At 72.6% G+C, this 53,236-nt stretch carries 43 protein-coding genes and 2 rRNA genes (2 of these 45 only partly in view); 35 read left to right on the top strand and 10 right to left on the bottom strand.

The features are described from left to right. From F7Q99_RS08470 to F7Q99_RS08425, 10 genes are all read left to right on the top strand, one after another. Window positions 1-2,664: ribosomal RNA gene (locus F7Q99_RS08470) — 23S ribosomal RNA — on the top strand; it begins 456 nt to the left of the window's first position. Between the two features lie 72 nt (window positions 2,665-2,736). Further along, a 5S ribosomal RNA gene (rrf, locus tag F7Q99_RS08465) occupies window positions 2,737-2,852 on the top strand. Between the two features lie 199 nt (window positions 2,853-3,051). Then, entirely contained in the window at window positions 3,052-4,461 is a 1,410-nt protein-coding gene (locus F7Q99_RS08460; RefSeq protein WP_326846434.1) for a sensor histidine kinase, read from the top strand. Then, window positions 4,413-5,078 carry a response regulator transcription factor gene (locus tag F7Q99_RS08455; RefSeq protein WP_326846433.1) on the top strand — a complete coding sequence of 222 codons (666 nt, stop codon included), beginning with the start codon at window positions 4,413-4,415 and terminating at the stop codon, window positions 5,076-5,078. The genes F7Q99_RS08460 and F7Q99_RS08455 overlap by 49 nt, the downstream gene beginning before the upstream one ends. A gap of 202 nt (window positions 5,079-5,280) precedes the next feature. Further along, a complete protein-coding gene (locus F7Q99_RS08450) occupies window positions 5,281-6,738 on the top strand; it encodes a DUF2637 domain-containing protein (RefSeq protein WP_153460728.1) in 1,458 nt (485 codons plus the stop codon). Window positions 6,739-6,883: 145 nt separating this feature from the next. After that, on the top strand, window positions 6,884-8,173 hold the full coding sequence (locus F7Q99_RS08445) for a DUF6986 family protein (RefSeq protein ID WP_153460727.1): 1,290 nt from the start codon (window positions 6,884-6,886) through the stop codon (window positions 8,171-8,173). 110 nt (window positions 8,174-8,283) lie between these two features. Next, on the top strand, window positions 8,284-8,940 hold the full coding sequence (locus F7Q99_RS08440; protein ID WP_153460726.1) for a YigZ family protein: 657 nt from the start codon (window positions 8,284-8,286) through the stop codon (window positions 8,938-8,940). 226 nt (window positions 8,941-9,166) lie between these two features. After that, window positions 9,167-10,888, top strand: coding sequence for a hypothetical protein (locus F7Q99_RS08435; protein ID WP_153460725.1), 1,722 nt, complete (start codon window positions 9,167-9,169; stop codon window positions 10,886-10,888). 115 nt (window positions 10,889-11,003) lie between these two features. Further along, on the top strand, window positions 11,004-12,734 hold the full coding sequence (locus F7Q99_RS08430) for a restriction endonuclease (RefSeq protein ID WP_153460724.1): 1,731 nt from the start codon (window positions 11,004-11,006) through the stop codon (window positions 12,732-12,734). 307 nt (window positions 12,735-13,041) lie between these two features. Further along, window positions 13,042-13,767 carry a ZIP family metal transporter gene (locus tag F7Q99_RS08425; protein WP_153465954.1) on the top strand — a complete coding sequence of 242 codons (726 nt, stop codon included), beginning with the start codon at window positions 13,042-13,044 and terminating at the stop codon, window positions 13,765-13,767. Window positions 13,768-13,925: 158 nt separating this feature from the next. On the opposite strand, the gene F7Q99_RS08420 is transcribed toward F7Q99_RS08425, so the two are convergent. Continuing rightward, window positions 13,926-14,471 (bottom strand): MarR family winged helix-turn-helix transcriptional regulator, encoded by a 546-nt coding sequence (locus F7Q99_RS08420; protein ID WP_195911017.1) that lies wholly within the window; start codon window positions 14,469-14,471, stop codon window positions 13,926-13,928. A 167-nt stretch (window positions 14,472-14,638) separates the two neighbouring features. Here F7Q99_RS08420 and F7Q99_RS08415 point away from each other — a divergent pair, with 167 nt between their 5' ends. After that, on the top strand, window positions 14,639-14,986 hold the full coding sequence (locus tag F7Q99_RS08415; protein WP_326846432.1) for a DUF2218 domain-containing protein: 348 nt from the start codon (window positions 14,639-14,641) through the stop codon (window positions 14,984-14,986). On the opposite strand, the gene F7Q99_RS08410 is transcribed toward F7Q99_RS08415, so the two are convergent. Beyond that, window positions 14,944-15,591 carry a phosphatase PAP2 family protein gene (locus F7Q99_RS08410; protein ID WP_195911016.1) on the bottom strand — a complete coding sequence of 216 codons (648 nt, stop codon included), beginning with the start codon at window positions 15,589-15,591 and terminating at the stop codon, window positions 14,944-14,946. The two genes, F7Q99_RS08415 and F7Q99_RS08410, sit on opposite strands and share 43 nt — an antisense overlap. Before the next feature lie 506 nt (window positions 15,592-16,097). Then, window positions 16,098-17,438, bottom strand: coding sequence for a 4-aminobutyrate--2-oxoglutarate transaminase (gene gabT / locus F7Q99_RS08405; RefSeq protein WP_153460722.1), 1,341 nt, complete (start codon window positions 17,436-17,438; stop codon window positions 16,098-16,100). Window positions 17,439-17,678: 240 nt separating this feature from the next. On the opposite strand from gabT, the gene F7Q99_RS08400 reads away from it, so the two are divergent. From F7Q99_RS08400 to F7Q99_RS08390, 3 genes are all read left to right on the top strand, one after another. Next, the gene (locus F7Q99_RS08400; RefSeq protein WP_153460721.1) at window positions 17,679-19,772 is read left to right on the top strand and encodes an ATP-binding protein; all 2,094 of its coding nucleotides are present in this window, start codon (window positions 17,679-17,681) and stop codon (window positions 19,770-19,772) included. A gap of 154 nt (window positions 19,773-19,926) precedes the next feature. Beyond that, window positions 19,927-21,492: a PucR family transcriptional regulator gene (locus F7Q99_RS08395; RefSeq protein ID WP_153460720.1), complete on the top strand. Its 1,566-nt coding sequence runs from the start codon at window positions 19,927-19,929 to the stop codon at window positions 21,490-21,492. Window positions 21,493-21,635: 143 nt separating this feature from the next. Next, window positions 21,636-23,078, top strand: a complete 1,443-nt coding sequence (locus F7Q99_RS08390; RefSeq protein ID WP_326846431.1) for an aldehyde dehydrogenase family protein — start codon at window positions 21,636-21,638, stop codon at window positions 23,076-23,078. Window positions 23,079-23,141: 63 nt separating this feature from the next. On the opposite strand, the gene F7Q99_RS08385 is transcribed toward F7Q99_RS08390, so the two are convergent. After that, window positions 23,142-23,810, bottom strand: coding sequence for an NAD(P)-binding oxidoreductase (locus F7Q99_RS08385; protein ID WP_153460718.1), 669 nt, complete (start codon window positions 23,808-23,810; stop codon window positions 23,142-23,144). 126 nt (window positions 23,811-23,936) lie between these two features. Here F7Q99_RS08385 and dxr point away from each other — a divergent pair, with 126 nt between their 5' ends. The 5 genes from dxr (at window position 23,937) to F7Q99_RS08360 (ending at window position 29,593) form a co-directional block, all read left to right on the top strand. Then, a complete protein-coding gene (gene dxr / locus F7Q99_RS08380) occupies window positions 23,937-25,172 on the top strand; it encodes a 1-deoxy-D-xylulose-5-phosphate reductoisomerase (RefSeq protein ID WP_153460717.1) in 1,236 nt (411 codons plus the stop codon). 58 nt (window positions 25,173-25,230) lie between these two features. Beyond that, window positions 25,231-26,535: a M50 family metallopeptidase gene (locus F7Q99_RS08375; RefSeq protein ID WP_326846430.1), complete on the top strand. Its 1,305-nt coding sequence runs from the start codon at window positions 25,231-25,233 to the stop codon at window positions 26,533-26,535. Window positions 26,536-26,701: 166 nt separating this feature from the next. Beyond that, window positions 26,702-27,862 carry a flavodoxin-dependent (E)-4-hydroxy-3-methylbut-2-enyl-diphosphate synthase gene (gene ispG / locus F7Q99_RS08370; RefSeq protein WP_153460716.1) on the top strand — a complete coding sequence of 387 codons (1,161 nt, stop codon included), beginning with the start codon at window positions 26,702-26,704 and terminating at the stop codon, window positions 27,860-27,862. Between the two features lie 158 nt (window positions 27,863-28,020). Beyond that, entirely contained in the window at window positions 28,021-28,896 is an 876-nt protein-coding gene (locus F7Q99_RS08365; protein ID WP_153465951.1) for a GNAT family N-acetyltransferase, read from the top strand. A 121-nt stretch (window positions 28,897-29,017) separates the two neighbouring features. Then, the gene (locus F7Q99_RS08360; RefSeq protein ID WP_153460715.1) at window positions 29,018-29,593 is read left to right on the top strand and encodes a GNAT family N-acetyltransferase; all 576 of its coding nucleotides are present in this window, start codon (window positions 29,018-29,020) and stop codon (window positions 29,591-29,593) included. Here F7Q99_RS08360 and F7Q99_RS08355 read toward each other — a convergent pair. After that, complete coding sequence (locus F7Q99_RS08355; RefSeq protein ID WP_153460714.1) at window positions 29,566-30,495, bottom strand: aminoglycoside phosphotransferase family protein; 930 nt, start codon at window positions 30,493-30,495, stop codon at window positions 29,566-29,568. The two genes, F7Q99_RS08360 and F7Q99_RS08355, sit on opposite strands and share 28 nt — an antisense overlap. A 119-nt stretch (window positions 30,496-30,614) precedes the next feature. Then, window positions 30,615-31,166, bottom strand: coding sequence for a ferritin-like domain-containing protein (locus F7Q99_RS43600; RefSeq protein ID WP_153465950.1), 552 nt, complete (start codon window positions 31,164-31,166; stop codon window positions 30,615-30,617). A gap of 792 nt (window positions 31,167-31,958) precedes the next feature. Between F7Q99_RS43600 and rimP the strand changes: the two genes are divergently transcribed. The 10 genes from rimP (at window position 31,959) to F7Q99_RS08300 (ending at window position 42,346) form a co-directional block, all read left to right on the top strand. After that, window positions 31,959-32,507: a ribosome maturation factor RimP gene (gene rimP, locus F7Q99_RS08345; RefSeq protein WP_153460713.1), complete on the top strand. Its 549-nt coding sequence runs from the start codon at window positions 31,959-31,961 to the stop codon at window positions 32,505-32,507. Window positions 32,508-32,561: 54 nt separating this feature from the next. Next, entirely contained in the window at window positions 32,562-33,563 is a 1,002-nt protein-coding gene (gene nusA / locus F7Q99_RS08340; protein WP_326846429.1) for a transcription termination factor NusA, read from the top strand. A gap of 139 nt (window positions 33,564-33,702) precedes the next feature. Next, window positions 33,703-33,951, top strand: coding sequence for a YlxR family protein (locus F7Q99_RS08335; protein ID WP_326846428.1), 249 nt, complete (start codon window positions 33,703-33,705; stop codon window positions 33,949-33,951). Window positions 33,952-34,198: 247 nt separating this feature from the next. After that, window positions 34,199-37,339: a translation initiation factor IF-2 gene (infB, locus tag F7Q99_RS08330; RefSeq protein WP_326846427.1), complete on the top strand. Its 3,141-nt coding sequence runs from the start codon at window positions 34,199-34,201 to the stop codon at window positions 37,337-37,339. Window positions 37,340-37,489: 150 nt separating this feature from the next. Continuing rightward, window positions 37,490-37,786, top strand: a complete 297-nt coding sequence (locus tag F7Q99_RS08325) for a DUF503 domain-containing protein (protein WP_153460710.1) — start codon at window positions 37,490-37,492, stop codon at window positions 37,784-37,786. A 153-nt stretch (window positions 37,787-37,939) separates the two neighbouring features. Continuing rightward, entirely contained in the window at window positions 37,940-38,383 is a 444-nt protein-coding gene (gene rbfA / locus F7Q99_RS08320) for a 30S ribosome-binding factor RbfA (protein ID WP_326846426.1), read from the top strand. A gap of 2 nt (window positions 38,384-38,385) precedes the next feature. Next, window positions 38,386-39,504 (top strand): DHH family phosphoesterase, encoded by a 1,119-nt coding sequence (locus F7Q99_RS08315; RefSeq protein ID WP_153460709.1) that lies wholly within the window; start codon window positions 38,386-38,388, stop codon window positions 39,502-39,504. Between the two features lie 53 nt (window positions 39,505-39,557). After that, on the top strand, window positions 39,558-40,487 hold the full coding sequence (gene truB, locus F7Q99_RS08310) for a tRNA pseudouridine(55) synthase TruB (protein ID WP_153460708.1): 930 nt from the start codon (window positions 39,558-39,560) through the stop codon (window positions 40,485-40,487). Window positions 40,488-40,971: 484 nt separating this feature from the next. Continuing rightward, the gene (locus tag F7Q99_RS08305; protein WP_153460707.1) at window positions 40,972-41,307 is read left to right on the top strand and encodes a hypothetical protein; all 336 of its coding nucleotides are present in this window, start codon (window positions 40,972-40,974) and stop codon (window positions 41,305-41,307) included. A 94-nt stretch (window positions 41,308-41,401) separates the two neighbouring features. Further along, entirely contained in the window at window positions 41,402-42,346 is a 945-nt protein-coding gene (locus tag F7Q99_RS08300; protein WP_326846425.1) for a bifunctional riboflavin kinase/FAD synthetase, read from the top strand. Window positions 42,347-42,420: 74 nt separating this feature from the next. Here the strand turns inward: F7Q99_RS08300 and F7Q99_RS08295 are convergent, their stop codons facing one another. From F7Q99_RS08295 to eccE, 4 genes are all read right to left on the bottom strand, one after another. After that, window positions 42,421-43,644, bottom strand: a complete 1,224-nt coding sequence (locus tag F7Q99_RS08295; RefSeq protein WP_153460101.1) for an IS30 family transposase — start codon at window positions 43,642-43,644, stop codon at window positions 42,421-42,423. A gap of 73 nt (window positions 43,645-43,717) precedes the next feature. Continuing rightward, window positions 43,718-46,021, bottom strand: a complete 2,304-nt coding sequence (locus F7Q99_RS08290; RefSeq protein ID WP_326846424.1) for a MinD/ParA family ATP-binding protein — start codon at window positions 46,019-46,021, stop codon at window positions 43,718-43,720. A gap of 151 nt (window positions 46,022-46,172) precedes the next feature. Further along, a complete protein-coding gene (locus tag F7Q99_RS08285) occupies window positions 46,173-46,943 on the bottom strand; it encodes a hypothetical protein (protein ID WP_153460706.1) in 771 nt (256 codons plus the stop codon). Further along, entirely contained in the window at window positions 46,943-48,283 is a 1,341-nt protein-coding gene (gene eccE / locus F7Q99_RS08280; protein ID WP_153460705.1) for a type VII secretion protein EccE, read from the bottom strand. Before eccE ends, F7Q99_RS08285 begins: the two co-directional genes overlap by 1 nt. 168 nt (window positions 48,284-48,451) lie before the next feature. On the opposite strand from eccE, the gene F7Q99_RS08275 reads away from it, so the two are divergent. From F7Q99_RS08275 to F7Q99_RS08250, 6 genes are all read left to right on the top strand, one after another. Next, window positions 48,452-50,164, top strand: coding sequence for a type VII secretion protein EccB (locus F7Q99_RS08275; RefSeq protein ID WP_153460704.1), 1,713 nt, complete (start codon window positions 48,452-48,454; stop codon window positions 50,162-50,164). A gap of 180 nt (window positions 50,165-50,344) precedes the next feature. Next, on the top strand, window positions 50,345-50,644 hold the full coding sequence (locus F7Q99_RS08270) for a WXG100 family type VII secretion target (RefSeq protein ID WP_153460703.1): 300 nt from the start codon (window positions 50,345-50,347) through the stop codon (window positions 50,642-50,644). A 61-nt stretch (window positions 50,645-50,705) separates the two neighbouring features. After that, entirely contained in the window at window positions 50,706-50,999 is a 294-nt protein-coding gene (locus F7Q99_RS08265) for a WXG100 family type VII secretion target (RefSeq protein WP_326846423.1), read from the top strand. Between the two features lie 98 nt (window positions 51,000-51,097). Beyond that, the gene (gene mycP / locus F7Q99_RS08260) at window positions 51,098-52,327 is read left to right on the top strand and encodes a type VII secretion-associated serine protease mycosin (protein ID WP_326846422.1); all 1,230 of its coding nucleotides are present in this window, start codon (window positions 51,098-51,100) and stop codon (window positions 52,325-52,327) included. Window positions 52,328-52,433: 106 nt separating this feature from the next. Further along, entirely contained in the window at window positions 52,434-52,976 is a 543-nt protein-coding gene (locus F7Q99_RS08255; RefSeq protein ID WP_153460701.1) for a SigE family RNA polymerase sigma factor, read from the top strand. A gap of 42 nt (window positions 52,977-53,018) precedes the next feature. Next, window positions 53,019-53,236, top strand: partial view of a hypothetical protein gene (locus F7Q99_RS08250; protein WP_153460700.1) — the 5' portion only. The gene runs 1,033 nt beyond the window's last position; the window shows 218 of its 1,251 coding nt (coding positions 1-218); the start codon lies at window positions 53,019-53,021; its stop codon lies off the right edge, out of view.

Raw genomic sequence — 53,236 nt, 5'->3', positions numbered from 1 at the left:
CAAGTAGCACGGGGCCCGAGAAATCCCGTGTGAATCTGGCGGGACCACCCGCTAAGCCTAAATATTCCCTAGTGACCGATAGCGGATAGTACCGTGAGGGAATGGTGAAAAGTACCGCGGGAGCGGAGTGAAATAGTACCTGAAACCGTGTGCCTACAAGCCGTGGGAGCGTCGTTCGCCAGCTTGCTGGTGGGCCGTGACTGCGTGCCTTTTGAAGAATGAGCCTGCGAGTTTGCGGTGTGTAGCGAGGTTAACCCGTGTGGGGTAGCCGTAGCGAAAGCGAGTCCGAATAGGGCGTTTGAGTTGCATGCCCAAGACCCGAAGCGGAGTGATCTAGCCATGGGCAGGTTGAAGCGCGGGTAAGACCGTGTGGAGGACCGAACCCACCAGGGTTGAAAACCTGGGGGATGACCTGTGGTTAGGGGTGAAAGGCCAATCAAACTCCGTGATAGCTGGTTCTCCCCGAAATGCATTTAGGTGCAGCGTCACGTGTTTCTTGCCGGAGGTAGAGCACTGGATAGGCGATGGGCCTTACCGGGTTACTGACCTTAGCCAAACTCCGAATGCCGGTAAGTGAGAGCGTGGCAGTGAGACTGTGGGGGATAAGCTCCATGGTCGAGAGGGAAACAGCCCAGAACACCGACTAAGGTCCCTAAGCGTGTGCTAAGTGGGAAAGGATGTGGAGTCGCAGAGACAACCAGGAGGTTGGCTTAGAAGCAGCCACCCTTGAAAGAGTGCGTAATAGCTCACTGGTCAAGTGATTCCGCGCCGACAATGTAGCGGGGCTCAAGCACATCACCGAAGTCGTGTCATTGCAGCAATACTCCTAACGGGGGCTGTGATGGGTAGGGGAGCGTCGTGTGCCGGGTGAAGCGGCGGTGGAAACCAGTCGTGGACGGTATACGAGTGAGAATGCAGGCATGAGTAGCGATACAAGAGTGGGAAACTCTTGCGCCGATTGACCAAGGGTTCCTGGGTCAAGCTGATCTGCCCAGGGTAAGTCGGGACCTAAGGCGAGGCCGACAGGCGTAGTCGATGGACAACGGGTTGATATTCCCGTACCCGCTTTGAAGCGCCAACGCTGAACCAGGTGATGCTAAGGCCGTGAAGCCGTCCTGGATCCTTCGGGTGAAGGGGAGTGGTGGAGCCGCTGATCCAAGTCTGTAGTAGGTGAGCGATGGGGTGACGCAGGAAGGTAGTCCAGCCCGGGCGGTGGTTGTCCCGGGGTAAGGGTGTAGGGCGTTGCGTAGGCAAATCCGCGCAACACGTAGCCTGAGACCTGATGCCGAGCCGATTGTGGTGAAGTGGATGATCCTATGCTGTCGAGAAAAGCCTCTAGCGAGTTTCATGGCGGCCCGTACCCCAAACCGACTCAGGTGGTCAGGTAGAGAATACCGAGGCGTTCGGGTGAACTATGGTTAAGGAACTCGGCAAAATGCCCCCGTAACTTCGGGAGAAGGGGGGCCATTCCTGGTGATAGCACTTGCTGCTTGAGCTGGGGGTGGCCGCAGAGACCAGCGAGAAGCGACTGTTTACTAAAAACACAGGTCCGTGCGAAGCCGTAAGGCGATGTATACGGACTGACGCCTGCCCGGTGCTGGAACGTTAAGGGGACCGGTTAGCTCCATTTCGGTGGGGCGAAGCTGAGAACTTAAGCGCCAGTAAACGGCGGTGGTAACTATAACCATCCTAAGGTAGCGAAATTCCTTGTCGGGTAAGTTCCGACCTGCACGAATGGCGTAACGACTTCTCGACTGTCTCAACCATAGGCCCGGTGAAATTGCATTACGAGTAAAGATGCTCGTTTCGCGCAGCAGGACGGAAAGACCCCGGGACCTTTACTATAGCTTGATATTGGTGTTCGGTTCGGCTTGTGTAGGATAGGTGGGAGACTGTGAAGCGGCAACGCCAGTTGTTGTGGAGTCGTCGTTGAAATACCACTCTGGTCGTGCTGGATGTCTAACCTGGGTCCGTGATCCGGATCAGGGACAGTGTCTGGTGGGTAGTTTAACTGGGGCGGTTGCCTCCTAAAGGGTAACGGAGGCGCCCAAAGGTTCCCTCAGCCTGGTTGGCAATCAGGTGTTGAGTGTAAGTGCACAAGGGAGCTTGACTGTGAGACTGACGGGTCGAGCAGGTACGAAAGTAGGGACTAGTGATCCGGCGGTGGCTTGTGGAAGCGCCGTCGCTCAACGGATAAAAGGTACCCCGGGGATAACAGGCTGATCTTCCCCAAGAGTCCATATCGACGGGATGGTTTGGCACCTCGATGTCGGCTCGTCGCATCCTGGGGCTGGAGTAGGTCCCAAGGGTTGGGCTGTTCGCCCATTAAAGCGGTACGCGAGCTGGGTTTAGAACGTCGTGAGACAGTTCGGTCCCTATCCGCTGTGCGCGTAGGAGTGTTGAGAAGGGCTGTCCCTAGTACGAGAGGACCGGGACGGACGAACCTCTGGTGTGCCAGTTGTTCTGCCAAGGGCATGGCTGGTTGGCTACGTTCGGGAGGGATAACCGCTGAAAGCATCTAAGCGGGAAGCCTGCTTCGAGATGAGCACTCCCACCTCCTTGAGAGGGTAAGGCTCCCAGTAGACGACTGGGTTGATAGGCCGGATATGGAAGCCCTGTGAGGGGTGGAGTTGACCGGTACTAATAGGCCGAGGGCTTGTCCTCAGTTGCTCGCGTCCACTGTGTTGTTCTGAAACAACGACTGCCCTGTCGGCGGGTCGGACAGTTTCATAGTGTTTCGGTGGTCATAGCGTGAGGGAAACGCCCGGTTACATTCCGAACCCGGAAGCTAAGCCTTACAGCGCCGATGGTACTGCAGGGGGACCCTGTGGGAGAGTAGGACGCCGCCGAACAATTATTCCGAAGAACCCCCATCCGATTCCGGATGGGGGTTCTTCGCATTTTCGGACAGTCTCATCAAGCCCCTCGTGCTATGCCCACCAGCAGGTGGTGCTAGGTCCACCCTGGAATTGGGGTGGCACGGCTACTGCCCTCTGCAGGCGGCTCGTGAACACTGGTGGAGGACGATCGGTACCGACATCAGGAGCTTTCGTGACTACAGAGAGTCGAGCGAGCGGCGCGTCGGTGCGCGCGCAGAGCCGGGAGGCTCTTGCGTCGGGAGGTCAGGGGCTCGCTCGGCTGGCACTGATGGTGCTGGGCGCGGTGCCGGGGTCCGTCCTGCCGGTGGGGGCGGCGTTCGTCGTCGGTGCGGTGACTGCCGCGATCATGCAGCCCTACTACCTGGAGGGTCCCTTCGCCCTCGCGGCGGCGGTCACCGCCGGCTCCCTGATGGCCGGCGTCCTCGTCCGCCGTACCGCGAACCGTACGCGCGGGCAGCTGGAGCGTTGGTTCGGCATCCGTCTCCCGGTCGTGTACCAGCCGATGCCGGCGCTGGAGCTGGACCAACGCGGGCACTGGTGGACGGGGTACTCGTACCACCGCTCCCGGACGGTGGCGAAGTATGTCCGGCTGCTGCACTGGGCGTTCCGGGACCGCACCACCCGCGCCGAGATGCTCTGGCTGATCGTCAACCCGCTGATGGCCGTGGCTTTGGCCGGGCCGGTGGCCTTCCTGCTGCTGATGGGCACGGCGTACGCCGCGACGGGACCGACGGTCTCCGACGGCGTCGGGCCGTTCAGCGGTCAGATGGTGTCGATTCTGGCGGAGATCGTGCTGGGGCTCGGCATAGCCGGTGCCGGCGTGCTGGTGGCGCCGTACGCGGTGCGCGGGTACGTCGAGGTGGCCCGCCGGGTGCTGGACCAGGACGGCCGGGCGACGCACGCCCAGCTGACCAGGCGGGTGGCCCAGTTGACCGAGACCCGAGCGGACGCGGTCGGCAGCCAGGCGGCCGAGCTGCGGCGGATCGAGCGGGACCTGCACGACGGAGCGCAGGCGCGGCTGGTCGCGATCGGGATGACGCTGGGCACCATCGAGCACCTGATGGACACCGATCCGGCGGCCGCGCGCGATCTGTTGTCGGAAGCACGGCAGTCGTCGGCCCGAGCATTGCAGGAGCTGCGGGATCTCGTCCGTGGGATTCACCCGCCGGTGCTCGCCGAGCGCGGACTGGGCGATGCCGTTCGGGCGTTGGCGTTGGACAGCGCGCTGCCGACGGAGGTGTGCGTGAGCCTGCCGGACCGTCCGCCGGCCCCGGTGGAGGCGGCGGCGTACTTCAGCATCTGTGAGCTCCTGGCCAACGCGGCCAAGCACTCGGGGGCGGATCAGGTGTGGGTGGACATCCTGTACCGGGCCGGCCTCCTGCGGATCACGGTGACGGACGACGGCGTCGGTGTGGCCGATCCGTCGCGGGGGACCGGCCTGCGCGGAATCGAACGCCGATTGGGTACCTTCGACGGTGTTCTCACCATCGACAGTACGTCGGGCGGTCCGACCACCATCACCTTGGAGCTGCCGTGCGAGTTGTCCTCGCCGAGGACCTCTACCTCCTTCGCGAAGGCCTGATCCGGCTGTTGGAAGCGCACGGCTTCACCATCGCCGCGGCCGTCGAGACCGGGCCCGAGCTCCTGGAGGCGCTGCTGACCCACCGCCCGGACGTGGCCGTGGTGGATGTCCGGTTGCCGCCGACGCTGACCGACGAGGGACTTCAGGCAGCGCTGAAGGCTCGCCGGGAGATCCGGGGCCTGCCGGTGCTGGTGCTGTCGCAGCACGTCCAGCAACTGTACGCACGGGAGCTTTTGGCCGACGGCACGGGCGGCATCGGCTACCTGCTGAAGGACCGGGTGTTCAACGCCGAGCAGTTCATCGACGCGGTCCGCCGGGTGGCGGCCGGCGGTACGGCGATGGACCCGGACGTGATCGCGAAGCTGATGCAGACCACCTCGCGCCGCCCCGGTCCGCTGCTGGGGCTGTCGCCGCGCGAGCGCGAGGTGCTGGAGCTGATGGCGGAGGGTTGCTCGAACTCGGCGATCGCCGCCCGGCTGACGGTGAGCGACGGGGCGGTGGCCAAGCACATCGCCAACATCTTCACTAAGCTCGAACTCGCCCCCGATGAAGACGCCAACCGGCGTGTCCTCGCGGTGCTCGCGTACCTCAACGGCACGGCGGGGCGCGCAGCCTGACGCTCCGACCGATGCCGTGAACCGGTGCGGGCATGCTCCCCGCTGTGACACTCCAGCCTGCGAGAACGCTGAAACAGGTGTACGAGTAAACTCCGGTGGGCCGAGCCCGGAGGTCGTTCAGCCGTCCGGCGCCCCGACCAGCGGGAACCGGCAGCGAGGCAGCGTACGGCAGCAGCCGACATCCCAGGGGTTGATAGACGTAATGGCACGCCCAACGCTCACCAAGGCCCACCGCGGCCTGCTCGGCATCGTCGCGGCCGGGGCCTGCATCATCTCGGGCATCGGCTTCGCGGGCTCGTACAACGCGGTCCGGGAGCTGGCCTCGGAGAAAGGTTTCGGCGCCTTCTCCTACGCCTTCCCGATCGGCGTCGACGCCGGCATCGTCGTCCTGCTCGCGCTCGACCTGGTCCTGACCTGGCTGCGGATCCCCTTCCCGCTGCTGCGTCAGACCGCCTGGGTGCTGACGGTCGCCACCATCGCCTTCAACGCCGCCGCTTCCTGGGGCGACCCGCTCGGGATGGGCATGCACGCCGTCATCCCGGTGCTTTTCGTGGTCGTCGTCGAGGCCTCCCGGCACGCGGTCGGGCGGATCGCGGCGATCACCGCGGACCGGCACATGGAGTCGGTCCGGATGATGCGCTGGCTGCTGTCCCCGGTGCCGACCTTCCGGCTCTGGCGGCGGATGAAGCTCTGGGAGCTGCGCTCGTACGACGAGGTCGTCCGGCTGGAGCAGAACCGGCTGGTATACCGGGCGCAGCTGCGCTTCCGGTACGGCCGCGGCTGGCGCCGGACGGCGCCGTTCCAGGCGCTGTTGCCGCTCAAGCTCGCCAAGTACGGTGTGCCGCTGGACCCGGCGCTGCTCGATCGGCTGGACGAGGAGGCGCGTGAGCGCGACGCGAAGGAGGCTCAGGAGCTCCAGCTCCAGGAGAACCGCGCCGCCGCGGCCATCGCGCCCGCAGGGCCCGCCGTTCCGGTGCAATCGCAGCAGGTCCGGCAGTCGCAGCAGCTCCAGCCGCAGACCCAGGTCCAATCTCAGCCCCAGCCGCAGCAAGTCCAGCCCGAGCCGGCGCCGGCCCCAGCCCAGCCGATGTCCGCCGAGGTGGCCGCGCCGATGCTGGCCAAGCTCGCCGCCGTTCGACTGCGTGCCGCCCAGGAGCCGGGCGTGGTGGAGGAGTCCCCGCATCCGCCCCGCGAGGAGCTGAACGTCTGGACCGCGCGCCCGGTCCGCACCACCGGTGGCCAGGCCGACACCACCCCGGGCGGACAGGTTCCCGGCCAGGCCTCCCCGTGGTTCAAGCCTCCGCGCACGGCGGCCGAGGACCAGCCGACCGCCCAGCCCGCGCTGCAGCACCCGGCCCCGCAGGATGAGGAGCGCCCCGCCGAGCCGGCCGGGCCGCAGCCGCAACCGCCAGCCCACGTCGAGGAGCTCGCACCCCGCCCGACGCCGTCCAGGCTCGACCCTGACCTGGCCTACGAGGCGCTGGTCTCGTACCTGGACCACAACGACGGCCTTCAGCCCGATCCCCAGCGCCTTGCCGAGTGGCTGACCACGGAGTACGGCGTCACCGGCAACCGTCCGGACGGCTCGGTGCACCCGAAGGACGTCGCCGAGCTGTACCCGCAGCTGCGCGACCGCTACGCCGCCGCCGGGAGGGAGTGACCCGCCCGCCGGAGACCGTGAGACCGGGAGACGCGTCGACCGGAGACACGTCCATCGCTCGGTCGGCCATTGACGCCCGATCCCCCCGGAGCTACCTTCGCCTCAACAAATTGTTGAATCGCTGGTTCGGTGCGGAGGAGTTCGGATGTCGCAGGTCGAGGTCGACGGTAACGGGCCGACGGGCGAGGCCTCCTTCTCCGCCGCCGCCCGTGCCGCCGTCGAGGCGCTGCTAGCCCCGGTCGACGCCGACCTGGCGCGCCGCTATCCGGGCGACTCCGGGACCAGGCAGCCGGTGCACACCGTCTACGTCCCCGCCGACGCCTTCGCCGCCGACACCGTCCGCGCGTGGGGCCGCCAGGCCCTGGAGGCCTTCGACGCGCACGCCGGCACCCCGGCCGAACTCGCCCGCGCCCTCGGCGTGGCCGACGACGCCCTGCTCGCCGACGTGCACGCCCGGGTTCGCGCCAAGCTGGAGCGCGAGCCGATCGAGGACCTGCGCATCGACTTCGAGGACGGCTACGGCCCCCGCCCCGACGCCGAGGAGGACGCCGCCGCGGTCCGCGCCGCCGAACTCGTCGCCGCCGCTGTGGCGGACGGCAGCGCGCCGCCGTACATCGGCATCCGGATCAAGTGCATGGAGGCGCCCGTCCGCGCCCGCGGCATCCGCACCCTGGAACTGTTCCTCGCCACCCTGCTCGCGAACGGCGGACTGCCGGAAGGCCTGGTCCTCACCCTCCCCAAGGTGACGTACGCCGAGCAGGTCACCGCGCTGGTCCGGCTCCTGGAGGACTTCGAGCGGCGCGCGGGGCTGCCGGCAGGCCGGATCGGCTTCGAGATCCAGATCGAGACCACCCAGGCGATCCTCGGTCCGGACGGCCGGGCCACCGTCGCCCGGATGATCGAGGCCGCCGAGGGCCGCGCCACCGGCCTGCACTACGGCACCTTCGACTACAGCGCCTCCTGCGGCGTCAGCGCGGCCTACCAGAGCATGGACCACCCCGTCGCCGACCACGCGAAGGCGGTGATGCAGGTGGCCGCGGCCGGCACCGGGGTCCGGCTCTCCGACGGCTCGACCAACGTCGTCCCGACCGGCTCCACCGAACAGGTGCACGCGGCCTGGAAGCTTCACCACGACCTGGTCCGCCGCTCCCTGGCCCGCGCGTACTACCAGGGCTGGGACATGCACCCGGCGCACCTGCCGACCCGGTACGTCGCGGTGTACTCGTTCTACCGCGAGGGCCTGGAGGCCGCCGCAGCCCGGCTGGCCGCGTACGTCACCAAGGCCGGCGGCGACGTGATGGACGAGCCGGCCACCGCCCGGGCGCTCAGCGGCTACGTGCTGCGCGGCCTGGACTGCGGCGCCGTCGACCCGGCCGAGGTCACCGCACTGACCGGTCTGGACCGCGGGCAGCTGGACGCACTGGCCGGCCGCTGACCGTCGCGGGCCGTCCGGCCCCGGGCGGCCAACTAGGCTGGCGGTGCCGCCCCGCGCGCTCGGGGCGTGCGCAGCCAGCCTTCGCCGTCTCCAGGGAGAAACACCGCGCCATGTCCGCCACGCCGGAGCCGACCCCCAGGCCGTACCTCACCATCCGGCAGGCAGGCAGCCACGAGATCGAGATCAAGAAGTCCCGGTTCATCTGCCACCTCGCCCGGGTAGCCGACGAGGCGGAGGCGCAGGCCTTCATCGCGGGCATCCGCAAGCAGTACTGGGACGCGCGGCACAACTGCACCGCCTTCGTGGTCGGCGACGAGCAGCGCCGCGAGCGCTCCAACGACGACGGCGAGCCGGGCGGCACGGCCGGGGTGCCGATGCTGGAGGTGCTGCGGCGGCGCGGGCTGACCGACACGGTGGCCGTGGTGACCAGGTACTTCGGCGGCATCAAGCTCGGCGCGGGCGGCTTGGTCCGGGCGTACGGGAACGCGGTATCGGAGGCGGTCGACGAGGTGGGGCTGCTGGAGCGGCGGCCGGTGGCGCTGCTGGCGGTCACGGCGGACCACGTGCGGGCCGGACGGGTGGAGAACGACCTGCGGGCGGCCGGGTTCACGGTGAGTGACCTCGCGTACGAGGCGACCGGGGTGCGGATCGAGGTCGGCGTGCCGGAGCCGGAGGTGTCCGCCTTCCACACCTGGCTGGCCGAGGCGACCGGGGGGACCGCGGTGGCGGTCGCGGCAGGCCGGACGTATGTCGAGGTGCCGGTGTAGCGACCGGCCGAGCGCACCTCGGCCGAGTCGGCCAACGTAGCCCAGACGCTGCGCCACGCCGCGCATGCCTTGAACAGATTCACTCGAACGTATTCACGTGGCTCGGAGTTGGAACTTCCGCTCCGAGCCGTGGCGTTTCCTGGGCAAGGATCCGGCCGAACCGGACGAATAACCCATCGATGGAGGACACCAGACCCCACCACCGCACCACCACGGAGGTATGCGCATGACCTCGGACCGCTCCCCGGCGTCCGCCCGTGCCGAACTACCCGGCCCGCGGGGCCCCGCGACGCCCTACCGGATGACCGTCACCACGACCCTCCCGCACGCCGACGCCGTCTCCCTGGCCGACGAGCAACTCGCCGGCTGGCTGAAGCACGAAGGCTGCGAGGAGCCGCCGCCCCTCCCGGACACCGTCGACCCCTGCATCCTCGCCGAAAGCCCGACAGCTGAAAGCCCGACCGTCGAGCGTCTCCGGCTGGGCGACCGCGTCCTGCTCGACCGCGACCACGGCCCGCTCCGCGGTGGCGCGGGTTCCGGCCACTACGACCGCCGCCGGCTGCGCGCCCCGGCCCCGCACGGCACACAGCAGCTCACCCTGACCGTGGCGACCGCCGCCGCCGGCCCGACCTGGGTACGGCTGGAGGCCGAGACGCACAGCACCGGCAACGGCCTGCGCACGCCGTGCCGGGTGCCGGTGCCCGAGCTCGCCCGCGCCCTGCTGCCGCTGCTCGACGCCACCGACGGCCCCGCCGCCGTCCAGCTCGCACCGCGGGTGATCACCGCGGCCGAGGTCGACGGGCTGATCGACGAGCTGTGCGACCCGGAGCGCCGGCTGCCCACCGTGGTCGCCAGCGTCCCGGTCAACCTCCTGGTCGACCGGTGGGTCGACGCCGTTGTCCGCCCGCTCTGCCGGCAACTGCCCGGCCTCGCCACCGCGTACGTCCTGGATCCGGCCGCCCGCACCGGGTTCAACGTCGCGCTGGAGTACCACACCGTCTACGGCGGGGCGGTACGCACCTATCTGCCCGACGTCGACCCGGCCTCCCGGCAGGACGGCGCCCGGCACCCGGTGCTCGCCCGCGGCCGAATAGAGCAGGACCTCCGCCGCGCCGCCGGGCTGCTCGCCCGCGAGCCGCGCCGGCTCGCCGCCGAACTGCCGCTGCCGCCCGCACTCGCGGCCGTCCCGGTGCTGCGGATCCCCCCGCCGCAGCCCCGCCCGGACGCCGCCTCGCCCGCCGACCCGGCCGACGCCGGCGCCGAACTGGCCGCGCTCGCCCGGGAGGAGCAGCAGGACCGCGCCGAGCAGCAGGCCCGGGCCGACGAACTGGAGCGGGTCCGGCGCACCCTCAGCCGGGAGCGCCGCGTCCGGGCCCGGAGCCGCGTCCGGCCCAGTCGGATCTGCGCCGGCCCGGCCGCCGCCCCGCGCACCCCCGGCGGGCCGCCCAGGCGAGCCGGCTGCCCGGACACCTTCACCGAACTCATCGCCAGGCTGGGCGAGTTCCCGCTGCTCACCTTCACCGGCGACCAGAAGATCGCGCTCGCCCTGGACGACGTCCAACGCGCGGGGTCCGGCTGGGCCAGGCTCGCCTGGGACGGCCTGACCGCCCTTCAGGAGTACGCCGAGGCGGCCGTTCGCGGCGAGGCCGGCGGTGACTTCAAGCAGTGGTGCGAACACACTCCGGACGGCTGTCACCGCTTCCCGCCCCGCAAGGCGGTCCGCGGGGAGTCCCGGACGGTGTTCAGCCACACCAAGTGGAAGCGCGAGCGGATGCTGCCGGTGCCGGAGTGCGTGGACGCCTCCCGGCGCGCCTTCATGGGCGCGCACCTGCGGATCGGCGGTGGGCGCACCGCGCCGCGGCTGCACTATCTCGACGACTGCTCGGGCAGTGGCCGGATCTATGTCGGCTATATCGGCCTGCACCTGACCAACACCCGGACCAACTGAGAGGCTTGGCTGACCACTGCGCCCGTTCGGTGGACAATGTCCGGCAGGGGCGGGGCGCAGGGTCGCCGGCCGCCCCGGGCAGGCGCGCCGGACCAGCATGGGGGAACGAGGACCGATGCAGTACTCAGCAGACGGCCAGCCCGACGGCACCACCACGGCCCAGTTCCCCCAACCGGGCTTCCTCGCCTCGGTCTTCCGCGACCTCGGCGCCGACCCGGACCCCGACACCGCTCCTGGTCCCGACACCGCTCCTGGTCCCGACTCCGCTCCTGGTCCCGACTCCGCTTCTGGTCCCGACTGCGCTCCCGGTCCCGACTCCGCCTCCGACCCGGACGCCGCTTCCGACCGCGAGACCGGTGACGGCCCGTCCGGGGCGGAGGAGCCCGTCGCGGCTCACGCCCGGGCCGCCGCTCTGACCCACCATCGCACGCTCACCGTCCAGGCCGAGCACGACCGGCTCGCCGACCTGCTGCGGCGGGCCGCGTTGCCCGTCTCGGCCATGGACTTCGAGAGCCAGCTGCGCCGCTACGAGCCCCGCCCCTACCCGGCCGACGGCTCCAACGCGGTCGCCGAGGCCGAGCCCCGCTGGGAGGACTTCGCCCCGGCCGAGCCGCCCGCCGCCGACCCCGACGCCGCCCCGACCCGCCGCCTGCTCGACTCCGGATACCAGCGCGAACTGGCCCAGGCCCGGCTGGCCCACCAGCGCGCCCTGCGCGAGTGGCGCACTCGCCGGGCCGAGGCCGGCAGCCCGGCCGCCGACGAATCCCGCCGGGCCCACGAGGAGGCCGAGGCGGCCCGGGCCCGCGCGGTGCGCGAGTACAACGAGAGCCTGGAGGAGTGCCGCCGGGCCTACCGGCTGGCCGAGCCGGCCGCGGTGGAGTCGCTGCTGGAGCGGGCCCTCGCCGCCGCCGAGACGGCCACCCAGGACCTGCCCGCCCCCTGCCGGGCGATCTTCCGCCCGCTCACCCGCACCGCGGTGCTGGACCTGGACCTGCCGCCCCTCGACCTGGTGCCCTCGCTCACCGGCTACCGGCTCGCCCCCGGCGGCGACATCGTCCCGGTGCCGCGCCCGCCGGCCGACCGGGCCATCGACTACCTGCGCCTGGTCGCCCGGCTCGCCCTGCGCGCTCTGCAGGCCGTCGACGCCGTCGAAACCGACGAGATACTCGCGGGCGTCGTCCTCAACGGCTGGCTGCGCGAGCCCGGCGCGGCCGAGCCGCTCTGCCTGGTCAGCGTCGACGCCGACCGCGACGCACTGGCCCGCACCCGGCTGCTGCCGCCCGCCGGCCCGTACGAGGAGCACGACGCCGAGGCGTATGACGCGGAGGAGCGCGACGCCGAGCAGGACGAGGCGCTGGTGCGGCTGCGCCAGCTCGGCGCCGCCGTCACCCCGGACCCGTACGCCCGGGCGGGCGTCGAACCCGCCGCGCGGGCCGGGGCCGCCGTGCCGGCCGCGCCCGACCTGTCCGCCAACGAGTTCGCCCAGCTGGTGTGCGACCTGCTCACCCGGGGCGGTCTGGCCGACTGGAGCGTCCGGCTGCGAGGCCCGGCCGGACTGGTCGCCACCGGCGAGGGAGCACCCGGCAGTGCACTGCCCGGCCGCTGGGTGGTCTGGGCCTCCCGGGGCGCTGCGGAGGTCGCCGCCGAGGAGATCCGGACGCTGGCCGAGGCCGTTCGGGAGGAGTCCGCCGAGCGCGGCCTGCGACTGACCACCGGCCGCTTCGCCGACGAGGCCCTTGACCTGGCCGCAGGGGAGGGCCACCGTCACATCCACCTCGTCGACGGCGACGGTGTTCGCGAACTCGCCATGACCCACCTCGGCCTGCCCCTCGTCGCAGGTCGCTGACCGGCCGGTTCTCCGCCGACGGCCTCACTCCGACGGCCCCTCCGGCGGGCGCGTCGCTGCCCCCGGCCCGAGGCTGGGGAGTGGGCCCCAAGGACTGTCCTCACTCCCGTTGTCCCCCCGGAGGCCGGCCGAGCACCCCGGGCGAAAGCCGCTGACCGTCCGTCCGGTACGGTCGGCGGTCGGCCCGGCGTCGGGCGCAATCCTGGGGGAGACGGATGGGCAGAACGGCCCGCAGACCACACGACCGACCGACCCGAGCGGGGTCGGCCCGGTGACGGCCGTCCTGGTCGCCGCCGGCGCGTTCCTGATGACCCTGGTCGGCGGGTTCGTCGCCCAGCGCACCGGCGACCGGCGCCACCTGGTGCTCGGCTTCGCCGCCGGACTCATGCTCGGCGTCGTCGCCTTCGACCTCCTGCCCGAGGCCCTGCGCCAGGCGCCCGGAGAGGTGCACGGTGTGCCGCAGGCGCTGCTGATGTTCGCGGCCGGCTTCCTCACCATCCACGTGGTGGAGCGCGCGGTCGCCATCCACCGCGGCCACGAGGGCGAGTACGCCGAGCACACCCACGGCCACCACGGGCACAGCCACCGCGTCGGGCACGAGGGTGTCGGTCTGACCGCAGCTTTGGCCCTGGTCGGGCACAGCGTGATGGACGGCTTCGCGATCGGTGCCGCCTTCCAGGCGGGCACCACGGTCGGTACGGTCGTCGCCATCGCCGTCGTCGCCCACGACTTCGCCGACGGCTTCAACACCTACACGATCACCCGGCTCTACGGGAACAACCGGCGGCGCGCGGTCACCCTGCTGGCCGCGGACGCGCTCGCCCCGGTGTCCGGCGCGGCGATCACCCTGGCGTTCACCATCTCCGAGCACCTGCTCGGCCTCTACCTCGGCTTCTTCTCCGGCTTCCTGCTCTACCTGGCGACCTCCGACATCCTCCCCGAGGCCCACAGCCCGCACCCCTCGCGCAGCACCCTGCTCTGCACCCTCGCCGGGGTCGGCTTCATGTGGCTCGTGATCGGCTTCGCCACCTGATCCTCGCCACCGAACCTGCCGGGCGGCCCGGCACCGCCGACAACGCTCGCGCAGATCGGCCAGCATCGAGGCATCAGCCTCGCGGCCCGGTCGCGAACGCGGTGACCAGCAGTCGCCCTACCGCTGGCCCGCGCTGCTGGTGATCGCCGGGATCGGGATCACCGCGCTGCGCCCGGAGGCCCTGGCCGCCGCGGCGGCGTGGCGGCTGCGTACCGGGTCTCGGCGGCGCGCAGCACTCGCAGCAGCACGTCCTGGTCGGCCGGACTGACCTCGCCGAAGTACTCCTGCGCCACCTCGTGCCGCACCTGCCCGATCCGCTCCACCGCCGCGCGGCCCGCCTCGGTCAGCAGGATCCGGACGGCGCGCCGGTCGGCCGGGTCGGGGCTGCGCTCGACCAGGCCAGCCTCCTCCAGCGCGTCGACCACCGTGGTGGCCGAGCGGGGGGCGATGTGCAGCCGGTCCGCGAGATCGCTCAGTCGCATCGCGCGGTCCGGCAGCTCGCACCCGGGCGCGTGGGCGAGCGCACGCAGCGCCCGGCCCTGGCCGGGGGTGATGCCGTACGGCTCCAGCCGCTCGCTGGTGCGGCGGCGGATCCGCTTGATCGCCCGGGTCATCGCGTCCGCCAGCTCGGCGGCGGTGTCCGCAGGGCCCGCCGCGGGGGTGGAGGAGGAGCTCGCCGGGTCGTCGGTCGGCGTGGTGGTCATGGGCGGTCTCCTCGGCAGGCGTCCGCCCAAGCGTATCGGCAGGTCCGTGGCCCGCGGCCGGTGCCGGACGGGTGCTCCGAAAAGATGTTGAGCCAGGCTCAGTATCCGGGTTAGCGTAGTCGCAAGTGAGGGGACCCTAAGTTCCCTCCCCGGAACCTGGAGGGCCCGTGCCCCGCTCCGAAGCCCGTGTCGCCACCGACCGCCCCGCCCGCTACGCCAAGCAGCTCGCCGCCCACATGGGCCGCAGGATCGAGGCCGCCTTCTCCGAGGAGACCGGCCGCGGCACCCTGACCTTCGGCGCCGGCACCGCCACCCTGGAGGCCCAGGCCGGCGCGCTGCTGCTCACCGTCGAAGGCGAGCGCGAGAACCTGCCAGGCCTCGAAGACGTCGTCGGCCGCCACCTCGTCCGCTTCGGCGCCCGCGACGAACTCGTCGTCGAATGGCACCGCGACAACGGCGAGCCCGGCCTGGTTCACCGCAACGACGAGCCCGAGGCCGACGAGCCCGAGGCCTGAGTCCGTCCCCCGCCGCCCGGCCGCGGCAGCCACCTCGCGAGCGACCACAGCACTAGGGCGGCCAGGCACCAACTGGCCACCACGTCCAGCAGCCAGTGGAAGTCGCTCCACACCAGCCCGGCGCCGACCCCGACGGCCAGCAGCACCGCCACCGCCCTCAACACGCGAGCCACGTGCACCCCGGCCGTCCGGGCCAACAGCAGCACCGCCACCCCGTACGACAGCGTCGCGGTGGCGGTGTGCCCGGACGGGTACCAGCCCCACTGCCCCGGCAGCAGCGGATCTCCCAGCGGGCCCGGCCGGGCGAACGCCGCCTTCGCGGGCACCACCAGCAGCGGGATCAGCCCCGACGTCAGCGCCGCCACCGGCATCGGAAGCCACCAGCGGGCCGCCCCCGCCCGGCGCGACCGCCACGCGGCCAGCCCGCCCGCGACCAACAGCACCGGGATCGCCGGGACGGAACTGCCCAGATCCGCCAGGGCATGGCCGAGGCGATCGAGAAGCGCACTGTGCAGATCGTGCCGGGCCGACCCGACATCGTGCCGGACCAGGCGGTCCAGCCCGAGCAGCGGCCCGTCCACCGCCACCTGCCACGACACCAGCACCAGCAGCCCCGCCGCGACTGCCGGCCCCGCCGCCGAACCCCTCGCCCGGCCCGGGACGCGGAAACGCCGCCCCGGAGCAGGGGGGAGAGCTCCGGGGCGGCTCGGATGATCGCCGCTCCGTGCGCCCCGGGGGGTGTGGGTCGGACGGTCGGTCGATCGGCCTTCGGTATGTGCCGTCCCGTACGGGACGGCCTGGTTGTCCTCGCGGCCCATACGCGGACCCGCGCCGAACGGCGGCCCCGCGGACGGCTCCGCCAATGGCTGAGGCTCGCTGTCCATCTGTGATGACACTACGTCAACAGCCCTTCTACGCCGAGCGCCTTCAGCGATTCCGCACATCATCTTCACTGCCCGTCGGGCATCCCCCGGCTCCGTGAACGATCACCAGGCCCCGGTGGTGCGAAAACCGAACGGCCCGTGGGACCTGTTCAGGTCCCACGGGCCGTTCAGCGCTGTCCGGACAACCCTCCGGCGGGGTTCGCCACCCGGCGGGGGCGCTCATCGCGTCAGACCGCGGCGAACGCGCCCTCCAGGATGTCCAGGCCCTCGTTCAGGAGGTGCTCCGGCATGACCAGCGGCGGCAGGAAGCGCAGCACGTTGCCGTACGTGCCGGCGGTCAGCACCACCAGGCCCTCGGCGTGGCAGGCCTTCGCGATCGCCGCCGTGGCCTCCGCGTTCGGCTCCTTGCCGCCCGCCTTCACCAGCTCGATCGCGATCATCGCACCGCGGCCGCGGACCTCGCCGATGATGTCGAACTTCTCCTGCATCGCCCGCAGGCGGCCCAGCATGATCTCGCCGATCCGCTGCGCCTTGCCGTTGAGGTCCTGCTCCTTCATCGTCTCGATGGCACCCAGCGCGGCGGCACACGCCACGGGGTTGCCGCCGTAGGTGCCGCCCAGACCGCCCGCGTGCGCGGCGTCCATGATCTCGGCGCGACCGGTCACCGCGGCCAGCGGCAGACCGCCGGCGATGCCCTTCGCGGTGGTGATCAGGTCCGGGACGATGTCCTCGTCCTCGCACGCGAACCACTGGCCGGTGCGGCAGAAACCGGTCTGGATCTCGTCCGCGACGAACACGATGCCGTTCGCCTTCGCGAACTCCGCGATCGCCGGCAGGAAGCCCTTGGCCGGCTCGATGAAGCCGCCCTCGCCCTGCAGCGGCTCGATGATGATCGCGGCGACGTTATCCGCGCCGATCTGCTTGTTGATGATGTCGATCGCCTGCGCGGCGGCCTCGGCGGCGCAGTTCTCCGCACCCGTCAGCCAGCGGTACGGGTAGGCCACCGGCACCCGGTAGATCTCCGGGGCGAACGGGCCGAAGCCCTGCTTGTACGGCATGTTCTTCGCCGTCAGGCCCATGGTCAGGTTCGTGCGGCCGTGGTAGCCGTGGTCGAACACCACGACGGCAGTGCGCTTGGTGTAGGCGCGGGCGATCTTCACCGCGTTCTCGACCGCCTCGGCGCCCGAGTTGAACAGCGCGGTGCGCTTCTCGTGGTTACCCGGGGTCAGCTCGTTCAGCTGCTCGGCGACGGCCACGTAACCCTCGTACGGGGTCACCATGAAGCAGGTGTGGGTGAACGCGGCCAGCTGCTCGCTCGCCTTCGCCACCACGGCCTCGGCGCTGTTGCCGACGTTGGTCACGGCGATACCGGAACCGAAGTCGATCAGCGAGTTGCCGTCCACGTCCTCCAGCACGCCGCCGTTGGCGCGGGACACGTACACCGGCAGGGTGGTGCCGACACCGGCCGCCACCGCACCCAGCTTGCGGGCCTGCAGCTCCTGCGACTTCGGACCGGGGATCGCGGTGACCAGGCGGCGCTCCTGCGGGAGCGGCGTTGCGGCGCTCATGGGTTTCTCCAGACTTCTCGGCTCGATGCTTCGCAGGCTACGGCCGCCCTCCCCGGACGGGCATGCGCCACTCGGTAGCACTGCGCCGTCCGACTTGTCCGGCACGGCCAGCGCAGGTGGCGCGACTACCCGCAGGCCCCGCTCCACTACATTGAGCCCGGGCGTGTCGCCGATACGGCGGCATGGGTATGGCGGCACCGACGGCGGTCGGGCCGGGCGGGCGAGGGAGCGGGGCCGTACATGGCACAGGACGGGGCACACCACCACGGCGACCGGACCACCACACCCCCGCCCCCGCTGCCACACCAGCGGCCCCCCGGCCGGACCTCCGGCGTTCCCGTATTCGACCTCCCTGCCTGGGCCTCCGCTCCGCGCCCGGAGGCCGAACCGGGCATCTACCGGCTGGGCTACCGCCAGGTGGACCCGGAACGGGCGGAGGCGGCTCAGGTCGCAGCCTGGCCACTGCTGCTGCGGGCGGCGATCAACGCGCTGGTGGGGTGGTTCGCCTATCTCTATGGCACACAGCTGCTGACGTATGTCCTCGTCTGGTTTGGGGGGCAGATGGGCATTGGCCCGCTTGCTTCGCCGTCCGAGTCAGAGGCGATGTTCACGCTCCTGGTGGCCAACGCGTTCGTGATCGGCGTGGCTATCAAGCTCTTCGGCCGCATGGGCCGGTGGCCCGAGGTGTGGCGTCGGTACGTGGCCCCGCTGCTGTCGCGGACGGTGACGCAGGAGGAGCGCGCCGAGGAGGGCGCTGCGGCGGTGGAGGCGGTGCGGCAGCTGGACCCCTGGGCCGGGCTGCGGCAGGGCGGGGCGGCTGCGGCGGCGGGGCGGCTGGACGGGGAGGCGGTCGGCGACGTCGACTACGTGCGGATCCAGCGAGCGTGGGAGTCGGCGCAGGCGGATCCGGTGTTCGTTCCGGCGTTCGTCGAGCAGGTGGCGGCGCGCGGTGCGGCGGCGTTCGCGCATCCGTCCGAGGCGCGCGAGCTGCCGGGCCGGGCCGAGCGGCACGATCTGCTGCTCCGTCAGGTCTGTCTCGGTACCAGCCAGGACGTGCCGAAGAACCCGCTGCCGCACCGGGCGGCCGGGTTTGCGCTGGATCCGGCGGTGCTCGGCACCTCGCTGTTGGCGGTGGGTCCGGCCGGGACCGGGAAGACGGCGCGCCTTGCCCGGCCGGTGGCGGAGGCGCTCTGTCTGCAGGCGTTGGCCGGTACCGCGTGCGCGGTGGTGATCGGGGCTGGGGACGCGGATCTCGGGCCGGACGGCTGGTACGACGTGGTGATCGCGCCCGGCGACCCGGCGTCGGTGTACGGGCTGGATCTGTACGGGGCGGCGCGGGATCCGGACGAGGCGGCGGCCCGGCTGGCCGAGGCGCTGCTGCCGGACGAGCTGACCGCCCGGGCGGAGAGTGCCCGGACGGCGTTGCAGCAGGTGGTGGGCCCGTTCCACGCCGCGCACCGCCGCTACCCGGGGGTCCGCGAGCTGCGGGCGCTGCTGGGCGGCGAGCCGGACGCGCTGGCGGCGTTGGTGAAGGCGCTCGGGGCGGCCGGCCGGCTGGGCGCGTACGAGCGGGACCTGGAGCACCGGGAGCGTCAGCGCGGCCGGGCGGACGATCCCGGGGCGCTGCTGGCGGACCGGTTGGCGCTGCTGGACCGACCGGCATTCGAGGGGGCGTTCGCGACGGACGGCACCGGCCGGCCCCCGTTCGCGATGCGGGTGCTGGACCATCCGCTGCGGGTGCGGGTGAAGCTGCCGGAGCGGAGCCACCCGGAGGCGGCGCGGATGCTGTCGCGGCTGGTGGTGGGCCAGTTCGTGCAGGCGGCCGGGGCCCGTGAGGACCATTCGCTGTTCGCCGGCCTCGTGGTGGACGACGCCTCGGCGGCGCTGGACGCGGCGACCGTGCGCGGGGTGCAGCGGATGCGGGGCGCGAACGCGGGCGCGGTGCTGTTGTTGCGGACGCTGGTGGATCTGCCGGAGGCGCTGCGGGCGCCGTTGTTCGGCGCGGTCGGTTGCCGGATGGCGTTTCCGGGGATCGCGCCGTGGGACGGCCGGCTGTTCTCGGAGGCCTGGGGGACGCATCTGGTGCAGGAGACGGCGGTGACGCACACCCCGGACACCTCGGGCGGGGTGATAAGGCGGGCCGGGCGGTTGGGGCGGAAGGCGTTGTCGGGGACGACGGCGCAGACGGAGTCGGTGACGACGCGGGATGTGGAGCGGTTGCGGTGGTCGCCGTCGGATCTGGCGCACGCGTTGCCGGCGGGGCATGCGGTGGTGTCGTTGACGGCGGTGTCGGGGGAGCAGGTGCCGCCGTTGCTGGTGGATCTCCGGGGGTGAGGAGCGCGACGGGCTGAAGCTCGCCTTCGAGGTGGATTCGCCAGTACGGGTTGTCCGGGGCGTCCATAATGAAGGGGAGAGACCCTCACCGGATCCACTGTCCTCTCCTCGCCCGGCCGCAATGGCGCGGTCGGGTCGTTCCCCCGAAGGTGCCATGCCTCCCACACTCGCCTCCGTCGTCCGCAACAGTTCGCTCCATCTGACGGTTCTCGCCGGCGCGGACCATCTGGAGCGGCCGGTCCGCTGGGTGCACACCAGTGAGCTGGACGACCCGACGCCGTTCCTCGAGGGTGGTGAGCTGCTGCTCACCACCGGTATCAAGCTGGGCCGTACCGCCGCGCAGTTGCAGGCGTACGTGCACCGGCTGGCCGATGCCGGGGTGGTGGGCCTGGGGCTGGGGGTCGGGCTGTCGCACACGGAGGTGCCGCAGCCGCTGGTGGATGCGGCGGCGCAGCGGGGGCTGCCGTTGCTGCGGGTGCCGGAGCCGACGCCGTTCATCGCGATCAGCAAGGTGGTGTCGGCGGCGCTGGCTGCGGAGCAGTACGAGGCGGTGACGACGAGTTTCGAGGCGCAGGAGGAGCTGACCCGGGCTGCCCTGGGCAAGGACGGCACGACGGCCGTGGTGCGCCGTCTGGCGGCGCGGCTGGGGGGCTGGGCGGCGCTGTACGACGGGTCGGGTGCGCTGTCGGTGGTGGCGCCGGACTGGGCGGCTCGCCGGGCGGGGCGGCTGGCGGCGGAGGTGGACCGGCTGCGGCGGCGTCCGGCGCCGTCGAGTGCCGCGTTGCAGGGGCGGTCGCCGGGGATAGACACGGCGGACGAGGACTACGTGGTGGTCCAGTCGCTGGGGGCGGACCGGCGGGCCCGGGGTTTCCTGGCGGTGGGGACCGAGGACCGGATCACGCCGACCGAGCGGTACGTGCTGAACGCGGCGGTGGCGCTGCTGACCCTCACCCTGGAGCGCTCGCGCGAGCTGCGGCAGGCGGAGGAGCGGATGGGCGCGGCGCTGCTGCGGATGGTGCTGGCGGGTGAGGTGGCGACGGCCCGGCAGGTGGCGCTGGGGCTGTTCGGCGGTCTGCCGGAGGGGACGATACGGGTCCTGGTGGCCGGGGCCGGGCCGAGTGTGGATGCCGCGGATGCCCTGACGGAGCTGGGCGACCGCGCGGAGCAGGCGGGTTCCCGGGTGGGCGAGAAGCTGCTGGTGGCGCGGGAGGACGGTGCGCACGGGCCGCGGCTGATGGTGCTGGCGCTGGACAACGGTGCCGTCCACCGGGCCTGCCTCGGCGTGGTCGAGGAGCACGAGGGCCTGTCGCTGGGTGTGTCGGCGCCGGCCGCCCTGGAGGAGGCGGGGACGGCGCACGCGCAGGCCGAGCGGGCGCTGGCGGTGGCGCTGCGTGGTGGCCGGCGGTCGGTGGACCACGAGGAGGTCGGCGCGGGTTCGCTGCTGCCGCTGCTGGGGGAGGACGCGGTGACGGCGTTCGCGGAGGGGCTGCTGCGGCCGCTGCGCGAGCACGACCGGACGGCCCGCGGTGATCTGGTGGCCTCGCTGCGGGCGTGGCTGTCCAGACATGGGCAGTGGGATGCCGCGGCGGCGGATCTGGGGGTGCACCGGCACACGCTGCGCTACCGGATGCGCCGGGTCGAGGAGTTGCTCGGGCGTTCGCTGGACGACACCGACGTGCGCATGGAGTTGTGGCTGGCGCTCCGCTCGGGTGAGGAGTAGGCCGGCGGTCTGGACGGGATGGAGTGGGCCCGGAGGGGAACGCTCCTCGGCGGCCAATCCGGTTGTTGTGCCGCCGCCCCTACCCTCGGGTTCGGGCTCATGTTCGTGGGCCTGACGATGACGAGGAGAGGGCCGGTACCACGGTGACCACCACGTACGATTTCTGGCTCGCCGGCCGCCGGGCGAGCGGCGACGCCGACTTCGAGGTGCACAACAGCTGGGACGGCCGTCTGGTCGGCAAGGTGAGCATCCCGACCGAGGCGCAGGTCGAGGAAGCGCTGGACGCCGCCGTCGCCGCGCTGCCGGTGTTCGCCGCGACCCCGGCGCACGTGCGCGCGGCCGCGCTGGACCACGTGGCCAAGCGCCTGGCCGAACGCTCCGAGGAGATCGCCCGGCTGATCACCGCCGAGAACGGCAAGCCGATCAAGTGGGCCCGCGGCGAGGTCGGCCGTGCCGTCTCCGTGTTCCGCTGGGCCGCCGAGGAGGCCCGCCGTACCAACGGCGAGACGATGCGGCTGGACACCGACCCGGGCGGCGTGGGCCGTTTCGCGGTGGTGCGCCGCTTCCCGCGCGGCGTCGTGCTGGGCATCGCCCCGTTCAACTTCCCGCTGAACCTGGTCGCCCACAAGGTCGCCCCGGCGATCGCGGTCGGCGCCCCGATCATCCTGAAGCCGGCTCCGGCCACGCCGCTGTCGGCGCTGGTGCTGGGCGAGATCCTGGCCGAGACCGAGCTGCCGGCCGGTTCGTGGAGCGTTCTGACGGTGCCGAACGACCGGATGCCGGCGCTGGTGCAGGACAAGCGCCTGCCGGTGATCTCGTTCACCGGTTCGGACAAGGTCGGCTACCAGATCATGGACTCGGTGCCGCGCAAGCACTGCACCCTGGAGCTGGGCGGCAACGCCGCGGCCGTGGTGCTCGCGGACTGGTCCTCGGACGCCGACCTGGACTGGGCGGCCACCCGGATCGCGATGTTCGCCAACTACCAGGGCGGCCAGTCCTGCATCTCGGTGCAGCGGGTGATCGCCGACGCGTCGGTGTACGACGCGCTGGTGGAGAAGGTCGTGGCCAAGGTGAAGGCCCAGGTCACGGGTGACCCGAACGACGACGCGACGGACGTCGGCCCGCTGGTGGACGAGAACGCCGCGAAGCGCGTGGAGTCCTGGGTGGACGACGCGGTCGCCAAGGGCGCCAAGGTGCTGGCCGGCGGTACCCGCGAGGGCGCGACCTACGCCCCGACCGTGCTGGCCGAGCTGCCGGCCGACGCGATCCTGGCCACGGCCGAGGCGTTCGGCCCGGTCCTGTCGCTGCACCGGGTGGACGGTACGGACGAGGCGTTCGCGGCCGTCAACGACTCGCCGTTCGGCCTGCAGGCGGGTGTGTTCACGCACGACCTGCGGACCGCCTTCCGCGCCCACCGGGAGCTGGAGGTCGGCGGTGTGATCATCGGCGACGCGCCGTCCTACCGCGCCGACCAGATGCCGTACGGCGGCGTCAAGGACTCCGGCGTGGGTCGCGAGGGCGTCAAGTACGCGATGGCCGACTACACCGTCGAGAAGGTCATGGTCCTCACCGGCCTCGACCTCTGATCCGACTCGTGCGTGGGGCCCGGTTCGAGTGAACCGGGCCCTTCGTGTTGACGGGGACGGGAGTCAGCCGTCGTGGCCGGCCGCGGCGGCGACGGACTCCTCGACCGTGGCGTTCCCGGCGACCAGCTCCAGGGTCTGCCCGGCGGTGCCGGGTTCGCGCAGCAGGGCGGCCAGGACGGCGGCGACGTCGGCCCGGTCCACCGCGCCGCGCCCGACGGCGGGGGCGAGCCGGACCAGGCCGGTGCCGGGGCCGTCGGTGAGCCGCCCGGGCCGCAGCACCGTCCAGTCGAGCGCCGTGCGGGCCCGGACGGCGTCGTCGGCGGCGCCCTTGGCCCGCAGGTAGGTCTCGAAGACCGGGTCGGCGGGGTGGTGGGCCGCGGCGTCGGCGCCCATCGAGGAGATCATCAGGTAGCGCCGGACGCCGGCGAGTTCGGCGGCGTCGGCGAGCAGGACGGCGGCGTCGCGGTCGACGGTGTTCTTGCGGGCGGCGCCGCTGCCCGGTCCGGCGCCGGCGGCGAAGACCACGGCGTCGGCGCCGGCGAGCAGCTGGGCCAGTTGCGGGGCGGTGGTGGATTCCAGGTCGAGCAGCAGCGGTTCGGCTCCGGCGTCCACCAGGTCATGGGCCTGTTCGGGGCGGCGGATGATCCCGGCCGGGCGGTCGCCGCGTTCGGCGAGCAGCCGTTCGAGCTTCAGCGCGATCTGTCCGTGGCCCCCGGCGATGACGGTACGCATGGCTCCGACGGTAGCCCGGGGCGCACGGCGGCGTCCTGCCGAGCGGCGCCCGGGGAGGGCCCGGGTCGGACGCGGGCGGCTCCGGGTCCGGCACGAGGACGGCTCCGGGCAGGACACAATGGGCGCATGACTTCGCTCGCCCATCCGCAGCTGCGTTTCACGCCCACCGTGCAGGACCCTTCCGGCCCCCGGGAGCTGGTGATCCTCGGTTCCACCGGATCGATCGGCACCCAGGCCATCGACGTGGTGCTCCGCAACCCGGACCGGTTCCGGGTGGTCGCCCTGTCGGCGGCCGGCGGCCGGGTGGAGCTGCTCGCCGAGCAGGCGGTGCGGCTGGGCGTCCACACGGTGGCGATCGCCGATCCGGCGGCCGAGCCGGCGCTGCGCGAGGCGCTGGCGGCGAAGGCGGCGGGTCGTCCGCTGCCGGCGGTGCTGGTGGGTCCGGACGCGGCGACCGAGCTGGCGGCGTCGGAGTGCCACTCGGTGCTGAACGGCATCACCGGGTCGATCGGGCTCCGGCCGACGCTGGCCGCGCTGCGGGCCGGCCGGGTGCTGGTGCTGGCCAACAAGGAGTCGCTGATCGTCGGCGGTCCGCTGGTGAAGGCGCTGGCGAAGCCGGGGCAGATCGTGCCGGTGGACTCCGAGCACACCGCGATCTTCCAGGCGCTGGCCGGCGGAACCCGGGCCGAGGTCCGCAAGCTGGTGGTGACCGCGAGCGGTGGCCCGTTCCGCGGCCGCACCCGTGAGCAGCTGGCCGGCGTGACGGCGGCCGACGCGCTGGCGCACCCGACCTGGGCCATGGGCCCGGTCATCACGATCAACTCCGCCACCCTGGTCAACAAGGGCCTGGAGGTGATCGAGGCGCACCTGCTGTACGACGTGCCGTTCGACCGGATCGAGGTCGTGGTCCATCCGCAGTCGGTGGTGCACTCGATGGTGGAGTTCACCGACGGTTCGACACTGGCGCAGGCCAGCCCGCCGGACATGCGGATGCCGATCTCGCTGGGTCTGGGCTGGCCGGACCGGGTGCCGGACGCCGCGCCCGGCTGCGACTGGACCAAGGCCGCCACCTGGGAGTTCTTCCCGCTGGACAACGACGCCTTCCCGGCGGTCGAGCTGGCCCGCGAGGTGGGCTCGCTGGGCGGGACCTTCCCGGCGGTGTTCAACGCGGCCAACGAGGAGTGCGTGGAGGCTTTCCTGAAGGGCCGCCTCGCCTTCACGGGAATCGTGGACACTGTTGCCAAGGTCGTGGCCGAGCACGGCAACGGGCCGGCGACCGCGGGAACTTCCCTGACCGTCGAGGACGTCCTGCAGGCGGAGGACTGGGCTCGCGCCCGCGCGCGCGAGCTGGCGTCGGGCTGACGGCCCCGGTCGCGACAGGACGAGACGATGAGCGGAGCGGCATGACGGAGGGCCAGCGGTGGCAACGGTTTTGACGGTGGTCGGCATCCTGGTCTTCGTGGTCGGGCTGCTCATCTCGATCGCCTGGCACGAGCTCGGCCACCTCTCCACGGCCAAGCTGTTCGGCATCCGGGTGCCGCAGTACATGGTCGGCTTCGGCCCGACCCTGTGGTCGCGCCGCAAGGGCGAGACCGAGTACGGCATCAAGGCGATCCCGTTCGGCGGGTACATCCGGATGATCGGGATGTTCCCGCCGGGCGAGGACGGCCGGATCACCAAGCGCAGCAGCTCGCCCTGGCGGACCATGATCGAGGACGCCCGGGAGGCCTCCTACGAGGAGCTCCAGGAGGGTGACGAGCACCGGCTCTTCTACACGCGCAAGCCGTGGAAGCGCGTCATCGTCATGTTCGCCGGGCCGTTCATGAACCTGATCCTGGCCTTCGGCCTGTTCCTCACGGTCATGATGGGCTTCGGCGTCTCGATGAACGTGCCGACGGTCAGCACCGTCGCCCAGTGCATCGTCAAGGCGGGCCAGCCCACCGACAACTGCCCGGCGGGCGCCCCGCAGACCCCGGCCGCCCAGGCCGGACTGAAGCCCGGCGACAAGATCCTCTCCTTCGACGGCGACCGGATCAGCACCTACGACCAGCTCCAGGCGGACATCCGCAGGTCGGCCGGCCGGACCGTGCACGTCGTGGTCGATCGGGACGGCCGGCAGCTGACCCTCGAACCGACCATCGCGGTCAACGACGTCCAGAAGTACGACGGCAACGACATCCCGATCAAGGGCCAGACCGTCCAGGCCGGTTTCCTCGGTTTCACCCCGGCGAGTGGTGTCGTCCAGCTCGGTTTCGGGCAGTCCCTCGACCGGATGTACGGCATGACCGAGAACGGGGTGAAGTCGCTGATCGCCCTGCCCGGCAAGATTCCGGGGCTGTGGAACGCCGTCGTCGGCGACGCCCCGCGCGATCCGGACTCGCCGATCGGGATGGTCGGCGCCGCCCGGGTGAGCGGCGAGGTCTTCTCGCTCGACATCCCGGGCACCCAGCGGATCGCGTTCTTCGTGAACCTGCTGGCCGGCATCAACCTGTCGCTCTTCCTGTTCAACATGCTGCCGCTGCTCCCGCTGGACGGCGGCCACGTCGCAGGAGCCGTCTGGGAGTCGATCCGACGCCGCTTCGCGCAGCTGTTCAACCGGCCCGACCCGGGCCCGTTCGACGTCGCCCGCCTCATGCCCCTGGCGTACGTCGTGGCGAGCATCTTCATCGGCTTCACCCTGCTCGTGCTGGTCGCCGACCTGGTGAACCCGGTCAAGATCAGTTAGGGGAGTCGACAACCACCCCGTAGCGCGTTCGGGTACGGCGGGTGTGCTGGGCCCGACCACCGTGCCGTACCGTGGAGGCCGGGTGCGCGATCGTTGCGCGCCCGGCCCCGGCCGTCCCAGCGGCCGGGCGGTCGACCACACCTCAACCCCGGGGAACCCTGCGCACATGACCGCGATCTCGCTCGGTATTCCGTCCCTGCCGCTCAAGCCGCTTTCCAAGCGTCGTTACTCCCGGCAGATCATGGTCGGTAACGTCCCGGTCGGCGGTGACGCCCCCGTCTCGGTGCAGTCGATGACGACCACCGTGACCTCGGACATCAACGCCACGCTCCAGCAGATCGCGCAGCTCACCGCCTCCGGCTGCCAGATCGTCCGGGTCGCCGTCCCCTCCCAGGACGACGCCGACGCGCTGCCGATCATCGCGAAGAAGTCGCAGATCCCGGTCATCGCCGACATCCACTTCCAGCCGAAGTACGTCTTCGCCGCGATCGACGCCGGCTGCGCCGCGGTCCGCGTCAACCCGGGCAATATCAAGGCGTTCGACGACAAGGTCGGCGAGATCGCCAAGGCCGCCAGGGACGCCGGCGTGCCGATCCGGATCGGCGTCAACGCCGGCTCGCTCGACAAGCGCCTGCTGGAGAAGTACGGCAAGGCCACCCCCGAGGCACTGGTCGAGTCCGCGCTCTGGGAGTGCTCGCTGTTCGAGGAGCACGACTTCCGCGACATCAAGATCTCGGTCAAGCACAACGACCCGGTCGTGATGATCCAGGCCTACCGCCAGCTCGCCGCCGCCTGCGACTACCCGCTGCACCTCGGCGTCACCGAGGCCGGCCCGGCGTTCCAGGGCACCGTCAAGTCCGCGGTCGCCTTCGGCGCGCTGCTCTCCGAGGGCATCGGCGACACCATCCGGGTCTCGCTCTCCGCCCCGCCGGCCGAGGAGATCAAGGTCGGCAACCAGATCCTGGAGTCCCTGGGCCTGCGCCAGCGCGGCCTGGAGATCGTCTCCTGCCCGTCCTGCGGCCGCGCCCAGGTCGACGTCTACAAGCTCGCCGAGGAGGTCACCGCCGGCCTGGAGGGCATGGAGGTGCCGCTGCGCGTCGCCGTCATGGGCTGCGTCGTCAACGGCCCGGGCGAGGCCCGCGAGGCCGACCTCGGCGTCGCCTCCGGCAACGGCAAGGGCCAGATCTTCGTCAAGGGCGAGGTCATCAAGACCGTCCCCGAGTCGAAGATCGTCGAGACCCTGATCGAGGAGGCCCTCAAGCTCGCCGAGCAGATGCAGGAGCAGGGCGTCGAGGCCGGCTCGCCCACCGTCGTCGCCGCCGAGTGACCTCGTAGTGCCCGCGCGGAGCCGCCGCGCGACGTTTTCCGGAAGCGGGGCCGTCCGTTCGTGGACGGCCCCGCGGCCGTAGCCGGGTGGGGCCACGGAGTAGGGTGCGGCCAGAGTCGTCTCAGTGAGGTGCTGTCTCGATGCTCGATCGAGGTGTGATGCTCCCCAGCTCTTTCCAGGCCGCGCGCGCCCTGGCCACCACCCGCGTGCTGGAGCCCCCCGACCTCGCCGACGCCCTGGAGATCCTCCACCGGGACCCGGTCGCCAACGCCTTCGTCGCCACCCGCGTCGAGTCCGTCGGCCTCGATCCCTGGCGGCTCGGCGGCGAGATGTGGGGCTGGTGCGACGAGGACGGCGACCTCGACGCGCTCTGCTACGCCGGCGCCAACCTCGTCCTGGTCAACGCCGGGCCGCAGGCCGTCCAGGCCTTCGCCGAACGGGCCCGCCGGCAGGGCCGCCGCTGCTCCTCCATCGTCGGGCCGGCCGAGCCCACCGCCGCCTTCTGGGCACTCCTGGAACGCAGTTGGGGGCCGGCCCGCGAGGTCCGCGCCCATCAGCCGCTGCTCGCCACCACCGCCCCCTCCGCCGAGATCGCCCCCGACCCGCTGGTCCGGCGGGTCCTGCGGAACGAGATCGAGACCCTGATGCCCGCCTGCGTGGCGATGTTCACCGAGGAGGTCGGGGTCTCGCCGCTGGCCGGCGACGGTGGACTGCTGTACCAGGCCCGGGTCGCCGAACTCGTCTCCACCGGGCGGTCGTTCGCGCGGTTCGGGGACGACGGTGCGGTGGTGTTCAAGGCGGAGATCGGGGCCGTCACCGAGGGCGCGTGCCAGATCCAGGGGGTCTGGGTCGCGCCCGAGCACCGGGGGCAGGGGATCTCCGAGACCGGGATGGCGGCCGTCCTCGACATCGCGCTGCGGGAGGTCGCCCCGGTCGTCTCGCTCTACGTCAACGACTTCAACCTCCGCGCCCGGGCCGCGTATCGGCGGGTGGGGTTCCGCGAGGTCGGGGCGTTCATGAGTGTGCTGTTCTGACCGTCGGGTCGCGATGGCCGGCGAGCTTCGGGCGGCCTCGTGTTGCGGTGGCCGTCGTGCTGCTGTGGTCGGTTTCGATCTCCGCCCACACCCGGTGCCCACGGGTAGTAACGTCCGGGACATGGATCAGCTGACCGGGGTGACGATCGAGGACATCGACCTCGCGGCCTGGGCGCCGCAGGCGCTCGATGTCCAGGCGGTGGCGTTCGGGTTGACGCCCGAGGAGGTCGCGGTACGGCTGCACATCGTCGGCCGGCACGCCCAGCAGCCCGGGGTGATCGCCCTCGGTGCGATGAGCGGCGGACGGCTGGTCGGCTTCGGCTACGGCATGCCCAACCAGCGCGAGCACTGGTGGAGCACCGTCATCGAGCCCTACCTGGTGGCCCGCGGGTACGGGGACTGGCTGGACGGCGTGTTCGCCATCACCGAGCTGCACGTGCTGCCCGAGTACCAGGGCCAGGGCATCGGCTCCCGGCTCATCCGCACCCTCTGCGAGCGCTCGGGGCTCGACCGCAGCATCCTGTCCGCGATCGACGCCGAGACACCGGCCCGGCGGCTCTACCGGTCCCTCGGGTACCAGGACCTCGCCCGGGCGGTGCACTTCCCGGCCACCGACCGCCTCTACGCGGTGATGGGCGCCCGGCTGCCGTTGCGAAGGCCCGGTTCGGTTCAGACGGCTCCGGCGAACTCCAGGTAGAGCTCCGCGTCCTCCCTGCGGCCCGCGGCCAGGGCGCGCAGGCCCAGGTCGACGGCGCGGAACAGGGTCCAGCCGCGCAGCCGCTCCTGGTCGACGTCCAGCGCGTCGGCGAGCTGCTGGAGCCGGCGGCGGACGGCCGCTGGCGCGCCCGGGGAGCCGACCAGGGTGTCCGCCCGGTCTAGCGCCAGCCGGGCCAGGTCGAAGGCCCGCTCACCGGCCAGCGGGCGCGGGTCGATCGCCAGCCAGGGCGCGCGGTCGGCGGCGAGCACGTTGCCGTGGTGGAAGTCGCCGTGGAGAAGGAAGGTCTCGTCGGCGGAGGCGGTCAGGGCGTCCGCGGTCTCCAGGGCCTCGGCAACCAGGGCCCCGGCCTCGGCCTCGGCTGCCGGGGGGAGGTCGTGGCGCTCGCGGAGGCGGGTGGCGGTTGTCGCGACGCGGTCGGCGAGGGTGGGGAACGGGTGCCCCTCGGGCAGAGCCACCCAGAGCCGGTGCAGCAGGCTCGTCGCCTCCAGCATCGCCTTCGCCTCGGCGAGGGACCGAAGCGGGATGTCCCCGTGGAGGCGTTCCAGCAGCAGCGCCCCCTCGGCCGGGACGGCGTCCAGGAGGAGGACGGCGCCGCGGCCTGCCCAGTGCGAGAGCGCGGCGTGCTCCAGGGCGGTTTCCGGGGTGACCAGGCCGGCCTTGAGGACGGCGGGGGAGAGGTCGTCCCGGTGGACGTACCCGATCAGGCTCAGGCTGCCGCCCGGGTCGAGCACCCGCTCCAGGGTGAGATCCCAGCGCTCCAGGTACCCGGCCACCCGGGCGGGCAGGTCGGCCAGCCACTGCCGCCCCGCGTCGCCCTCGCTCGCGGCGACACTGTGCGACAGCCACTCGGGGACGGTGATCTGCGCTGCTGCTCCCGACATGCCGGCCTTCCGGTTGGTGCTCCCCCGTTGGTACTACCCGTCCATTGTCGGGCAAGGGGGCGCAAGCGCAGGTCGGTGACGCGGGGGTGGGTGCGAGGGTGGGCGCCCGCCGGGTTGAGTCAGGGGGTTGAGGTCGGGGTCGGCGCGGTGCTGGGGCCGGGGTCGGGGAGGCCGGGGAAGGCTGTGGGGGCGGCGCCCCAGCGGTGGGCGCGCAGGGCGGCTTCGCGGAGGGCGTCGGCGGCGGTGGCTCGCTGGGGGCCGGGGACGGCGGCGACCACGTCGGCGTAGACGGTGGTGAGCCGGGTTTCGATGTGGGCGGCGAGTCGGGCGGCGCCGGCTGCGTCGGTGATGGGGAACGGCAGTTGGTAGCCGCCGGCGGCGGCGACGGGGGTGGCGCCCGATCCGGCGAGGAGGCGTTGCCAGGCGTCCCGGCGGGCCTGGTGGGCGGCGTAGGCCGTGCGGGCGTCGGCGCGCTGCTGGTCCTCGGGGAGCTTGGCGCCGACCACTCCGTAGCCGTAGATGGCGGCGTGTTCGGCGCTCAGTGCGCCCTGGAGGGCGGTGAGTGCCTCGTTGCCGAGGGCCGGCCCGGTGGCGGAGGCGGTCGGGCTTTCCGACGGTGAGTCGGCGGGGGCGGCCGGGGGAGTGGTGTCGCCGAGGGCGGTGGCGTGCAGGGCGCCGGAGGCGGAGACGGCGGCGAGCAGCCGGGCCAGTTCGGGTGAGGCGACGACCAGGTCGGCGAGGTGGGCCTGCGCGGTCTGGTGTTCGAGGGCTGCCAGTGCGGCCTGCGTGGTGACGGCAGGGGCGGTCGGGGACGCGGAGGGCGAGGGCGTGCCGGAGGCGGACGACGGGGTGCCGGAGGCGGAGGGCGTGGGGAGCCCGGTCGCCAGCGCTGCCCGGTGCTGGGCCACCTCGGCCCGCAGCGGCTGGAGCTGTGCCGCCTGCCCGGCGCCCGGGCCGGCGAGCAGGGCGTCGTATCCGGCGAGCAGGGTGTCGGTGGCGGCGACCGCGCGGAGACGGAGCGGCTCGTCCGGGTCGGGGCGGCGGTCGTCGGGGCCGTCCCGGTCGGGGTCGTCGTGCGTGTCGGTGCAGGCGGTGAGGGTGCCGCCGGCGGTGAGGAGGAGTCCGAGGGCCAGGAAGGTCCGTCGGCTGGGCGGCTGCATCGGTGTCACTCCGGGGCGTGTACGGGAGGACGGCCTCCCCGCCTGCCCTCGTTGGCGTGAATGATTACAGAATCCCCACGTTTTCGGGCGGGGATCGGGGGTGGGAGGTCTTGCACGCAGGGGTGTGACCTTGCTCGCAGTGGGTGTCGCGCGGCCGGTGGGGGGTGGTCCGGAATCGGTGGTTCGCGGCATCACCGGCTAGGCTTTGGGCCGAGCTGCCGTGACCCGGTGTGCGCCGGACCGGCGCCGGGGGTGCGGAGCGACCTTCTGACAACAGCAGACGCGGCCGAGGAGTCCACCCGGATGAGCACCACCCACACCGACCGGCTGCGCGCGTTGCTGGAGCCGCTGGCCGTGCAGGCAGGCCTGGATCTGGAGGACGTCAGGATCACCCAGGCGGGCAGCCGCCGCCAGGTGCAGATCGACGTCGACACCGAGGGCGGCGTGGACATGGACACCATCGCCGAGTTCAGCCGGGTGGTCGGCGAGGCCTTGGACGAGTCGGACCTGATGGGCGACGGCGCGTACCTGCTGGAGGTCGGTTCCCCGGGGGCGGAGCGTCCGCTGGTCCTGCCCCGGCACTGGCAACGCGCGGAGGGCCGGCTGGCCAAGATCCACCTGGTGGACGGCGGGGAGATCGTCGCCCGGGTGCTGTCGGCGGACGAGGACGGCGCGCTGGTCGAGGTGCAGCCGGTGAAGGGCCGCGGCCGCCCGAAGGAGCGCCGTCTGGAGTACTCCGAGGTGGCCCGGGCGCGCGTCCAGGTCGAGTTCAACCGCAAGGACGACGAGCTCCTCGACGAGGCCCCCGACTTCGACGACGCCTCCGAGGAGGGGGACGACGGTGCGGAGTGACACCCGCCCGTTCCGGACCATGATGAACGTGACGAAAGACGAGGAGGCGTAGCCGTGGACATCGACATGAGTGCCCTGCGCACGCTGGTCAACGAGAAGAACATCCCCTTCGACCTGCTGGTCGAGTCGATCGAGTCCGCCCTCCTCACCGCGTACCACCGCACCGAGGGCTCGCGCCGTCGCGCCCGGGTGCACCTGGACCGCAAGACCGGCCACGTCACCGTGTGGGCGATGGAGGACCCGGCGGAGCTGGAGGAGGGTGTCGAGCCGAAGGAGTTCGACGACACCCCGAACGGCTTCGGCCGGATCGCGTCCAGCATCGGCATCCAGGTCATGATGCAGCGCCTGCGCGACGCCGCCGACGACCAGACCTTCGGCGAGTACGCGGGCAAGGAGGGCGACATCGTCACCGGTGTCGTCCAGCAGGGCAACGACCCGAAGAACGTGCTGGTGGACATCGGCAAGCTGGAGGCCATCCTGCCGCCGCAGGAGCAGGTCCCGGGCGAGGACTACCGGCACGGCACCCGGCTGAAGTGCTACGTGGTGGCGGTGCGCCGCGGTGTCCGCGGGGCCTCGGTGACGCTGTCGCGAACGCACCCGAGCCTGGTGAAGAAGCTGTTCGCGCTGGAGGTCCCGGAGATCGCGGACGGCAGCGTGGAGATCGCCGCGATCGCCCGCGAGGCCGGCCACCGCACCAAGATCGCGGTCTGGTCGCGACGGGCCGGGCTGAACGCCAAGGGCGCCTGCATCGGCCCGATGGGCTCGCGGGTGCGCGCGGTGATGGGCGAGCTGCACGGCGAGAAGATCGACATCGTCGACTGGTCGGAGGACCCCCGGGAGATGGTCGCCGCGGCGCTGTCCCCCGCGCGGGTGACGAGCGTGGAGATCGTGGACGCCGCCCAGCGCTCCGCCCGGGTGATCGTGCCCGACTACCAGTTGTCGCTGGGGATCGGCAAGGAGGGGCAGAACGCCCGCCTCGCCGCCCGGCTCACCGGCTGGCGGATCGACATCCGCCCGGACACCGAGGGGCAGTCGGAGGACGGTGGCCGGGAATAGGCGGCGGGTGGTCGGTGTTGGTCGGAGCGTCCCGGCCGGTCCCCTCGGGGCCGGTAGGGCGGCGCCATGTCCCTTCGGAGGGGTAGACTTGCCTTCGTCTGGCCGGACGCATGTCCGGGTACGCCCTGAACGCACCTGCGTGGGCTGCCGCAAGCGCGCGGCCAAGCACCAGCTGTTGCGTGTCACGGCGGTCGAGGGCGTCTGCGTCCCCGATCCCCGTGGCGCACTGCCGGGCCGGGGCGCGCACGTGCATCCCGATCCGGCCTGCCTCGACCTCGCGGTCCGCCGCCGGGCGTTCCCCCGGGCCTTCCGGCTCCAGGGCACACTCGACACGGACCGGCTCCGCGAGTACCTCGAGGAGCGGGCAGGCGACACCCCGGCGTCCTGAGTCCCTCAGGCCCGTCCGGTGGGGCCGCCCGCGACGGCCGCCGCTTCACGCGGCGGAGAACCACCGCAACAAGCACAGCGCGCGGGCAGCCGCGCGCCGTGCCACCAGTCAGGTACCTCGCGATGTGGAAGTAGGTCGAGATTGCGATGAGCACTCGATGAGTACGCGATGAGTACGCGATGGGTACGCCCATGAAGTAGCGACAGTCCGGCGGACGAGACCCCCCGGACTCATAGACAGGAGTGAAGTGGCTAAGGTCCGGGTTTACGAACTCGCCAAGGAGCTTGGCTTGGAGAGCAAGGCCGTCATGGCCAAGCTCACCGAGCTCGGTGAGTTCGTCCGTTCGGCGTCCTCGACGATCGAGGCGCCGGTCGTGCGCAAGCTGACTGACGCGCTTGGTGTGGCACCCACCGGTGGTGGTTCCGCTGCCAAGCCGGGCCCGCGGAAGACCGCGGCGCCCTCCCCCGCCGGTGGCGCCGCCGCCGGCCAGGGTGCCCCCAAGCCGGGTGCCCCGACCCCGGGTCCGCGCCCTGGCGCGACCCCTGGTCCCCGTCCTACACCGGCCGCAGGCCCCGCGGCCACGACCGCTGCGGCCTCCGCCGCCGCCCCCGCCGCCCCGAAGCCGGGTGCGCCGACTCCGGGCCCGCGCCCGGCCGCGCGTCCCGCCGCTCCGGCGGCCCCGGCCGCGCCCGCGGCCGAGTTCTCCTCGCCGGCTCCGGCCGGTGACGCCCCGCGTCCGGCCGCCCAGGCCCCGCGCTCGGGCGGCCCGGCCGCCGGCGGTGCCCGTCCGGGCCCGCGTCCGGCCGGTCCGCGTCCGGGCAACAACCCGTTCACCTCGGGCAGCGCCACCGGCATGGCCCGCCCCGGCGACCGCCGTCAGGCTGCGCCGGGTGCGCGTCCGGCCGGTCAGGGCGGCCAGGGTGGCGGTGCTCCGCGTCCGGGTGGCGCTGCGCGTCCGGGTGCCCAGGGTGGCGGTGCTCCGCGTCCGGGTGGCGCGCCGCGTCCGGGTGCCCAGGGTGCTCCGGGTGCCGGTGCGCCCCGTCCGGGTGGCGCGCCGCGTCCGGGTGCCCAGGGTGCTCCGGGTGCCGGTGCTCCCCGTCCGGGTGGTGCTCCGCGTCCCGACGGCATGCCGCGTCCGGCCGCGCCGCGTCCCGGCGGGCCGACCCCGTCCGGCATGCCGCGTCCGAACCCGGGCATGATGCCGCAGCGTCCGGCTCCGGGCCCGCGTCCGGGTCCGGGTGGCCGTGGTCCGGGTGGCCCCGGCGGCCGTCCCGGTGCTCCGGGTGGTGCCCGTCCGGGCTTCCAGGGCCGTCCGGCCGGTCCGGGCTCGCGTCCGGCCGGTGGCGGCTTCGGCGGCCCGCGTCCGGGTGGCGGTGCTCCGGGTGGTGGCGGCGGCTTCGGCGGCGCCCGTCCGGGTGGCTTCGGCGGTCGTCCGGGTGGCCCGGGTGCCCGTGGTGGCACGCAGGGTGCGTTCGGTCGCGGCCCCGGTGGCCGTCCGGCGCGTGGCCGCAAGTCGAAGCGGGCGAAGCGCCAGGAGTACGAGGCCATGCAGGCCCCGTCCGTCGGCGGCGTGATGCTGCCCCGCGGCAACGGCCAGACGGTCCGGCTGTCGCGTGGTGCCTCGCTGACGGACTTCGCCGAGAAGATCAACGCCAACCCGGCCGCGCTCGTCTCGGTGATGTTCAACCTCGGTGAGATGGTCACCGCGACCCAGTCGGTCTCCGACGCGACCCTCGAGCTGCTGGCCGGCGAGATGGGCTTCGTCCTGGAGATCGTCAGCCGGGACGACGAGGACCGCGAGCTGCTGGAGTCGTTCGACATCGACTTCGGTGCCGACGAGGGCGACGAGGACCAGCTGGCTCCGCGCCCGCCGGTCGTCACCGTCATGGGTCACGTCGACCACGGTAAGACCCGCCTGCTGGACGCCATCCGCAAGTCCAACGTGGTGGCCGGCGAGGCCGGTGGCATCACCCAGCACATCGGTGCCTACCAGGTCGTCACCGAGGTGAACGGCGAGCAGCGTCCGATCACCTTCCTGGACACCCCGGGTCACGAGGCGTTCTCCGCCATGCGTGCCCGTGGTGCCAAGTCCACCGACATCGCGATCCTGGTGGTCGCGGCCAACGACGGTGTCATGCCGCAGACGGTCGAGGCGCTGAACCACGCCAAGGCCGCGGGTGTGCCGATCGTGGTCGCCGTCAACAAGATCGACGTCGAGGGCGCGGACCCGACCAAGGTCCGTGGCCAGCTGACCGAGTTCGGCCTGGTGGCCGAGGAGTACGGCGGCGACACCATGTTCGTCGACATCTCCGCGCGCCAGGGTCTGCACATCGACCAGCTGCTGGAGGCCGTGGTCCTGACCGCGGACGCCTCGCTCGACCTGCGGGCCAACCCCGAGCAGGACGCGCAGGGTATCGCCATCGAGGCCCACCTCGACAAGGGCCGCGGCGCCATGGCGACCGTGCTCGTGCAGCGCGGTACGCTCCGCGTCGGTGACTCGATCGTCGTGGGCGACGCCTACGGCCGCGTCCGCGCGATGCTGGACGAGAACGGCAAGAGCCTCACCGAGGCCGGTCCGTCCCGCCCGGTGCTGCTGCTCGGTCTGACCTCGGTGCCCCGCGCCGGCGACAGCTTCATCGTCGTCGACGAGGACCGCACCGCCCGCCAGATCGCCGAGAAGCGCTCGGCCCGCGACCGCAACGCCGCCTTCGCGCAGCGTCGGGTCCGGGTGTCCCTGGAGGACCTGGACAAGGCCATCGCCGCCGGCTCCATCGAGCAGCTCAACCTCATCATCAAGGGTGACGTCTCCGGTTCGGTCGAGGCCCTCGAGGACGCCCTGGTCAAGCTGGACGTGGGCGAGGAGGTCGAGCTCCGGGTGCTGCACCGCGGCGTCGGTGCGATCACCGAGTCCGACGTCGACCTGGCGATGGGCTCGGACGCCATCATCATCGGCTTCAACGTGCGCGCCGAAGGCCGTGCGCGTACCGCGGCCGAGAAGGAAGGCGTGGACGTCCGGTACTACTCGGTCATCTACCAGGCGATCGAGGAGATCGAGAACGCCCTCAAGGGCATGCTCAAGCCGGAGTACGAGGAGGTGCGCCTCGGCGCCGCGGAGATCCGCGAGGTCTTCCGCTCCTCCAAGTTCGGCAACATCGCCGGTGTCCTGGTCCGCGACGGCATCATCCGCCGCAACGCCAAGGCCCGCCTGCTGCGCGACGGCAAGGTCGTGGCGGAGAACCTCTCCATCGAGGGTCTGCGCCGCTTCAAGGACGACGCGACCGAGGTCCGCGAGGGCTTCGAGGCCGGTGTCACCCTGGGGTCGTTCAACGACATCAAGGTCGACGACATCATCGAGACCTACGAGATGCGCGAGAAGCCGCGCGCCTAGTCGGTGTCAGCCGGGGCCGGTCGACGGATGGAATTTCCGTCGACCGGCCCCGGTCTCGCTGTGTAGGGTCCGGGGTAGTCAAATGTCGCAGCGTCAGCCCGGTTCCGGGCTGTCCTCCGAGGCCTTCCAGGTCGGCGAGACCTGTCATACATGTTCGTGGGAACACTCACCTTCGACCTGCTGCTGGGCGACGTCCACTCGCTCAAGGAGAAGCGTTCGATCGTGCGGCCCATCGTGGCCGAACTGCAGCGCAAGTACAGCGTGTGCGCTGCCGAGACCGGGAACCAGGATCTGCACCGCCGGGCCGAGATCGGCCTCGCGGTGGTGTCCGGCGACGCCGGATACGTCACCGAGATCCTGGACAGCTGTGAGCGGTTGGTCGCCGGCCGCCCCGAGGTGCAGCTCCTCGCCGCGAGGAGGCGCTACCACAACGACGACGACGAGTGAGAGCCGTGGGGGCGTCCGGCGGAAGTCGCCGTTCTCACACAGATCAGGACCCAGAGCGCCCGCAAGGCCGGGCGCGGGCCGGTACTTTGGGGCGTGGGCCCCGACGGGTGCGCAGCTCGCCCGGGTGCCGGGCCCACTGCACGAGGAGGCAACGTGACCGACACCGCAAGGGCGCGCAAGCTCGCCGACCGTATCCAGGTGGTCGTCGCCCAGACCCTGGAGCGGCGGATCAAGGACCCGAGGCTCGGGTTCGTGACCATCACCGACACCCGGGTGACCGGCGACCTGCGCGAGGCCACCGTCTTCTACACCGTCTTCGGTGACGAGACCGAGCGCCAGGCCACCGCGGCCGCGCTGGAGAGCGCCAAGGGCGTGCTCCGCTCGGAGGTCGGCAAGCAGACCGGGGTGCGCTTCACCCCGTCGCTGACCTTCGTCGCGGACGCCCTGCCGGAGAACGCCCGGAACATCGACGACCTGCTCGACCGGGCCCGGACCTCCGACGCCGCCGTGCGCACGGCGGCCGCGGGGGCGACCTACGCCGGCGACGCGGACCCGTACAAGGTCCCGGCGTCCGAGCGTGACGACGAGGACGAGTAGTCATGACGGCTGAGCCGGCGGAGGCCGCCTCGCAAGCCGGTTCGACCACGGGGGCGTCCTCCACCAGCACGGTGGAGGGTGCCCTCGCGGTGCTTCCGGGCACGGTGCTTCCGGGGCCGCGCGCCGAGGAGAGCGGGTTCGAGCTGGTCTGGCAGCAGGTGGTGGCGGAGATCGGGCGCGCCCGCACGATCGACGTGATCTGCCACATCTGCCCGGACGGCGACGCGCTGGGCTCCGCGCTGGCGGCGGCGCTGGCGCTGCGCGGACTCGGCCACGAGGTGCGGGTGTCGTTCGGCGACGACCCGCAGGTGGTGCCCGAGTCGCTGGCCTTCCTGCCCGGCCAGGAGCTGATCGTGCCGGCCTCCGAGGTGCCCGACCACCCCGAGTTGGTGCTCTGCTTCGACGTGGCCGCGCAGAGCCGGCTCGGCCTGCTGCACGACAAGGCCTTCGCCGCGCCCGTCCTGGTGGTCTTCGACCACCACGCCTCCAACCCGGGCTTCGGCACGCACCAGTTGATCGACCCGACCGCGCCGGCCACCGCCGTGCTGGTCGACGAGCTGCTGCGCCGGCTCGGCGTCGAACTCGACCAGGACCTGGCCACCTGCCTCTACACCGGGGTCGCCACCGACACCGGCTCGTTCAAGTACCGGGCCACCACGCCCGCCACCCACGAACTCGCCGGGCGGCTGCTGGCCACCGGCATCCGGCACGACCTGATCTCCAGGCAGCTGTGGGACACCTCCTCCTTCGGCTACCTCAAGGTGCTCGCGGGCGCCCTCGACCGGGCCGTCTACGAGCCGGACGCGGCCGGCGGGCTGGGCCTGGTGTGGACCTGGGTGCCGTACCAGGACCTGGTGCTGTTCGGCGTCACGGTCGAGGAGATCGAGGGGCTGATCGACATCCTGCGCCGCCCGGCCGAGGCCGAGGTCGCGCTGGTGCTCAAGCAGGACCCGGACGGCACGCTGCGCGGTTCCTCGCGCTCCAAGGGCGCGGTGGACGTCGCCGCGGCCTGCGCCGAGCTGGGTGGCGGGGGGCACGTCTACGCGGCCGGGTTCAGCGCCCGGGAGGACGTGGCCACCGTGGTCGAGCGCTTCCGGGGCGCGCTGCGGCCGGTAAGTTGATCATCTCCTGATCATCCGTTCAGGGCTGATCATCCTTTCAGAGAAAGAACTTGATGAAGCGCAAAGGCACCGGCCCGGACGGCCTGGTGATCGTCGACAAGCCCGAGGGCATCACCTCGCACGGGGTCGTCGCCAAGATGCGGTGGCTGGCCGGGACGCGGAAGGTCGGCCACGCCGGCACGCTGGACCCGATGGCCACCGGCGTGCTGGTGATCGGCGTCGAGCGGGCCACCCGGCTGCTCGGCCACCTGATGCTCACCGCCAAGACGTACGAGGCGACCATCCGGCTCGGCCAGACCACCGTCACCGACGACCGGGAGGGCGAGGTCACCTCCTCCACCCCGGCCGACGGGGTGAGCCGGGAGTCGATCGAGGCCGGGATCGCGGCGCTCACCGGCGAGATCATGCAGGTGCCGTCGAAGGTCAGCGCGATCAAGATCGACGGCAAGCGGTCGTACGCGCGGGTGCGCGAGGGCGAGGACTTCGAGCTGGCGGCGCGGCCGACCACGATCCACTCCTTCACCGTGCACCAGCAGCGCGCCGCGGTCGCCGAGGACGGCACGCCGGTGATCGACCTGGACGTGACCGTCGAGTGCTCCTCCGGCACCTACATCCGGGCGCTGGCCCGGGACCTCGGCGCCGGGCTGGGCGTCGGCGGCCATCTCACCGCGCTGCGGCGGACCAAGGTCGGGCCGTACGGGGTGGAGTCGGCCCGCACCCTGGAACAGCTGGAGGCCGCCGTGACCGGCGACTCCGCCACGGGGCTGGAGGTGCTGCCGATCGCTGACGCGGCGGCGGCGGCCTTCCCGCGCTGGGACCTCGACGCCGGACAGGCCGAGAAGCTGTCGCACGGCGCCCGGCTCAAGGCGCCCGGGCTCGGCGTGGACGGGCCGATCGCGGCGTTCGGGCCAGACGGCCGCTTCCTGGCCCTGGTGGAGGAGACCGGCGGGCAGGCGAAGCCGGTGGCGGTCTTCGTCGGCTGACGTCCGGCTGAGCTTTTTTCGAACCCCCGTCGGGATCCCGGCGGGGGTTCACTCGTTCCAGCGAGCGCGCGAGGTGAACGCCCGTGGTGAGCGGCGTGGGCACGGTCGCTCCGCCGTCCCGGCGGGCAGGCTCCCGGACGGCGAGCAGGTCGCCGCGGCGGGTCCGCTCCCGCCCCGCCCGGCCCTGCACTGGAGGGCGGGCGCATGCCGGGATTCCTGGACGGCTATGGGGTGGCGGGCGACCCGGAGCGCTACCTGCTCCGGATCCGCGAACCGGCCTGGTGGGCGGCCCGGTTGCTCGCCGCCGGGCTGGCCGCCAGCCCGGACGTCGCCGAACACCGCCCGCTGCTGGACCAGTTGGCCGCCCGTATCGCCGAACGGGCCGAGCAGGCGGGCGGGTTCGAGGCGCTGCCGGAGGCACGGCGGGCGGGTCGGCGCGCAGCCGGTCCGGCTGGACACCCTGCTCGCCGCCGAGACCGACCCGGTGGTGCTGACCGCCGCCGTGGAGCGACTGGCCGAGCACTGCGCGGCCGAGAAGCCCGCCCGGGCCCGCGCGGTGCTGGCCCGCGTGACGCCGGTGCTGCCGGCCGTGGACGAGGCGCTGGTGCGCAGCGCCGGCCGCTCGGCGGGGTTCGCGCACCTGCTCGTCCAGTGTCCGCAGGACGCCGTACCGACCCCGCCGGACGGCCCCGGCTGGTCCGGATGCGGGCCTGGTGGCGGCCGGGCGGGACCCGCAGTACGCCGCCGCCGAGGCGGAGCGGGCCGTGCTCGGGCGGGCCGGGGCCCCGGCGGTGCGCTCAACCCGTATTCCGGTGCCTGAGCAGGGGCAGACACATGGCACGCTATAGGGGTTCGGGTTTTGAGCGTTTGAGCGTACAGAAGGTACGCGCCGTACGGAACAAGGAGCGGTCAGGGTGCAGCGCTGGCGTGGCCTGGAGGAGATCCCCGGTGACTGGGGACGCAGCGTCGTCACCATCGGTTCGTTCGACGGTGTGCACCGCGGACATCAGCTGATCATCGGTCGGGCGGTCGACCGCGCCCGCGAACTCGGCCTCCTCTCGGTGGTCGTGACCTTCGACCCGCACCCACGCGAGGTCATCCGCCCGGGCAGCCACCCCGCGCTGCTCGCCCCGCAGGCGCGCCGCGCCGAGCTGATCGAGGGCCTCGGCGTGGACGCCGTGCTGGTGCTGCCGTTCACCCCGGAGCTGTCCCAGGAGTCGCCGGAGACCTTCGTGCAGCAGGTGCTGGTGGACGCGCTGCACGCGCGGACCGTCATCGAGGGCCCCAACTTCCGCTTCGGGCACCGGGCGGCCGGCGATGTGGCGCTGCTCACCGAGCTGGGCCGGGCGGCCGGATTCGACGTCGAGGTGGTCGACCTGCAGGTGCGCGGCACGGCCGGGGCGGGCGAGCCGTTCTCGTCCACCCTGACCCGGCGGCTGGTCGAGGCGGGTGACGTGGCCGGGGCCGGCGAGGTGCTGGGCCGGCCGCACCGGGTCGAGGGCGTCGTGGTGCGCGGGGCGCAGCGCGGCCGGGAGCTCGGCTACCCGACCGCCAACGTGGAGACCGTGCCGCACAGCGCGATCCCGGCCGACGGCGTGTACGCGGGCTGGCTGACCGCCGACGGCGAGAGGATGCCGGCCGCGATCTCGGTGGGCACCAACCCGACCTTCGACGGCACCGCGCGCACCGTCGAGGCGTACGCCATCGACCGGGTCGGCCTGGACCTGTACGGGCTGCACGTGGCCGTGGACTTCCTGGCCTACCTGCGCGGGATGGAGAAGTTCGACTCCATCGAGGCGCTGCTGGACCGGATGGCCGACGACGTCAAGCAGGCCCGCGAGCTGACCGACGCCGCCTGAGCGGCCCCTGGACGGGGAAGGGCCCCGTCGACCGGGGCGGTTTCTAGTGGTCGTTGCAACACGTGGTCGGTTGTCTAGGCCGCGAGGAGTTTAGCCAGACGCTCGGCTGGGGTTTCCCAGCCGAGCGTTTTGCGTGGGCGGCGGTTGAGCTGGTCGGCGACGGCGGCCAGGTGCTCGGGCGTGTGGACCGACAGGTCGGTGCCCTTGGGGAAGTACTGCCGCAGCAGGCCGTTCGTGTTCTCGTTGGAGCCGCGCTGCCAGGGACTGGCCGGGTCGCAGAAGTAGACCGGGATGTCGGTTGCCAGGCTGAACTCCGCGTGCCTGGCCATCTCGCTGCCCTGGTCCCAGGTCAGGGACCGCTTCAGCTGGACCGGGAGTGTCCGGGCGGTGGCCACTAGGGCGTCGCGGACGGTCTCGGCGGTGTGGTCGCCGGGCAGGTGCAGCAGCATCACGTAGCGGGTCGAACGCTCGACCAGGGTGCCGATCGCGGACTTGTGCTCCTTGCCGAGGATCAGATCGCCCTCCCAGTGGCCGGGGACGGCCCGGTCCTCGGCCTCGGCGGGGCGCTCGCTGATCATGACCATCGGGTCGGTGAAGCGGGAACGCCGGCAGTTGGCCTGCCGCTGGGGCCTGCGGCGGGCCCGGCCTGAGCGCAGGGCACCGGCGAGCTCGCGCCGCAGCTCGCCTCGGCCCTGGACGTAGAGCGCCTGGTAGACGGTCTCGTGGACCACGTGCATCTCCGGCCGGTCGGGGAACTGTCGACGTAGAGCGTGGCAGATCTGCTCCGGGCTCCACTGCTCGTCCAGCATCGCCTGGACGGCGGCGTGCAGCTCGGGGTTCTCGGTGATCTTGCGGGCCTTGGGGCGGGGCCGGCGAGCGTCCGCCCTGGCCTGGGCGGCGTGCGGACGGTAGTGCCACTGCCCGCGAGTGCCCTCGGTGCGGTTGCGGCGGATCTCCCGGCTGATGGTGGACGGACTGCGGCCCAGCTCCGCGGCGATGGCCCGCACGGTGGCCTTCTCCCGCAGCCGGTCGGCGATGTGGATCCGCTCGTCCTCGCTCAGATACCGGGAGACACCGGAAGGCGGCACCACCATGCGAATCGGTGGTGCCGCCTTCTGCCGCTGCTCGGCTCCGCGGCCGTGACGCCACTTCTGGCCGGTCCGGCGGGCGATGCCGACGATCCGGCACGCCTCGGTGTTCGTGTAGCCCTGCTGCATGAGCCGGGAGTATGCCTCCCGTTCCCGGCGCAGCTTCACAGGCCCCTGGGCCGTCCGGTCCTTGCGGATCTCGAAGTCCAATGCATCCCCTGAACTGGGGTGTTGCCACGACTCCTAGAACCCAAGCGGACCAGGTCGGCGGGGCCCTTCGGCGTCACTGCGGGGGCTGCGGCTGCGGCTGCGGCGGGTAGCCGTAGCCGGGGGGCGGCTGGTAGCCGTCCGGCTGGGCGGGCGGGGCCGGCTGCGGGGCGGCCGGCTGGGGCCACTCCGGCGCGGGCGGCTGAGCGCCCGGCTGCGGCGCCTGCGGGTAGCCGTACCCGCCCCCGGCGGGGTACGGCGGGTGGCCGCCCACGGGCGGGGGCGGCGGGGTCTGGCCCGGCTGCGGCGCCCACGGCGTGCCGGCGGCGGGCTGGCCGCCCGGCGCGGGGTAGGGCTGCGGGGCCTGCCCGGGGGCCGCGTAGGGCTGCTGCGGGTCGGCGTACGGCTGGGGCTGCGGCTGGCCGGGCTGCTGCTGCGGGTAGGGCTGCTGGGCCTGCTGCTGCCATCCGCCCTGCTGCTGGGCGGCCTGCTGGGCCCGGACGATGTCCTCGCCGACCAGGGTGGCCAGCTCGAAGTAGGCCTCGCGGACCTTGGGCCGCATCATGTCGAGGTTGACCTCGGCGCCGGCCGCCAGGCTCTCGTCGAACGGGACCACGACCACGCCGCGGCAGCGGGTCTGGAAGTGCGCGACGATGTCCTCGACCTTGATCATCTTGCTGGTCTCGCGCACCCCGGAGACCACCGTGATGCTGCGCTGCACCAGGTCCGCGTAGCCGTGCGCGGAGAGCCAGTCCAGCGTGGTCGAGGCGCTGGAGGCGCCGTCCACGCTCGGGGTGGCGACGATGATCAGCTGGTCGGCGAGGTCCAGCACCCCGCGCATCGCGCTGTACAACAGACCGGTGCCGGAGTCGGTCAGGATGATCGGGTACTGGCGGCCCAGCACGTCGATGACCTGGCGGTAGTCCGAGTCGTTGAAGGTGGTCGAGACGGCCGGGTCGACGTCGTTCGCCAGGATCTCCAGGCCCGAGTGCAGGTCCTGCGAGGTGAACTGACGGATGTCCATGTAGCTGCGCAGGTGCGGGATGGCCGTCACCAGATCGCGGATGGTCGCGCCGGTCTGGCGCTTGACCCGGCGGCCGAGGGTGCCGGCGTCCGGGTTGGCGTCGATCGCGATCACCTTGTCCTGGCGCTCGCTGGCCAGGGTCGCGCCGAGCGCGGTGGTGGTCGTGGTCTTGCCGACGCCGCCCTTGAGGCTGATCACCGCGATCCGGTAGCAGCTCAGCACCGGGGTGCGGATGATCTCCAGCTTGCGGGCCTTCTCGGCCGCCGCCGCCTTGCCGCCGAACTGGAACCGCGGCTGCTGGCGCTGCTGCTTGGGCTGGCTGCGCAGCAGGCGGTCCGAGGACAGCTCGACGGCGGCCGTGTAGCCGAGCGGCGCGCCGTGCGCGGTCTGCGGCGGGGCGGCGGCCTGCTGGAACGCGGCGGGCGGCGGGGTGGCACCGGCCTGCTGCGGCCAGGGCTGCCCGGGGCCGGGCTGCTGCGGCTGGGCCGGCGGCTGGTAGGCGGCGGGCTGCGGCCAGCCGCCCTGGCGCGGGTCGACCGGGCCGGGCTGCGGGCCCGGCTGGGGGCCGGCAGCCGGCTGGGGCTGCGCGGGCTGGGCCGGCTGCGGCTGCGCTGCGGCCTGCTGTGCGGCCCACGCGGCCTGCGGGTCCAGCGGCGGGACAACCTGCGGGTCCTGTGGCGGGACGGCTGCGGGCGGATGCGCGAACGACTGCGGCGGAGGTGGAGGTCCGGGCTGCGCCGGCTGCGGTTCGCCGAAGGACTGCGGGGCCGGGGCCGGCTGCGGGTCGGCGTACGGGTGCGCCGCAGCCGGGCCGGGGGCGGGCTGCTGGTGCGCGGACGGGGCCGCCGGTGGCCAGCCCGGGGCGACGGCCGGCGGCAGGTCGTGCTGCGCCGGGGCCGGGGCGGGGAACGACGCGGGGAACGAGGCGTGCGGCGCCTCGGCGAGCGCGGGTGCCGGTTCGGGCGCGCCCGTCGGCACCACCGGAGAAGACGCCGGAGCAGGCATCGGAGCGGGTGCCACCGGCTGCTCGGCGGCCGGAGCGGGCGAGGGTGCCGGAACCGGCGCGGCCTCACTTACGGGAGTGGGAACCGGAGTCGGCGCGGGCATCGGCGGCGGCACGACGGCCGGAGCCGGGATCGGAGCCGGGGCCGGGGCCGGGGCCGGGGCCGGGGCCGGGGCCGCCGGAGCATCCGCCGAGGCCGCCGGCGTCGGAGACACCGGAGGCGCCGGGACGCCCGCCTGAGCGTCCGTCTGCACGTACCAGGAGGGCGGAGTGTAATCGGGCGCGTCGGACCAGTCGTCGTCGTCCTCCGCCGCGTTGTCGCCGACGTAGACGCCGTCCCGATCGCTGCTCACTAGGGCTCCCTCGTGTTCGCCGCCGCTTGTTCAGCGGTGCCGTTGCCGCCTCACAGACTAGGCCGTGCGGCGACCCTCGTTGAAGCCGGAGTCCGATCCCGGCCGGACACCCGCGCCGGTCACCGGCCCCGTGCGACCCCGGCCGGTCCGGTCAGTCCACCCGGCGCGGCGCGCCCAGGACCTGCTGCTCGGCGGGTCCGGCCACGGCCCGAACGTACTGACGGCGCATCCGGGTCGTCCAGAGCGTCAGATCGTCGCCCAGGGCGGGCAGTGCGGCGACGTCCTCCGGCGAGAGCGGGAGCACCCGCCGCAGGAGCTCGGCCTCCTCCGGCTGTACCCGCTGAATCCCCACCAGGTCGGCGGCGTTGACCAATCGGACGGCCTCCGGGACGAGCCACGGAAGCACCGTCAGGGTGGCCTGCCACGGCGTGGCGGAGAGCCGGCTGCGCGGCGGACGGGCGGTGAGGTCGCGCACCACCAGCACCGGCGAGGTCACCGACGCGCCCTGCGGGCCGAGCCGCCCGGGCTGGTGGACGGTCACGCACGGCTGCCCGCCGCCCGCGGCCTGCGCCATCGGGCCCCACGCCTGGGCGCGGGCCGTCTCCACCACGACCCGGGCGCCGACCGAGGCCGCCCGCAGCGCGATGAGCTGCGCCGTCCACAGCCCGCCGACCAGCACCAGCTCGTACGCGCCGGGCCGGAACAGGCCGAGGACGGCGGGCAGGCCCTGCGGATCGACGCCGATCACCACGCCGTCGTCCCCGACCGGGAAGGCCAGCGCCCCGAGGTCCTCGGCAGCCAGCACGTGCTTCTCCCGGCGCGGCCCGCGCAGGCCGAAGCCGGGCAGGATCCGCGTCCGGGACCGGGCCGCCGGCGCGGCACCGGGCTGCGGGCCCGGCCCGGTGTGGGTCTGGTGCGCCATCAGACTGCTCCTCCCAGCGGCAGGGTGGCGAGCACGCCGGGGGCCTGCTCCAGATCGAGCCGGCTCAGGCCGAGTCCGGCGCTCTGCGCCCGCGTCTCCACCTGGCGGCCGGCCTGGTCGACCTCGCTCTCGCTGCGCCCGGTCACCCGCAGGTGTCCGCTGATGGTGACGGAGCCGCCGGTGCCGTGCCCGGCGGTCAGGCTGAAGGTGCTGGCCAGCGCCGGCGAGCCGGTGATCAGGTTGACCAGGTCGGGGGCGGCGATCCGGCCGGGGACGCCGTCGGGGCGGCCGAGCTGCGGCCAGCGGGAGATCCAGTAGGTGCTGTGCCAGCGGTCGTCGATCCGCCAGTACCGGCGGCCCTCCTGGGTGCGGCGGGTGGTGCCGGCGCCGCCGCCGGTGCCCTGGCGCCCGGTCACCGCGAGGGGGTTGGCGCAGGTGGCGATGGAGAGGGCGGCGATCAACTCGCGTTCGTCCAGCACGGTCGCGTGGAACCCGGCGCTGTTGAGCCGTCCGGCGAGCTGGTCGGTGACCCGCTGGAGCGCCCTGCGGGCGCCTTCCTCGCCGCCGCCGCGGGCCCGGACGGCGGTGGCGGCCCGCTCCGGGTCGAGCTTGAGCGCCACCCAGGTGAGCCGCAGCCCCGGGGTGGTGGTGCCGTCGGGCAGGTCCCGGTAGGCGCGGGCGGCCAGCGACTGCTCGGGCACGTGCGTGGCCGGGGCGGGCTGGGTGTGCTGCACCAACTGGACGGATTCCAGGGTGATGTCGTCCACCCGCAGGGCCGAGCAGACGACGTCCAACGGCAGCGGCAGCGCGGTGCGCACCGGGCGCAGCGGCTGGTCCTTGGCCTGGACGAGCAGCACCGAGCTGAGGAAGGTGCCGTCGCCGACCATGCCGGTCTCCCGGCGCACCGGCCGGCCGCCGAGGTCGGCCTCGGTGGCGTGCGTGCAGGTGCGCAGCGCCGGTTCGAGTTCCAGCGCGGGGGCGAGAGCCGGGTCGGTGCCGGCCGGCGAAGGACGGGCCTGGTTGCGGCGGGACTTGAGGGCGGCGCGCACCTGGAGCGTCTCGGGGATCGTCCGGCCGCGCAGCGGGACGAGGCCGAGGACCAGCAGGGCGAGTGCGACCGCGCCGAAGCCGGCGGCGACCGCCCGGCTGATCGTCCAGCCGACCGCGACCACTGCCACCGCGACCTCGACCACGACGAGTTGGCGCAGTTTCAGTCGGCCGCCGAGCAGCCCCGGCCGGGGGTGGACGCGGACCGCGACGGGCCCGCCGGCGCCGCCGTCGGCGGGCGACGCCTCGCCCGGTGCCGTGCCGCGGCGTCCTGGAGCGGTCTGGCTTGGCATCCCCCAGGTGACCCTCTCTGATCGGTTGCCGTCGGCCCGCTGGCTCGTTCACGGACCGTACCCGTACCGTACTCACCGTCTGCTGCCGCATCGTAGAGGGTTCGAGCCCGTTCCCGCCCGGCGGTCGCGGACTCGGGGCAGGTCGGTCGGACAGGGGAGACGACGAGCATGGCATCGCGCCGGGACGAGCTGAACGCGTACACCTTCGCGCGCAGGCGCACCGTGGGAGCCTTCCTGATGCCGGGCGGCGCGGGCGGCGACGAGGACGCCCCGCGCCCGGTGAAGGCCGTCCTGCCGAGCCTGGTCGTCGGGGCGGTGATCGTCGGCGGGTTCGGGGTGTGGGGGGTGTTCAGGCCGAGCGCGCCGCTGGACTGGGACAACGGCAGGAACGTGATCCAGGGCAAGAAGTCGACCACCCGGTACGTGGTGCTGACCGACCCGGACGGGCGGACCAGGCGGCTGCACCAGGTGCTCAACATGTCCTCGGCCCGGCTGGTCCTGCCGGCCGACGCCAAGGTGGTGGTCGTCGACGACGACGTGCTCGACCGCTACCCCCACCACGGCCCGACGATCGGCATCCCGTACGCGCCGGACAAGCTGCCCGGCAAGGACAACGCGGGCAAGCCGATGAAGTGGTCGGTGTGCGACCGCCCGGGCTCGGACGACAAGCAGGAGACCGTCAACCAGGCGCTGTTCGTCGCGGCCGGCGCCGACGCCGGGGCACTGGAGGCCAAGGGCGGGATGCTCGGTCCCGACCAGTTGATGCTGGTCCAGCTGGCGGAGGACCAGCAGGTCACCGCCTCGCCCGCGCAGGGCCAGCCGGGCGCCGGGCCCGGCGGCGCGACGATCTACCTGGTCGACGCGCAGGGCCGCCGGCACGAGATCGGCACCCCGCAGACGGACGACCGGGAGAAGAAGTCGCTGATCACCGCCGTCTTCGGGCCGAACGCGGTGCCGCAGCGGGTCAAGCGCGAGTGGCTGGGCACCCTGCTGGACGGTAGCGCGATCGTCTTCCCGCAGGTCGATGGGGTGGCGGACAGCCAGGGCGCCAACTCCTCCGTGGCGCTGGAGGACCAGGCCGACCGCCGGATCGGCCGGCTGGTGCACTACCAGGACCGCAACTACGTGGTCGGCCGGGACAAGCTGTTCCTGGTGACGCCGTTCCAGGCCGAGCTGATCCGGCAGAACCCGGCCTACCAGGTGCTCTATAAGTACGACGCGGACAAGAAGCCGCGCAACGACGAGATGACCCCGGCCGACCACGCGCGGTTCGGCACCAGCACCCCGCTGCCGAAGGCGGGCGACGGCGACTGGCCGCTCAAGTCCGGTGCGCCGGTCAACAACTGGCAGGACCGGCAGGACGCCCGCAAGGTCGTGTGCAGCACCTTCGACGGCGTCGCCGAGGATGGCCACACCCCGAGGCGCAGCGTCTGGGCCGGTCCCGAGTACCCCGCTCAGTACAACAACGGTGCGGGTGCGGCCTATGTGACACCTGGTCACGGCCTGTTCTACCGCTCGATGGACAACGGCTCCGGCGGCTCCGGTGGCTCCGGCACCGACTACCTGATCACCGAGACCGGCCTGCGCTACTCGGTGCCGGCCAACGGCGACGGCGGCAGGGGCGTGACCCCCTCGCCCGGCACACAGCCGGGCCAGAGCGGTGCCCCCAAGTCGCCGACGCCCCAGCCGGGTACGGCCCAGCCGTCCGCATCCCAGCCGTCCGCGCCCGTGCCGGACCAGCCGGACGAGCCCGGCGGCAACCAGGCGCGGCTCGGCTACCGGGACCTGCAGCCGCTGCCCGTGCCGCACGAGTGGTCGGATCTGGTGCCGGCCGGCCCGCCGCTCAGTGCGAAGGACGCGGCGCAGCAGCAGAACGCCTGACCGGCCAAGTGCCCCAGCGGAGTTGGGGCCCGTGTCATGGTCTGGTAATTACTCAGGGTTCTGAGTTGGGTGAGCTGCGTATGCCGACTACAGTGCTCCTGGACATCACAGGGTGATGGACCGGACGGGTCGGCCGACCCGCCGATCACACAATGTTTGCCCGATGGGGGACGGTGGAGCATGGGTCAGTTCAAGATGACCGCCCAGGAGATGCAGGCCTTCGCCAAGCGGATCGAGGAGGCCATCGGCAAGATCGCCCAGGAGCGCACCAAGCTCAACAGCACGATGGGCAGCGTCTCCGGTGGCTGGCAGGGCCAGGCGGCCGAGGCCTACAAGAGGCTGCAGGAGCAGTACAACGGGGACATCGACAAGCTCAACGAGTCGCTCCGGGCGATCAAGGGCGCGATCGAGCTGACGGTCAAGCACTACGCGGCCACCGAGGCGGAGCAGCAGCAGCAGTTCAGCGCCGTCCAGAGCTGATCACCGAACCGCACGCCGCACTGCCCACCGCACCGCCCCGCATCCTCGACAGGGAGACATCGTGCCCGACCACATCCTCGTGAACTTCGAGACCCTCCAGAACGCCGCCGGGGAGGTCAAGGCCGCCGCCGCCCGCATCAACCAGCTGCTGGAGGACCTCAAGGGCGACGTCACCAAGATCTCCGCCAGTTGGGAGGGCCAGGCCCAGCAGGGCTATCAGGCCCACCAGGCGCAGTGGGACGCCAAGGCCGCCGACCTCCAGCAGGTCTGCGCCAACATCGCCGGCGCGCTGGAGGCCGCCGCGCTGAGCTACAAGAGCACCGAGGACAAGAACGCCAGCCGCTGGCAGCACTGACCGGCGTCCCCTCGGGGGACGCGTGGGGCGGGTGCCCGGATCCCGGGCACCCGCCCCTGCCGCGCAGGTACGGGTGGACGACGTTGAGGGGTGGCGGGGTGTCCGCACGGGGGTACCGCAGGACGGCCGCGACACTGGCCGCGTTCGCGGTGCTGGCCGGCCCGGTGGCCGCCCCCGCGCACGCCGACGGCCCGGGAATCGCCGCCGCCGGCGACTGCCCCGCCTCCGCCCCCGACGTCCAGGTCGTGCCGTGGGCGCTGCAACGTCTGCTGCTCGACGAGCTCTGGCAGCACGGCCGGACGACGGGCGAGAACGTCACCGTCGCGGTCATCGACACCGGGGTGGACGACAGGAACCCACAGCTTGCCGACAAGGTCGATGACGGCGGCAGCCTGCTGCGCAACCGGGAGACCAAGGCCCTGATCGAGGGCGGCGGCAAGGACGACCAGGTCGGCCACGGCACCAAGGTGGCCGGCATCATCGCCGCCCGCCGCTCCGACCGCACCGGCTTCGTCGGACTCGCCCCGGGCGCCCGCATCCTGTCGATCCGCCAGAACGACAGCGAGGGCAACGGCGACGTCGCCACCCTCGCCGACGCCATCCACCAGGCGGTCCAGCGCGGCGCCCGGGTCATCAACATCTCCCAGGACGTCCGCGGGGCCGCGACCACCGGCTTCACCGGCTACCCGGAACTGAAGGCGGCCATCGAGTTCGCCGAGGCGAACCGGGCCGTGGTGGTCGCCTCCACTGGCAACGACGGCAAGGAGGGCGACACCTACCCGGGCGCCTTCCCCACCGTGCTCGCCGTCGGCGCCTCCGACCGCAACAACGAGCGCGCCCCCTTCTCCCAGTACGGCGAGTTCGTGAAGGTCGCCGCGCCCGGCGTCGGAATACTCTCCACCGTCCCCCGCAGCGGCCAGTGCGTGGACAACGGCACCAGCTTCGCCGCCCCGTACGTGTCCGGCCTGGCCGCGCTGCTGGTCGGCGCGCACCAGGGGTGGAGCGCGGCCCAGGTCCGGGCCTGGATCGAGCAGACCGCCCAGCGCACCGAGCACGGTCCCAACCGCTTCATCGGCTGGGGCGTGGTGGATCCGGTGAAGGCCGTCACCAAGGCCCCCGACAACCCGCGGGACAGGGCCGAGCCGGACCCGCCCGTCCAGCTAGCCGCCGCCCCGATCGTGCCCCGCCCGGTCGGCCTCGGCGAGACCCAGGCCGACCGCGACCGCCGCACCGCGACCTACGTGCTCGGCATCGGCGCGCTGCTCGTCGCGCTGCTCATCGGCGGGGGCGTCGTTATGCGCGACCACCGGCGCAGGCCCACCGGCTGACCGGCAGTCAGCTGACCTGAAAATCGTCCTACCCGGCTGTGACATCCCGTGCCGCCCACCGCATCAAAGAGGTGTCAGCGACCACGAGCAACGGGGGACAGCGCGCATGAGGCGGATCTGGGGCGGCCGCGAGGCCAAGGACGCCGGGTTCCTGGAACTCGTGTCCAGCCGGACCGGCCACCTGTACCGCTCGGCCTGCCTGCTGACCAGCGGCGACACCCACCAGGCCGAGGACCTCGTACAGGAGACCCTCAGCCGGATGTACGTCCTCTGGCGGCGCAGCGCCTGGACCGGCGGCCGGTCCCGGATCGACAATCCGGCTGCCTACGCGCACACCGTGATGGTCCGCACCTTCCTCGCCCAGCAGCGCCGCCGCTCCAGCACCGAGCGCCCCACCGGCGACCTGCCCGAGCCCGAGGGCCGTGAGGCCGACAGCACCCTGCGGCTGACCCTCCTCGACGCGCTCGGCAGGATGCCGCCCAAGGACCGGGCGGTGCTGGTCCTGCGCTACTGGGAGGACCGCAGCGTCGAGGAGACCGCCGAGGTGCTGCGCGCCTCGTCCGGCGCGGTCCGCAGCCGCACCACCCGGGCCCTGGCCCGGATGCGCATCCTGCTCGGCGACTCGTTGGCCGAACTGGCCGCCCGCTGAGCACCCTTCCGACACCCGCCCCTTGAGAGACGGTGATCACCCATGTCCGGATCGGACAAGTTCGAGGACGATCTTCTCTACGCCATGACCCGCACCGGCGAGGGCTTCCACGCCGGGCAGGGCGATCTGGTGGCCGGCGGTCTGGACCGCGGCCGCCGCCGCTGGCGCCGCCGCTCCGCCGCCGCCGTGGTGAGCGGCGCCGCCGCGCTCGCCCTGATCGGCACCGGCGCCGTGTACCTGTCGGGCTCCACCGGCGCGTC

This window comes from Streptomyces kaniharaensis (assembly GCF_009569385.1).
GTDB lineage: Bacteria > Actinomycetota > Actinomycetes > Streptomycetales > Streptomycetaceae > Kitasatospora > Kitasatospora kaniharaensis.
This window is presented reverse-complemented; position numbering and strand designations above follow the sequence as displayed.

What these genes read in the sequence shown, in the direction of transcription:
- F7Q99_RS08385 (WP_153460718.1), bottom strand. Translation starts at nt 23,810, where the DNA reads ATGCGTACCGTCATCGCCGGGGGCCACGGACAGATCGCGCTGAAGCTC.
- dxr (WP_153460717.1), top strand. Translation starts at nt 23,937, where the DNA reads ATGACTTCGCTCGCCCATCCGCAGCTGCGTTTCACGCCCACCGTGCAG.
- ispG (WP_153460716.1), top strand. Translation starts at nt 26,702, where the DNA reads ATGACCGCGATCTCGCTCGGTATTCCGTCCCTGCCGCTCAAGCCGCTT.
- gabT (WP_153460722.1), bottom strand. Translation starts at nt 17,438, where the DNA reads ATGAGCGCCGCAACGCCGCTCCCGCAGGAGCGCCGCCTGGTCACCGCG.
- F7Q99_RS08255 (WP_153460701.1), top strand. Translation starts at nt 52,434, where the DNA reads ATGAGGCGGATCTGGGGCGGCCGCGAGGCCAAGGACGCCGGGTTCCTG.
- F7Q99_RS08400 (WP_153460721.1), top strand. Translation starts at nt 17,679, where the DNA reads ATGGCACAGGACGGGGCACACCACCACGGCGACCGGACCACCACACCC.
- F7Q99_RS08450 (WP_153460728.1), top strand. Translation starts at nt 5,281, where the DNA reads ATGGCACGCCCAACGCTCACCAAGGCCCACCGCGGCCTGCTCGGCATC.
- F7Q99_RS08275 (WP_153460704.1), top strand. Translation starts at nt 48,452, where the DNA reads ATGGCATCGCGCCGGGACGAGCTGAACGCGTACACCTTCGCGCGCAGG.
- F7Q99_RS08425 (WP_153465954.1), top strand. Translation starts at nt 13,042, where the DNA reads ATGACCCTGGTCGGCGGGTTCGTCGCCCAGCGCACCGGCGACCGGCGC.
- truB (WP_153460708.1), top strand. Translation starts at nt 39,558, where the DNA reads ATGAAGCGCAAAGGCACCGGCCCGGACGGCCTGGTGATCGTCGACAAG.
- eccE (WP_153460705.1), bottom strand. Translation starts at nt 48,283, where the DNA reads ATGCCAAGCCAGACCGCTCCAGGACGCCGCGGCACGGCACCGGGCGAG.
- F7Q99_RS08360 (WP_153460715.1), top strand. Translation starts at nt 29,018, where the DNA reads ATGGATCAGCTGACCGGGGTGACGATCGAGGACATCGACCTCGCGGCC.
- F7Q99_RS08315 (WP_153460709.1), top strand. Translation starts at nt 38,386, where the DNA reads ATGACGGCTGAGCCGGCGGAGGCCGCCTCGCAAGCCGGTTCGACCACG.
- F7Q99_RS08325 (WP_153460710.1), top strand. Translation starts at nt 37,490, where the DNA reads ATGTTCGTGGGAACACTCACCTTCGACCTGCTGCTGGGCGACGTCCAC.
- F7Q99_RS08435 (WP_153460725.1), top strand. Translation starts at nt 9,167, where the DNA reads ATGACCTCGGACCGCTCCCCGGCGTCCGCCCGTGCCGAACTACCCGGC.
- F7Q99_RS08365 (WP_153465951.1), top strand. Translation starts at nt 28,021, where the DNA reads ATGCTCCCCAGCTCTTTCCAGGCCGCGCGCGCCCTGGCCACCACCCGC.
- F7Q99_RS08395 (WP_153460720.1), top strand. Translation starts at nt 19,927, where the DNA reads ATGCCTCCCACACTCGCCTCCGTCGTCCGCAACAGTTCGCTCCATCTG.
- F7Q99_RS08430 (WP_153460724.1), top strand. Translation starts at nt 11,004, where the DNA reads ATGCAGTACTCAGCAGACGGCCAGCCCGACGGCACCACCACGGCCCAG.
- F7Q99_RS08420 (WP_195911017.1), bottom strand. Translation starts at nt 14,471, where the DNA reads ATGACCACCACGCCGACCGACGACCCGGCGAGCTCCTCCTCCACCCCC.
- rimP (WP_153460713.1), top strand. Translation starts at nt 31,959, where the DNA reads ATGAGCACCACCCACACCGACCGGCTGCGCGCGTTGCTGGAGCCGCTG.
- F7Q99_RS08440 (WP_153460726.1), top strand. Translation starts at nt 8,284, where the DNA reads ATGTCCGCCACGCCGGAGCCGACCCCCAGGCCGTACCTCACCATCCGG.
- F7Q99_RS08270 (WP_153460703.1), top strand. Translation starts at nt 50,345, where the DNA reads ATGGGTCAGTTCAAGATGACCGCCCAGGAGATGCAGGCCTTCGCCAAG.
- F7Q99_RS08285 (WP_153460706.1), bottom strand. Translation starts at nt 46,943, where the DNA reads ATGGCGCACCAGACCCACACCGGGCCGGGCCCGCAGCCCGGTGCCGCG.
- F7Q99_RS08355 (WP_153460714.1), bottom strand. Translation starts at nt 30,495, where the DNA reads ATGTCGGGAGCAGCAGCGCAGATCACCGTCCCCGAGTGGCTGTCGCAC.
- F7Q99_RS08445 (WP_153460727.1), top strand. Translation starts at nt 6,884, where the DNA reads ATGTCGCAGGTCGAGGTCGACGGTAACGGGCCGACGGGCGAGGCCTCC.